Annotated in this window: 54 protein-coding genes and 2 pseudogenes (1 of these 56 running past the window's edge); 40 read left to right on the top strand and 16 right to left on the bottom strand. The window is 39.2% G+C overall.

What is annotated here, in order from left to right; all coding sequences use genetic code 11:
* Positions 1-65, top strand: partial view of a Crp/Fnr family transcriptional regulator gene (locus K322_RS0115970; protein WP_035332276.1) — the end only. The gene continues 613 nt to the left of window position 1, outside the view; only the last 65 of its 678 coding nucleotides appear in the window; its start codon lies beyond the left edge, outside the window; its stop codon occupies positions 63-65.
* Between the two features lie 3 nt (positions 66-68).
* Here the strand turns inward: K322_RS0115970 and K322_RS0115965 are convergent, their stop codons facing one another.
* On the bottom strand, positions 69-440 hold the full coding sequence (locus tag K322_RS0115965; protein WP_026627771.1) for a hypothetical protein: 372 nt from the start codon (positions 438-440) through the stop codon (positions 69-71).
* A 367-nt stretch (positions 441-807) separates the two neighbouring features.
* On the opposite strand from K322_RS0115965, the gene K322_RS0115960 reads away from it, so the two are divergent.
* A complete protein-coding gene (locus K322_RS0115960; RefSeq protein WP_026627770.1) occupies positions 808-1,530 on the top strand; it encodes a hypothetical protein in 723 nt (240 codons plus the stop codon).
* A gap of 96 nt (positions 1,531-1,626) precedes the next feature.
* Here K322_RS0115960 and K322_RS19800 read toward each other — a convergent pair whose 3' ends face one another.
* Entirely contained in the window at positions 1,627-2,547 is a 921-nt protein-coding gene (locus K322_RS19800) for a hypothetical protein (RefSeq protein ID WP_185095092.1), read from the bottom strand.
* A gap of 433 nt (positions 2,548-2,980) precedes the next feature.
* Between K322_RS19800 and K322_RS0115950 the strand changes: the two genes are divergently transcribed.
* Both K322_RS0115950 and K322_RS19795 read left to right on the top strand, forming a co-directional pair.
* The gene (locus tag K322_RS0115950) at positions 2,981-3,265 is read left to right on the top strand and encodes a hypothetical protein (RefSeq protein WP_026627769.1); all 285 of its coding nucleotides are present in this window, start codon (positions 2,981-2,983) and stop codon (positions 3,263-3,265) included.
* Positions 3,266-3,392: 127 nt separating this feature from the next.
* A complete protein-coding gene (locus K322_RS19795) occupies positions 3,393-3,638 on the top strand; it encodes a hypothetical protein (protein ID WP_035332275.1) in 246 nt (81 codons plus the stop codon).
* 247 nt (positions 3,639-3,885) lie between these two features.
* Here the strand turns inward: K322_RS19795 and K322_RS20475 are convergent, their stop codons facing one another.
* Positions 3,886-4,344, bottom strand: coding sequence for a lysozyme inhibitor LprI family protein (locus K322_RS20475; protein WP_026627768.1), 459 nt, complete (start codon positions 4,342-4,344; stop codon positions 3,886-3,888).
* A gap of 225 nt (positions 4,345-4,569) precedes the next feature.
* On the opposite strand from K322_RS20475, the gene K322_RS0115935 reads away from it, so the two are divergent.
* Positions 4,570-5,565 carry a tetratricopeptide repeat protein gene (locus tag K322_RS0115935; protein WP_026627767.1) on the top strand — a complete coding sequence of 332 codons (996 nt, stop codon included), beginning with the start codon at positions 4,570-4,572 and terminating at the stop codon, positions 5,563-5,565.
* Between the two features lie 216 nt (positions 5,566-5,781).
* On the opposite strand, the gene K322_RS19785 is transcribed toward K322_RS0115935, so the two are convergent.
* Positions 5,782-6,396: a hypothetical protein gene (locus K322_RS19785; protein ID WP_051290864.1), complete on the bottom strand. Its 615-nt coding sequence runs from the start codon at positions 6,394-6,396 to the stop codon at positions 5,782-5,784.
* 458 nt (positions 6,397-6,854) lie between these two features.
* Here K322_RS19785 and K322_RS0115920 point away from each other — a divergent pair, with 458 nt between their 5' ends.
* From K322_RS0115920 to K322_RS0115905, 4 genes are all read left to right on the top strand, one after another.
* The gene (locus K322_RS0115920) at positions 6,855-7,250 is read left to right on the top strand and encodes a BlaI/MecI/CopY family transcriptional regulator (protein WP_026627766.1); all 396 of its coding nucleotides are present in this window, start codon (positions 6,855-6,857) and stop codon (positions 7,248-7,250) included.
* 3 nt (positions 7,251-7,253) lie between these two features.
* Positions 7,254-8,507 (top strand): M56 family metallopeptidase, encoded by a 1,254-nt coding sequence (locus K322_RS0115915; RefSeq protein ID WP_026627765.1) that lies wholly within the window; start codon positions 7,254-7,256, stop codon positions 8,505-8,507.
* 87 nt (positions 8,508-8,594) lie between these two features.
* Positions 8,595-9,098 carry a terminase small subunit gene (locus K322_RS0115910; RefSeq protein ID WP_026627764.1) on the top strand — a complete coding sequence of 168 codons (504 nt, stop codon included), beginning with the start codon at positions 8,595-8,597 and terminating at the stop codon, positions 9,096-9,098.
* 197 nt (positions 9,099-9,295) lie between these two features.
* Entirely contained in the window at positions 9,296-11,677 is a 2,382-nt protein-coding gene (locus K322_RS0115905; RefSeq protein ID WP_026627763.1) for a TonB-dependent receptor, read from the top strand.
* 85 nt (positions 11,678-11,762) lie between these two features.
* On the opposite strand, the gene K322_RS0115900 is transcribed toward K322_RS0115905, so the two are convergent.
* The gene (locus tag K322_RS0115900) at positions 11,763-12,299 is read right to left on the bottom strand and encodes a hypothetical protein (protein ID WP_134436446.1); all 537 of its coding nucleotides are present in this window, start codon (positions 12,297-12,299) and stop codon (positions 11,763-11,765) included.
* 393 nt (positions 12,300-12,692) lie between these two features.
* On the opposite strand from K322_RS0115900, the gene K322_RS0115895 reads away from it, so the two are divergent.
* The 3 genes from K322_RS0115895 (at position 12,693) to K322_RS0115880 (ending at position 17,363) form a co-directional block, all read left to right on the top strand.
* A complete protein-coding gene (locus K322_RS0115895; protein ID WP_169714151.1) occupies positions 12,693-15,638 on the top strand; it encodes a tetratricopeptide repeat protein in 2,946 nt (981 codons plus the stop codon).
* 230 nt (positions 15,639-15,868) lie between these two features.
* Positions 15,869-16,813 carry a DUF5106 domain-containing protein gene (locus tag K322_RS0115885; RefSeq protein WP_026627760.1) on the top strand — a complete coding sequence of 315 codons (945 nt, stop codon included), beginning with the start codon at positions 15,869-15,871 and terminating at the stop codon, positions 16,811-16,813.
* A 19-nt stretch (positions 16,814-16,832) separates the two neighbouring features.
* Positions 16,833-17,363 carry a C40 family peptidase gene (locus tag K322_RS0115880; protein WP_035332272.1) on the top strand — a complete coding sequence of 177 codons (531 nt, stop codon included), beginning with the start codon at positions 16,833-16,835 and terminating at the stop codon, positions 17,361-17,363.
* Positions 17,364-17,366: 3 nt separating this feature from the next.
* Here the strand turns inward: K322_RS0115880 and K322_RS0115875 are convergent, their stop codons facing one another.
* The 3 genes from K322_RS0115875 to K322_RS0115865 form a co-directional block, all read right to left on the bottom strand.
* Positions 17,367-18,092 (bottom strand): MBL fold metallo-hydrolase, encoded by a 726-nt coding sequence (locus K322_RS0115875; protein ID WP_026627758.1) that lies wholly within the window; start codon positions 18,090-18,092, stop codon positions 17,367-17,369.
* 21 nt (positions 18,093-18,113) lie between these two features.
* A complete protein-coding gene (locus K322_RS0115870) occupies positions 18,114-18,911 on the bottom strand; it encodes a cysteine hydrolase family protein (RefSeq protein WP_035332270.1) in 798 nt (265 codons plus the stop codon).
* A gap of 665 nt (positions 18,912-19,576) precedes the next feature.
* Positions 19,577-20,353 (bottom strand): XRE family transcriptional regulator, encoded by a 777-nt coding sequence (locus K322_RS0115865; RefSeq protein WP_026627756.1) that lies wholly within the window; start codon positions 20,351-20,353, stop codon positions 19,577-19,579.
* A 226-nt stretch (positions 20,354-20,579) separates the two neighbouring features.
* Between K322_RS0115865 and K322_RS20910 the strand changes: the two genes are divergently transcribed.
* The 5 genes from K322_RS20910 (at position 20,580) to K322_RS0115840 (ending at position 22,980) form a co-directional block, all read left to right on the top strand.
* The gene (locus K322_RS20910) at positions 20,580-20,738 is read left to right on the top strand and encodes a hypothetical protein (RefSeq protein WP_157279491.1); all 159 of its coding nucleotides are present in this window, start codon (positions 20,580-20,582) and stop codon (positions 20,736-20,738) included.
* A gap of 68 nt (positions 20,739-20,806) precedes the next feature.
* A complete protein-coding gene (locus K322_RS0115855; RefSeq protein ID WP_026627755.1) occupies positions 20,807-21,046 on the top strand; it encodes a hypothetical protein in 240 nt (79 codons plus the stop codon).
* Between the two features lie 50 nt (positions 21,047-21,096).
* Complete coding sequence (locus tag K322_RS0115850) at positions 21,097-21,795, top strand: hypothetical protein (RefSeq protein WP_026627754.1); 699 nt, start codon at positions 21,097-21,099, stop codon at positions 21,793-21,795.
* Entirely contained in the window at positions 21,779-22,312 is a 534-nt protein-coding gene (locus K322_RS0115845; protein WP_169714150.1) for a DUF6633 family protein, read from the top strand. Before K322_RS0115850 ends, K322_RS0115845 begins: the two co-directional genes overlap by 17 nt.
* A 44-nt stretch (positions 22,313-22,356) precedes the next feature.
* Entirely contained in the window at positions 22,357-22,980 is a 624-nt protein-coding gene (locus tag K322_RS0115840; protein WP_026627752.1) for a sigma-70 RNA polymerase sigma factor region 4 domain-containing protein, read from the top strand.
* 105 nt (positions 22,981-23,085) lie between these two features.
* Here the strand turns inward: K322_RS0115840 and K322_RS0115835 are convergent, their stop codons facing one another.
* Complete coding sequence (locus tag K322_RS0115835; RefSeq protein WP_026627751.1) at positions 23,086-23,463, bottom strand: VOC family protein; 378 nt, start codon at positions 23,461-23,463, stop codon at positions 23,086-23,088.
* A 702-nt stretch (positions 23,464-24,165) separates the two neighbouring features.
* Here K322_RS0115835 and K322_RS20470 point away from each other — a divergent pair.
* The 3 genes from K322_RS20470 to K322_RS20460 all read left to right on the top strand — a co-directional run bounded on the left by K322_RS20470 (position 24,166) and on the right by K322_RS20460 (position 26,710).
* The gene (locus K322_RS20470; RefSeq protein ID WP_026627750.1) at positions 24,166-24,981 is read left to right on the top strand and encodes a hypothetical protein; all 816 of its coding nucleotides are present in this window, start codon (positions 24,166-24,168) and stop codon (positions 24,979-24,981) included.
* A gap of 118 nt (positions 24,982-25,099) precedes the next feature.
* Complete coding sequence (locus tag K322_RS20465) at positions 25,100-25,900, top strand: hypothetical protein (RefSeq protein WP_026627749.1); 801 nt, start codon at positions 25,100-25,102, stop codon at positions 25,898-25,900.
* Positions 25,901-25,912: 12 nt separating this feature from the next.
* Positions 25,913-26,710, top strand: a complete 798-nt coding sequence (locus tag K322_RS20460; RefSeq protein WP_051290862.1) for a hypothetical protein — start codon at positions 25,913-25,915, stop codon at positions 26,708-26,710.
* 136 nt (positions 26,711-26,846) lie between these two features.
* On the opposite strand, the gene K322_RS0115815 is transcribed toward K322_RS20460, so the two are convergent.
* Complete coding sequence (locus tag K322_RS0115815; RefSeq protein WP_026627747.1) at positions 26,847-28,502, bottom strand: AMP-binding protein; 1,656 nt, start codon at positions 28,500-28,502, stop codon at positions 26,847-26,849.
* 897 nt (positions 28,503-29,399) lie between these two features.
* Here K322_RS0115815 and K322_RS20455 point away from each other — a divergent pair.
* The 9 genes from K322_RS20455 (at position 29,400) to K322_RS0115770 (ending at position 38,962) form a co-directional block, all read left to right on the top strand.
* The gene (locus tag K322_RS20455; protein ID WP_026627746.1) at positions 29,400-30,152 is read left to right on the top strand and encodes a hypothetical protein; all 753 of its coding nucleotides are present in this window, start codon (positions 29,400-29,402) and stop codon (positions 30,150-30,152) included.
* A 4-nt stretch (positions 30,153-30,156) separates the two neighbouring features.
* Entirely contained in the window at positions 30,157-30,927 is a 771-nt protein-coding gene (locus tag K322_RS20450) for a hypothetical protein (protein WP_026627745.1), read from the top strand.
* A 5-nt stretch (positions 30,928-30,932) separates the two neighbouring features.
* Positions 30,933-31,643 (top strand): hypothetical protein, encoded by a 711-nt coding sequence (locus K322_RS0115800; RefSeq protein ID WP_026627744.1) that lies wholly within the window; start codon positions 30,933-30,935, stop codon positions 31,641-31,643.
* A 769-nt stretch (positions 31,644-32,412) separates the two neighbouring features.
* Positions 32,413-32,994 (top strand): hypothetical protein, encoded by a 582-nt coding sequence (locus K322_RS0115795; RefSeq protein ID WP_026627743.1) that lies wholly within the window; start codon positions 32,413-32,415, stop codon positions 32,992-32,994.
* Between the two features lie 13 nt (positions 32,995-33,007).
* Complete coding sequence (locus tag K322_RS0115790) at positions 33,008-34,510, top strand: hypothetical protein (RefSeq protein ID WP_026627742.1); 1,503 nt, start codon at positions 33,008-33,010, stop codon at positions 34,508-34,510.
* Between the two features lies 1 nt (position 34,511).
* Positions 34,512-35,090 (top strand): hypothetical protein, encoded by a 579-nt coding sequence (locus tag K322_RS0115785; RefSeq protein ID WP_026627741.1) that lies wholly within the window; start codon positions 34,512-34,514, stop codon positions 35,088-35,090.
* A 153-nt stretch (positions 35,091-35,243) separates the two neighbouring features.
* Positions 35,244-36,095, top strand: a complete 852-nt coding sequence (locus tag K322_RS0115780) for a mechanosensitive ion channel family protein (protein ID WP_026627740.1) — start codon at positions 35,244-35,246, stop codon at positions 36,093-36,095.
* Positions 36,096-36,473: 378 nt separating this feature from the next.
* Positions 36,474-37,142, top strand: coding sequence for a hypothetical protein (locus K322_RS0115775; RefSeq protein ID WP_026627739.1), 669 nt, complete (start codon positions 36,474-36,476; stop codon positions 37,140-37,142).
* Between the two features lie 26 nt (positions 37,143-37,168).
* The gene (locus K322_RS0115770; protein WP_157279485.1) at positions 37,169-38,962 is read left to right on the top strand and encodes a hypothetical protein; all 1,794 of its coding nucleotides are present in this window, start codon (positions 37,169-37,171) and stop codon (positions 38,960-38,962) included.
* A gap of 144 nt (positions 38,963-39,106) precedes the next feature.
* Here the strand turns inward: K322_RS0115770 and K322_RS0115765 are convergent, their stop codons facing one another.
* Positions 39,107-39,472, bottom strand: a complete 366-nt coding sequence (locus K322_RS0115765; RefSeq protein WP_026627737.1) for a hypothetical protein — start codon at positions 39,470-39,472, stop codon at positions 39,107-39,109.
* Between the two features lie 314 nt (positions 39,473-39,786).
* The gene (locus K322_RS0115760) at positions 39,787-40,044 is read right to left on the bottom strand and encodes a hypothetical protein (RefSeq protein WP_026627736.1); all 258 of its coding nucleotides are present in this window, start codon (positions 40,042-40,044) and stop codon (positions 39,787-39,789) included.
* A 507-nt stretch (positions 40,045-40,551) separates the two neighbouring features.
* Here K322_RS0115760 and K322_RS0115755 point away from each other — a divergent pair.
* The 7 genes and pseudogenes from K322_RS0115755 to ccsA all read left to right on the top strand — a co-directional run bounded on the left by K322_RS0115755 (position 40,552) and on the right by ccsA (position 48,131).
* The gene (locus K322_RS0115755; RefSeq protein ID WP_026627735.1) at positions 40,552-41,496 is read left to right on the top strand and encodes a diacylglycerol/lipid kinase family protein; all 945 of its coding nucleotides are present in this window, start codon (positions 40,552-40,554) and stop codon (positions 41,494-41,496) included.
* A gap of 160 nt (positions 41,497-41,656) precedes the next feature.
* A complete protein-coding gene (locus tag K322_RS19755; protein WP_051290861.1) occupies positions 41,657-42,913 on the top strand; it encodes a VWA domain-containing protein in 1,257 nt (418 codons plus the stop codon).
* A 249-nt stretch (positions 42,914-43,162) separates the two neighbouring features.
* Positions 43,163-43,642 carry a hypothetical protein gene (locus K322_RS0115745; RefSeq protein ID WP_026627734.1) on the top strand — a complete coding sequence of 160 codons (480 nt, stop codon included), beginning with the start codon at positions 43,163-43,165 and terminating at the stop codon, positions 43,640-43,642.
* A gap of 258 nt (positions 43,643-43,900) precedes the next feature.
* Positions 43,901-44,482, top strand: a complete 582-nt coding sequence (nrfH, locus tag K322_RS0115740; protein WP_026627733.1) for a cytochrome c nitrite reductase small subunit — start codon at positions 43,901-43,903, stop codon at positions 44,480-44,482.
* Between the two features lie 19 nt (positions 44,483-44,501).
* Positions 44,502-46,010, top strand: a pseudogene (nrfA, locus tag K322_RS19750) (ammonia-forming cytochrome c nitrite reductase).
* Between the two features lie 79 nt (positions 46,011-46,089).
* Positions 46,090-47,349 (top strand): cytochrome c biogenesis protein ResB, encoded by a 1,260-nt coding sequence (locus K322_RS0115730; RefSeq protein ID WP_260204013.1) that lies wholly within the window; start codon positions 46,090-46,092, stop codon positions 47,347-47,349.
* Positions 47,346-48,131, top strand: coding sequence for a cytochrome c biogenesis protein CcsA (gene ccsA / locus K322_RS0115725; RefSeq protein WP_026627731.1), 786 nt, complete (start codon positions 47,346-47,348; stop codon positions 48,129-48,131). Before K322_RS0115730 ends, ccsA begins: the two co-directional genes overlap by 4 nt.
* 96 nt (positions 48,132-48,227) lie before the next feature.
* Here ccsA and K322_RS0115720 read toward each other — a convergent pair whose 3' ends face one another.
* Positions 48,228-48,857, bottom strand: coding sequence for a methyltransferase domain-containing protein (locus K322_RS0115720; protein WP_035332264.1), 630 nt, complete (start codon positions 48,855-48,857; stop codon positions 48,228-48,230).
* Positions 48,858-49,222: 365 nt separating this feature from the next.
* Positions 49,223-50,554 carry a PhoH family protein gene (locus K322_RS0115715; protein WP_026627729.1) on the bottom strand — a complete coding sequence of 444 codons (1,332 nt, stop codon included), beginning with the start codon at positions 50,552-50,554 and terminating at the stop codon, positions 49,223-49,225.
* A 655-nt stretch (positions 50,555-51,209) separates the two neighbouring features.
* On the opposite strand from K322_RS0115715, the gene K322_RS0115710 reads away from it, so the two are divergent.
* The gene (locus K322_RS0115710) at positions 51,210-51,767 is read left to right on the top strand and encodes an AraC family transcriptional regulator (RefSeq protein WP_026627728.1); all 558 of its coding nucleotides are present in this window, start codon (positions 51,210-51,212) and stop codon (positions 51,765-51,767) included.
* Between the two features lie 51 nt (positions 51,768-51,818).
* Here K322_RS0115710 and K322_RS0115705 read toward each other — a convergent pair whose 3' ends face one another.
* Both K322_RS0115705 and K322_RS0115700 read right to left on the bottom strand, forming a co-directional pair.
* Positions 51,819-52,304 carry a hypothetical protein gene (locus tag K322_RS0115705; protein ID WP_026627727.1) on the bottom strand — a complete coding sequence of 162 codons (486 nt, stop codon included), beginning with the start codon at positions 52,302-52,304 and terminating at the stop codon, positions 51,819-51,821.
* A gap of 392 nt (positions 52,305-52,696) precedes the next feature.
* Entirely contained in the window at positions 52,697-53,449 is a 753-nt protein-coding gene (locus K322_RS0115700; protein WP_026627726.1) for an NUDIX hydrolase, read from the bottom strand.
* Positions 53,450-53,892: 443 nt separating this feature from the next.
* Between K322_RS0115700 and K322_RS0115695 the strand changes: the two genes are divergently transcribed.
* The 3 genes and pseudogenes from K322_RS0115695 to K322_RS19745 all read left to right on the top strand — a co-directional run.
* Positions 53,893-56,121: a heavy metal translocating P-type ATPase gene (locus tag K322_RS0115695; RefSeq protein ID WP_026627725.1), complete on the top strand. Its 2,229-nt coding sequence runs from the start codon at positions 53,893-53,895 to the stop codon at positions 56,119-56,121.
* A gap of 44 nt (positions 56,122-56,165) precedes the next feature.
* Positions 56,166-56,378: a heavy-metal-associated domain-containing protein gene (locus tag K322_RS0115690; protein ID WP_026627724.1), complete on the top strand. Its 213-nt coding sequence runs from the start codon at positions 56,166-56,168 to the stop codon at positions 56,376-56,378.
* 427 nt (positions 56,379-56,805) lie between these two features.
* Positions 56,806-57,671, top strand: a pseudogene (locus tag K322_RS19745) (hypothetical protein); the annotation flags it as partial.

Here is a 57,671-nt window from a genome sequence, read left to right as displayed (position 1 = left end):
AAATTAACCGCAAACACATCACTATCTTACAGCGAAACAAGCTGGTGCAGATGATTACTTTCTGACGCCTATTCAGCATCTATAAATCTTGCCCGTATATATTTGGTTGTCTGGTCGCCTTTGCTATTGGTGATCCAAAGTGTATCTGCCTCTAATTTATAAGTTTGAGTATAACTCGATAAGAAGATATGTTGGTCATCGAGATAGTAGCGGCTTTTATTCAATTCGTTCTGAGCTTTACCTTCTGCATATGTAAAGTATGAGTAATAATCGTCGGTAAATACTCTGGCTATAACCATACTGTCGGTATTTTCGAAATAACTTATCCATGTGCCGGCCACAATATTTTCTCTCCGAGTATCTTCGTGATCATTGGTGTTTCCACACGCCCCTAAAAGAAAGGCTATCAATAAGAATATGTATAATCGAATGCTTTGCATATATCGGAGTTTCTAGTAGCAGTAAGTATTTAATGTTGTATTTTAGAGTAATAACTGTCTATTGCTGTTATCCTTGAATGGATAGTAAATAGGTATAAAACCTTACTTCTTTATCTAAAACGTGAAAATACACTTTTTAGTCTGCAATTTGTCTTAATTCAGAAACTAAAAAAGAACGTTTTTTCAACTGCTGATTCGTATAAATAAGGTTTTTAAAAGTGATAATCTGCTGTACTAGCAAAGTTAATAAATAGGTCTGAGACCTAAATCAAAAGATAAATACCGGATCAGGATAAAAATATCATCTTCCCGAAATTTTATCTATACCATATAAAATAAGTATTAAATCAATAATCAATTATTATTTATGGTAACATTAGCTTTTGATGAACAGCACATTTCGGTTCCGCAATCTTGGGGAGATATCAAACTGAGAGATTATGAAAAATGGTTCTCAGCCGAACCTTGTAACCGCATTGAGCAAGTGCAGCTTGTGGCTGATATCTGCGGAGTAGATTCCGAAATATTGTTAGATAATCCGACACATTTTTTCGATACAGTGTATGATATTGTCCGTTTTGTATTTGACAATTACGAGTGTCTACCGTCACATACTCTGGAATGCGATGGGCAGATTTATGTTATTTCGGGAACGGAAGATCTTACTCTCGCCGAATGGGTGGATATCGAAAATGTATTTGATTCGGATTCTCCATCACGCTTGTCCGATGTGTTATCTATTCTGTGCCGCCCATTGGGAGAGGTTTATGACACAAAGGTCTGCGATACCCGAAAAGAGATATTCAAAAATCTGACAATGGATAAAGCTATGCCTTTGCTTGCTTTTTTTTTGCAGAAAAGAAAGCAATTTCAGACCGTTTCGAACCTTTATTCAGAGGTCGGTCTACAGCAAAGCCGATGCCTCCGTCTTATACGGGATTTTGCCGGAAATGGGGATGGTACAAAGTTATTGCCGATCTGGCAGAGGATAAAATACTACTTTTTGATGAGATTCTTAAAAAAACAGTTGTCGAGATTTTCGGATTTCTTCTCTACAGGCTCGACAAAGTTCAGGCAGAAGACGAGTTAAGAAAAACAAACAATTATTGACTGTAAAGAAAATAGCCGTTCTGATAATTCAGAACGGCTATTTTCGTATATTGAAGTCTATGAAAGACAAGAGGATTTATCGGTTCGAACGTCTGCTTCCCGATTGATCCGAAGAATTTCTGCTCGAAGATGTAGTCTTAGAATCGGATGAGCTGCGGCTCGATGATCTGCTGCTATTATCACTCGATGTATTGGTGGTAGTAGTTGTTGTCCTATTCGTTGTTGAATTCTGATTTCCGTATCTGCCCCCCGATGTACGTCCGCTTGTTGCATTATCTTTATTGTTATTGGGCTTGCTGGTGCTATTATTAGTAGCAGGCCTGCTGTTGCTGTTTTGGTTAGAAGATGGTCTTCCGTTGCTATTGTCTCTGTCTTTTGAGGTATCGGTCGATGCATCTGACGACTTATCCCTTGTCGAATTCTGATTTCCGTACCTGCCGCCTGATGTCCGTCCGTTAGTTGTATTATCCTTATCATTGTTTGGTCTGGTACTAGGCCTGTTATTGTTGCCGGGTCTGCCGTTATTGTCGTTATCGGGGCGACTCGGACGGCTGGGTCTGCTAGGTTCACTCGGTCTGCTGGGTTCAGTAGGTCTGGTTGGTCTACTTGGCCGGCTGGGTCTCGAGGGTCTGCTTGGACGTGATGGTCGATCGTGTCCCGGTGCAACAATGATAGGGCGTCCTGCCGGAGGTAATATCATAGGCGGAGAGGGTGCGATATAAGGGCGGTCATCATACAGATATTCGTATCCGGTAAGATAATTATCCCAGAATTCGACAGCATATACCTCATCATAATTGTTACGATAAGCAAGTACTTCCTGTATTCCGTTTTGTGTATAATTGACTGTCAGTACATCTATCGGACGTCCGAGGTAATATTCTACTTCCATTTTGTTCATGCCCGATCTGAGCTGCGACATACTATCTACAGATGAGTATGTGCCACAAGATGTTAGCAGTGCTATTATGGCGATTATTAATAATAACTTTTTCATATGTGTTATGTTTTAGTGCATTGTTAAATTTATACTTAATTAGAACATGAAAGCATATAAAAGGTTTAATCGGCATTCAATTAAGTAACAGCAAGTATTAATGATATACTTCTAGTTTATAACAGACTTTGGCTGTTTTACTTACCAAAGTAATAAATAGGTCTGAGACCTTTGCCGTCAGTTTATGCTTCTTTAGGTGTTTAAGTTATCAATATGAATAAAATGTTAAATAGTCGTATTTTGGTAAGTATTTGATATTGTTTTATTTAAATACATTTGATGTGTGTCTCTGTAACTTCTTTTCTGACAATTTGTATCAATAAACAGGTCTGAGAGCTTAATTGACTGTAAATATAACGTATTTAAGCCGTAATAAGCAATAGATAAGTAGGGTATTGCTCATACTTTTTTATCTATACAATAAAATCGACTTATGGAATATTCATTATTTTATGTCTTATGTATTAATGTAATCGGAATCTTTTTTGGATGGCTATTTACCGAAAACAGCCGTTGGGCTTTGACCCGCATTTGGTCGGGGTTCGGGCGTAAGCCATTCAATTGTCGTCCGTGTCTTACATTTCATCTTCTTTGGATAATGTATATGGTAGTTGCTTTTATGCTGAAATCCTTGCAATTCGGATTGATGGGATTGATTCTTTCTTTTGTAGTCTTTCTGGGATTGTATTTTGAAGGAAAATCAAAAATAGAAGATTGAAACCTCACACCTTTTATTATCAGTAAGAGAATGAAAATATTAATGATGTATTTTCAAGTTATAACAAACTCAGACTATTACACTTGCTAAAGCGATAAATAGGTCTGAAACCTTAAAATTATAAAAAATGGAATTAAAAGAAAAAGTAAAAACATTAATTGCCGATGTCGATAAAACCCATCGGTATAGTATGAGCCGTATTTATGGTTTATATAATGAGGTATTCGATAAATCGGAAGCTCCTCAATCGTGTGCAAGCTGTCTGATTCGTAAAGTGAAAAGTTTGCGTGTATGGCTCGATGAGCAGAGGGCAGAAACTGTTCAGCCTGTTAGTGAAAAGAAAAGAAGATCGAAAAAAGCAGTTACTAAGTAACAGCAAGTATTTAATGATGTGTTTCTCTTAGCTGTAATAGACTGTTGCTGTTATGCTTACATAGTAAATAAAAAGGTCTGAGACCTTGATGTTTTTCGCGAATCCGAAAACGAGCAGATAGGCTGTTCCCTTATAAAAAATGGGGCAGCCTTTTTTATTTAATGATATATAATATGATAGAAAACAAGTTGGTGTGTATTTATAGCCTTATCTACTCGTTCACTCAAAAATGAAAAGATCTGAGACCTTATTCAACAATACTGAATGTGAGGTAGTGATAAATATCAATCAGGCGGTCTTTGGTCAGGTCAGCGGCAGCACTTGCAGCCACAGGTCCCCACATGGTACCTCCGCCTGTGTAGCCTTCGGCAGATATGGTACGGATAAGAGTTTTTTCGCTGTCTCTGAATTTTATCCAGTTGCGTTGAGCTTCGATCAATGAGTTGCGGTCTTCTTCTTTTAGCTTGTTTAAAAGCATCTGATAGTATTTGTTGAGTAGTTTGTCGTATCCTTGTTCGAGAGAACTTACCGCTTTTAACATTCCCGCAGTAGAATAATCTTTATCCAGCATATTTGCAACCTGCTGTTCTATCATCATTGTATCCTGACGGAATTCGATACTAACAGGATCTTGTAATTCAATATCCTGAGCCTGCACGAGGCACGAAAAACAACCAAAGATCAGAAGAAAAATAATTTTTTGCATATTCGGCTACATTGAGTAAATGTTGATGAAAGGATTTAATGAAGTATTTTTAAGTTATAACAAGCTAATATTATTATGCCTGTCAAAGTTATAAATAGGTCTGTGACCTTAAAGTATTGTCAAAGATAGATAAATTATCAACTGTTTTACTTATTTTTGTTTTGATATAGTGTTTATGCTTGTTAAACATGGATAATGAGCAACTAGTATTTTAGAGAATAAGATATGAATAGCAATAATAAAGAGGGATTGGGCAAATTTTTTTCATTTTTTTCAAAGAAAACAGATGATACAATTCCTGCTGAGCAGCCCGTTGAGAGAAAAAGTTCGGTATATGATATGCGTGTACAAGAGGCTATGTGGATGCCTACTGCCGAAGAGCAGCAGGATGCCTTGCGGGTATTGGCGGATGAGTTTTTCGCAGCAGAGCCGCACGAAGCGGATATCCCAGCCGAAGATGCGCTGAAGTTTTATAAGAACGGTGGTTTTGTTTTAGGTATTCTCGGTCAGTATGATAAAGCTATAGCTTACTATGACTGTGCAGTAGCTGCCAATGCAGATGATTCCTATTCATACTTCGGACGTGGTAATGTTTGGAGAGATAACGGTGAATATCAGAAAGCCATAATGGATTATAAACGGGCTATTGCCATAGAACCCGAAAATGCCGATTTCTTTTGTCAGATGGGCGCCGCTTATCTGCAAATGGGTATTTATAACGAGGCGATAGATTGTTACAGTAAAGCGATAGATATAAATCCGTATAGTTCTGTAAATCTAGCGGGACGAGCATTGGCTTATCTTCAGACCAATAAATGGGATGAGGCTCTGGCGGACTATGATGCGGCTATTGATCTCGAACCATTTGACTCGGAATTGTTTTACGGGCGTGCTACGATCTATATTTACCGGAAGGAGTTTGATAAAGCACTCGAAGATTGCGAAGAAGCTTTGGAGATAAACCCCGAAGAAGCACGTTATCATTTTCTGAAGGGGAATGCTTTGTTTGAGATGAAGCATACCGATAAGGCAATAGATGCTTACTCAACAGCTATTGATAATCAGCCCGAATCACCACTTTATTATTATGGCAGAGGGCAGGCTTACCTGGCTAATGGTGAAGAAGAAAAAGCTCTTGCTGATCTTGAGAAAAGCAAGGTATTGGATGATACCAACACAATACTGATACAGGAGCAGATGGATCGGACTAAGATAAATTGAAATTTTTCATCTTTTATATAAAAAAACGAAAGCACCTTGAATCACTTCAAAGTGCTTTCGTCATAAATTGCATCACAAACTTTATTCACTAATCACTAAAACCTAACATCGGATGCAATCTTTACTATAAGAATTAATCTTTGCCGGCTTTGGCATACATAACGACCAAAGCGAGCGTGCTATTATGAAAACTTCTTGATTATCACGTACAAAACCTCACTGTATGTCTTTGTCCGTCCGATTGGGGCGTTGATGCCTTTTACCGGGTTTGTCTTTTCCTGCGAAATGTTTTCTGTTGTCCTTCATCATTTGTTGCTGTTCGGGAGTCAGAATTGAACTGATTTCATCTCTTTTCGCCTTATTGAGATCTTTTTGTTTATCCCGGTATTCTTTATTTATCGCTTGAATTTTAGTTTTTTGATCTTCTGTCAGGTTGAGTTTTGCCATCGGTGAACGATCTTTGAATTCCATCCTTTTACGGTTGAATTTCCGATCATTGCGCTGAGGTGCTTTCTCTTTCATTTCCTTCCACTTGGTTTGTTGTTCGGGAGTCAGCACAGCCTGAAAAGCTTCTTGCCTTGATTGTCTCAACTCTTTTCTTTGACGGGCTTTATCCTCACGGTTAAGAGTCGTATCATTGCGTAACGCTTCGGCTTTGGCCCTGAATTCTTTATTGAGAGTTTGTACTTTACTTTGTTGCTCGCTCGAAAGATTTAATTCTTTCATCGGCATACGTCCAAATTTAGAATCGATATTTCCTTTTCGGGGCATTGCATATGTCCCTAACGACATAGTTGCAAAGAGTGTCAATGCTATAAATATTTTTTTCATAATGCCATTTATGTTTTAGAGGTTGCCCCCTGTTTATATATCATTTTTAATTTTTATATCACTTATAAGTTTTACAAATGTTTTGACTGCAAAGCCTGCCTGAGGTTTAATTTGTTTGCACTCTTTAATATTCAGCATAAAGGATAAATGTTGTCTCCATTCGTTTGCTGTAAAAGGATATGTACCCTTTTATTTTTTTTTCAATCCTAAATTTTTTAACAAAAAAGGGCTAGGTATTTTAGTTGTGTCAAATAAAAAATGGATTTACGTCTAAAAAAATAGACGAAATGTTTTGTTGTCTAAAAAAATAGACATATGTTTGCATTGTAATAAATAACAGAAAGTATTTAATACCGCATTTTAAAGCTGTAACCAGCAATCGCTATTATACTTGGATGGGTAATAAATAGGTCTGAGATCTTAATATGAAAATCAAAAAACTAAAAATATAACCGACTATGCAGTTGACCAAAGCCGAAGAACAGATAATGCAGATATTATGGACGCTCGAAAAAGCAACCGTACAAGATATACTGAAAGAGTTTGATGACGAAAACAGACCTGCCCGGACTACGGTAGCTACTGTGCTCAATATATTGGAGTCGAAAGATTTTGCCGAACACGAAACTCAAGGGCGTATCAATATTTATTCACCGAGGGTAACAAAGGAAGAATACTCGAAGGGTCAGTTGTTCGGATTTATAAAAAATTACTTCGACGGTTCGTTTTCGGCATTGGCATCATTCTTCGCAAAAGAAACCAACCTGACTATCGAAGATATGGATAAGCTACTGGAAGAAACCCGCAAGGAATTGCAGGACGAAGACGAACAGTTACACTCTAAAAAGAATTAAACTATGAAAGAATTTCTGCAATATATTTTATACTCAGGTATATGTCTGGGAATTTTCTGGATAGTTTACCGCTTTTTGCTGAATGGCACTACGTTCTTTTTGTTCAACAGAGTATTTCTGTTCGTGGGGCTTGTACTTTCGTTTATACTCCCCTCGTTTGTATTTACTTACGATGTGATGATTCCTACGGCGATGGTCATATCTACTGTTCCGCAGGACGCTGTTCCGCAGGAGAGTACATTCGCTTTCGATGGGTGGGTTGTTGCCGCCTGTGTTTATCTGTCGGGAATAGTATTACTTGTATTTCGTAATCTGAGATCATACATCCGTATGTACAGGCTGGTTAAAAATGGAAATTTGTCTATGTACGGAGGTTATAAGGTCATCCTCAACAGTTCGGTAGATTCGCCCTTTACATTATTCGGGCACATCTTTTTGAATGCCGATCAATTGTCGGAAGTAGAAAGAGAATTGATATTAAAACATGAGATTGTCCACATCGACCAAAAACACTGGCTTGATCTTATTTGCAGCGAATGCGCATTGACGCTGCAATGGTTCAACCCCTTTGTGTGGCTGTATGTGTCTTCTATAAAAGAAAATCACGAATTTCAGGCTGATAATGCTGTTCTTGCTGCGGGAGTATCTCCTGCCAGATACAGGGCGGTATTGGTCAATCAGAGATTCAAGGGCCCGGTGTTTTCTTTTGCCAATTCATTTAGCTTATTAAACAAATCAAATCGATTAAAAATGATTAAGAAAGAAAAAAGTAAATCATGGAAAAGAGCAGCGGTTTTGGCTGTACTACCTTTATTAGGCGTATTTTTCTGGGCTTCGGCAAAACCCCGCTATGTATTTAACGAAACCTATAGTAATGGGGCTGCCGTGAATGATACGACAGGTCAGAAAAAGATAAATATAAAGATTATCGGAGCCAAAGGTAGTAATAGTGTCACGGTACACAACTTATCAGGGAATACTTTTTCTCCGTTAGATCTTCGCTTGTCAACTAATGCTGATTCAGAACAAGCTGATTCTGTAAAGACAAATGTATATGTGTTTGGGGCTAAATCAGATCAGAAAGAGAAACCTCTTGTGTTTGTTGATGGAAAAGAAATAGATATGGAAAAGATGAATGATATAGATCCCAATGATATTGAGAGAATAGACGTGCTGAAAGACAAATCGGCTACAGAAAAATACGGCGAAAAAGGCAAAAACGGGGTAATATTGATAACTATAAAGAAAAAAGAATAAATTCCTTTACTTTAACTCAATTTTTTTAAGACAGGATTGTGCGGGGAGCATAGTCCTGTTTTTTTATCTATACAGAAAAAACACATTATGGCTATATCTAAAGAAAAAGAATTGTGGAAAGTCCAGAGTAAATACGACAAAGATGGATTGTTTAATTCATCGGACATGCTGCTCAATGCTGCACGCGAATATTTCGAGTGGAGTGACATGCATCCATTGTTTAGACCTGAAGCCGTGAAATCGGGAGCAGAATGCGGGCGTATAATAGATATTCCGCTCAGAAGACCTTATACATTGAACGGGTTTTGTGAATACATCGGATGTAGTGTCCCCTACTTCGATCGCAAAAAAACAGGAGCTTCCACTGACGTAAGGGAGGCTATGGCTCGTATCGAAAATACAATACGGACTTATTTATTCGAAGGGGCGGCAACTGGCATTCTCAATTCGTCCATCGTGTCGAAATGGATAGGGGATAACGTCAGTGAAGATGCAGACGAAAGCAGCGACAATCGTTCGGTTTGGCATATAGAAGTACTCAACGAGGAGGCCAAACAGGAAATATTAAAACTTAGAGAGAATCCTGCGTAATAATTGCCAGATAAACAGCTAAGGCTTACACCCGAACTCCGGCTGTAAGCCTTTTTTGTGATATTTGCAATAACTTTCGTTACCTAATAGTAGGTATTATACTATGTATATATAATAAGTAATAGTGATTGCAGATGGATTAGGGTAAGTATAAATTTGTATTATTTTTTTTAATATTAAAAGTTACATAATAACAAATGAAAAATTTTCGATTTTTTCTTATCCTGATTAGCTTGATAACCTGTACTTCTGCATATTCGCAAAATACAGGTTCTTTTGTGTCAGGAACAGTCGTAACCCCCGATAAAGAGCCATTGGAGAATGTCTCTGTTGCGATTGAAGGCACATCAAATGGAGCCCTTACAGACAAGGATGGCAAGTTCCGTTTTAGTGCTCCGGTAGGAGAGCATACTTTGGTTGTATCATCGATAGAGCATAAACCATATAAGAAGGTTGTTACATTGAAACGAGGAGAAAACAGTTTCAACGTAACTCTTAGTACAAGTGACAATGAGTTGAGAGAAGTAGTAGTTCTGAATAGTGCTGCTAAATTTTCGAATAAAGAATCGGAATATATTGCACGTTTGCCTATTAAATTCATCGAAAATCCTCAAGTATATTCTGTTATAGGTAAAGACCTTATTAAAGAACAGGTAATTGTGAATTTTGATGATGCTCTGAAAAATTCTCCAGGATTGGATAAACTTTGGTCTTCAACAGGGCGTGGCGGTGACGGAGCTGCATACTTTTCTCTTCGTGGATTTGCTACTCAACCCAACATGGTAAATGGTTTGGGTGGGCAAACAAACGGAGGGCTCGATCCTGCCAACATCGAGCGTATAGAAATCCTTAAAGGGCCTTCCGGAACACTATTTGGAAGCAGCCTCGTTTCTTTTGGGGGATTGATTAATGTTGTTACCAAGAAGCCTTACGAACGTTTTGGCGGTGAGTTTTCATATACAGTAGGTAGTTACGGATTGAATCGTATTTCGGCTGATGTAAATACTCCGCTGGATAAAGATCACAAAATATTATTGAGAACGAATGCTGCTTATCAGTACGAAAACAGTTTTCAGGATGCAGGATTCAAAAAAACGTTTTTCGTTGCTCCTTCATTGACATATATAGTAAATGACAAACTATCATTTAACTTCAATACAGAGTTTTATACATCAGACGGAACTAATCCTTTGATGGTATTCCTCAACAGATCAAGAGAACTGGAGGCGCGTACTCCGAAGGAATTGGGAATGGATTACAAACGCTCATTCACCACTAATGATATAACTGTACAGACACCGACAGTTAAACTGTACGGAACAATGGATTATAAAATATCAGACCAGTGGACTTCGCAGACTGCCGTATCTTATAGTAACCGCAAGTCAGATGGATTATATTCATATGTAATGTTCCAAACCGAAGTAAAAGATGATACATTGAACCGTTGGGTTGGAGACCAAAATGCAACAACCACAACTTATGATATTCAGCAAAATTTTATTGGCGATTTTAAAATCGGTAATCTTCGCAACCGTTTGGTCGCAGGTATCGATTATTTCACCAGTAAACAAAACAGTAGCAGTACATACATCCTGTTCGATCGTTTGAGCAGCACAGGTGCCGATCCTAATTATCTGAACCTGTCCGAAGCGGCAGTTAAAGCAAAATTATCAGGTTCTGCTCAATCTACATCTATAACTAATGCAGGTGTGTATAGTGCCTATGTTTCGGATGTACTGAATGTTACAGACCGTTTGTTGGTAATGGCAAGTCTTCGTCTCGACTATTTCGACAATAAAGGTTCTCTCAATGTAAAAACCAATGCTACTTCAGGCAAATACAATCAAACGGCTTTATCTCCTAAATTTGGTGCTGTATATCAGATTCTTCCTGATAAATTATCAGTATTCGCCAACTATATGAATGGATTTAAAAATGTAGGGTCATCTACACAACCAGATGGTTCGGTACGCACCTTTAAACCTCAACAAGCCAATCAGATGGAAGGAGGGTTGAAGGCAACTCTTTTTGATGGAAAATTGGTCGGTAGTATCAGTTATTACGACATATACGTAACTAAAGTGACACGTCCTGATCCTGAGCAAGTAGGATATACCATTCAGGATGGAGATATGTATAGTAGAGGTGTTGAATTGGATATTACAGCTAATCCTTTGCCCGGACTTACTATCATCGCAGGATATAGTCACAACGACAGTAAAAATGAAAAGACAACTACCTCTGAAATAGGACGTCGTCCTGTGGGGGCAGGGCCTGCTGATCTTGTAAACGGTTGGGTGAGCTATACAATACAAACAGGAGCAGTCAGAGGTCTAGGTTTTGGTTTTGGTGGAAATTATGCCGGCGAAAATGCGATAACCAACTCTGCTGCTACCGGCAAGTTTATAATACCGTCATACACCATACTCAATGCTACAGCATTTTACAATACCGGAGCATTCCGTTTTGCATTGAAGGTAGATAACATTGCCAATAAAGAGTACTGGAAAGGATGGAGTACAGTAGAGCCTCAGAAGCTGAGACAAGTAATCGGTAATATTACTTTCAATTTCTAAGACAACCTTTTATGGTTATATAAATAAAACAGCCGGTTTCGATAAATTTCGAAACCGGCTGTTCTTTGTTTAGTGCGTTCTTTTCTTATTTGAAAGAACCGAACATCGAAGCGATAATAGCATCAAATGTTTTCTTTTCTTCTTTTGTGTATGTCAGTTTGGCTGTCACAAGCGAATTGTTTTTCATCAAAGTCTTCTGATAAAATATCTTGTCACCCTCGACACCTGCTACCACATAATTTGTAGGATTTAAAGATCGTTGTACTACCTGACGATTTTTACCATCGGCTGCATCCTGATCGTATGCCTCATTGAAAGACACTTCTTTACCCGATTTCTTATCTATACGTTTATCTGCGAAAATACGTAGACGGGCAGAACCTTCTGTCGGAGCGAAGATCTGTTCTTCACCATTTTCACTGCCTTCCTGCAAAGCCAGTAAATCTTTCGGATAAGTGATTGTATATCCGAGTGTCTCGTTACGGTAACTACCTGCGGCAACCTTCAGGCTGTCGGCAGTAGTGTCTGTATCAATAGGTGCAGTCGTTTCTTTTTTTTGTCCACCGCAACTGGCGAGCAAAGCTACAACTGTAAGCATCAGCGCACATCGTAAAATTTTCATAACTGTTAGATTTATAAAATGTAAAAAATATTGTCTAAAACCTCACAAGGGTGCTGTAATGCGTTAAACGCTCTAGACCCTTAGAAGCAAAAATAAGCCATAATAGCATATAAACCGCTTTTTTAAGACTAAAAAACTATAATTGTTAAATTTTTTCTTATTTTTGTCATCGTTAGTGGGGATAAGACGGTAAATGCTCGGCATTTTATAAAAACAACACATAAAGAAATCAGGGATAGTACGAATTATCAAGCCATGTTTTTTTCTGTACAGCTTAATTTGCAAAAATTTCCTCTTGTTATACCCGTAATGTAATTGTGCATTTATGTATTATAATAAATAGGTCTTCGACCTTAAATGAATCAATATAAACATATTACAAAAAGCTATATCATGGCTAGCGAAAATTCAAGTAAAAAAGCACGTTTTATCAATTTCGGTTGGTTTTCCTGCATTCTTATTGTTCTTACAATAGTTACAGGAGGTATAAGTTATCTCAATACCAAACGATTGGTAGAAAGAGCCGAAGTCAATAACAAAGAAACCCGCGAACTGCTTGGCATACTCCAGGAAAGCAATCTCTCGCAGTATATTGTGGCTACCGATCAGATGGGACGCCAATATATAGACAGTATCAATAATGAAAAGACCCGAAAAGCTCAACGGGCCGAGGATATCATTATAAATCAGGCTACTGCAAAGTTGACCGAATACACCGATAATCTGGTGAAGACGGCAGACAATACCATCAATCTGCTGTTTGTTTGGGCGGCTATACTTGTGCTGATGACGATTATCTTTTTGTTTCTGGTATTTATCGAACTCAAAGACCGCATGAAGTCGGTCGAGGATACACTCTATCAGATTGCTATAAAGAATGACGAAATAGATGTCGCTAAAAAACAGATAGATACGCATAAGCAGGAGATAGATGCCCGAAAGAATGAGATAGATGCCAAGACAGAAGAAATAGACAATAAACGCCAGGAAATTGAGGATGCTCTTGATAAAGTGGAGACAACTCTTTCGAAAGTGGAAAAGATAGGAGAGAATATAAAGGAAGATGCACGTACATCAACCTATAATTTCGATATACAAAATGCACTGAATAAACCTGATAGTACCTCTAAGATATCGGCACTCGAAGAGCAGGTGTCTAAAATAGAGCAGGATAATGTGATTGAAAAAGAAACGAAAAGCACATTACTCTATCAGGCGTATTTCTATCTGGCTCAGGCGTATCACAACGGTGAAGATAAAACCAAAGCTATAGATATGTATACTAAACTGGTAAATATCAATCCCAATCAGCCGCAGGTTTATAACAACAGAGGAGGGGTATATATCAGTCTGCAAAAATATGATAAGGCAATAGAAGACTATGATAAAGCCATCATACTGAATCCCGAATATGCCGAAGCATATTACAACAGAGGTACCGCATATAGTAATAAAGGGATGAATGACAATGCTATAGATAATTATTCTCAAGCGATCAGGATAAATCCCGCCTATGCCGAAGCATACTTTAATAGAGGAATAGCCTATAATGAAAAAGGAGATTATGATAAGGCAATAGAGAACTATAATGCTGCTGTTGAATACAATCTCAGCGATGCCCTTACTTACTACAGCCGAGGTACAGCTTACAGCAATATGGGATTAACGGCTAAAGCGATAGACGACTACACCAAAGCAATAGAAATAGATCCGGAATATACGTATGCCTATTATAACAGAGCCAATGCCTATTTTCACACAGGGGCTAATGATAGGGCTCTGGCTGACTATGATGCTGTGCTGAAAATGAATCCCTATGATGCCAAAACATATTTCAACAGGGGACTTATATACAGCGGAAAGGGTATGCACAAGGAAGCAATCGAAAACTATGATGCTACCTTGCGTATCAAGCCGAATAATATCAAAGCGTATCTCGGTCGCGGATTGGCATATATGGCTATTAATGATCTCAAAAAAGCAATAGAAGATTTTGATACTACACTGCGTTTCAATCCCAATGACCTCGAAGCCCATTACAATAGAGGAGTAGCATATGCACATATCGGAGAGACCGAGAAAGCGATATCCGATTTTAATGCCACGCTGATTATTGATCCCGACCATTCACAGGCGATACTACAGCGAGGAATGGTCTATTTCAATCTGAAGGAGTACGACAGAGCTTTGGATAACTTCAATACCGTACTGCGTCTCGATCCTGATAATTCGCAAGTGTACAGTTTCAGAGGGTCCATCCTGCTGCAACGGGGCGAGGCTGAAAAAGCGTTGTCTGATTTCAATCATAGTATAAGTCTCGATCCGTATAATGCCTCAATATATATAGAAAGAGGTAATGCTTACCTCTCTCTCGATAAGCCTGAGGATGCCGTATCTGACTACAATAAGGCTAATGAACTGGAAGCCGACAGCGTGCCTGTGTATAATCTGGCATCGGTGTATTTCAATATCGGAGAATATGATACTGCGATAGATTACCTGAATACGGTGATAGCGTCAGAGCCTGATAATAACGGAGCATACACCTTGAGAGGTATATCGCTGTACATGCTCGACAAATACGAAGATGCAATAGCCGACTTTACCAAAGTGGTGGACGCTGATGCTGCCAATGACGATGTATTCCGTTATAGGGCAGATGCTTTCTTTAGAACGGGCAGGTATGAAAGTGCGCTTGCCGATTATGATAATCTGAAAGGAAAAGTCGATTTCGATACTAATACTATATTGAATATAGCAACTGCCAACTTTGAATTGGATAATTACGAAGAAGCTATAGCTAATTTTGAGAGCATATCTCAGTATCTGTCAAACAATGCTCAGGCTTATCTGAAGTATGGACAGGCATATGCATCAATCAAAAAATATGAAGATGCTATAATTCAATTCGATAAATCTATACAGGTGGATAATCGGAGCGGAGAGGTTTTTCTGCACAGAGGAAATACCAAAACCAATCTGCACGAATTCGAAGCGGCGATTAAAGATTATACCGAAGCCGTAAATCTGAACCCTATGCTAGCCGAGGCTTATTTCAACAGAGGTAATATCTTCTATAATCATAATAAGCATACTGTGGCAATAGAAGACTATAACAAGGCGATAGAGATAAATCCGAATTATACGAAAGCCTATTTTAATAGAGGACTTTCGAATAAAATAACAGAGCAATATCAGAATGGCATTAACGATTTTATTAAAGTAATGTCGCTCGAACCGAATAACGAACGGTTGATCGAAAAGGCACAGAAACAACTCGATATCATTTCGAAGTTGATGAAAGTGAATAATGATCAGAACGATAATCTGGAAGAGTAAAAGAATGTGCCTTTATAAATAAACCTTTGTTGATGCGGAATTATTCATGACGAATAATTCCGCATCACTCTTTTATCCGGTTCTGCATATTGTCGGGTTTAAACAGATTAAACAAAAAATGCTTACTTTTGGAAAAGTAAGGTCTCAGACCTACTTGTTTATCCGTAAACGAGGTTGCAGGCAGTTTGGTAAACGAATTGATATACATTTACTTATTATCAGCATAAGATATGAATAAAATAAAAATATATTTCTCAGCACTATGTTTTGCCGTTTCGGTGTATGGTATTGATGCTCAAGTGCAGATAAAACTGCCGTACCCTAAATTCGAAGTGTTGTCTGCTCCGTCAGATCTAACCGATGAGGTTGATCGTAATGTATGGACGGTGACTCATTACTGGGACAAATTTAACTTTGCCAATGCCGAGAATACTAAAAACCCGGAGTTAGCGATTCCTGTTATTTCCAATTATATAGGTTTGCTCGATAAAGTGCCGGCAGATATTGCACAATCATGTATAACCGATTTGTTGAAAAAATCGAAGGCAAATGATGAGGTGTATAAATATATTGCCAATACATTGAGTGATCTGCTAGGGAATACCGTATCACCGTACCGTAACGACGAATACCTGATTATAGTACTTGAGGATCTGCTTTCGTCGGATGATCTTTCTGACGAAGACAGCAGCCGTTATGTCATGAACTTATCTATGGCGAAAAAGAACAGAGTAGGGACTATTGCTGCTGATATAGTATACGTGAATACAGAAAATCGTACTGATTCGTTGTATAATATACAAGCGGATTTTACACTGCTGATGTTTTACAGTCCCGGCTGTCATGCGTGTGAAGCTGCCGAAAAACAGATCCGGAATTCGGAGGTGATAGGTAACTGGCTCGAGTCGGGTGATCTCAAACTTTTAGCTTTTGCTCCGGAAGCTCCGGTTGACGAGTGGAAAGCATCTCAGGATAAACTGCCATCCGAATGGATCAATGGCTATGATCCTGCAAAGAAAGTTTGGTTTGAGAGGATATATGACATACAGGGATTTCCAACGATTTATCTGCTGGATAAAGATAAGCGGGTGATTCTGAAAGACAGTAATATCAGCACCGTCGAGAATTACTTGATGGAGCAGGCGATGTCTTTACCTCCGCTTACGGATTACTAGTTACTAAGATTCATATCCTATGATTGTATATACAAAATATCAGAATTTACGATTTTTCCTTCTTCCGGTTTTAGTGCTGCTGCTCGCTTCGTGCGGGAGTAATAAAGTGCTGTATAACCCCGAAGAAGTAGCCGGATTATCGCGAAAACTGAACGTACCGATCAGAAACGACGACATGAATATGCCCTTATATGTCGAGGTTTCTTATTGGATGGGTGTGCCTTACCGATATGGAGGCAATACAAAATCGGGAACGGATTGTTCGGGGTTTGTCGGAGAAGTTTTTCGCAAAGTTTACGGGCGGCAACTAGATCGCTCATCCGACGGACAGGCTAAGAATAATGTACACAAAGTAGGTAAACACAAACTGAAAACAGGAGATCTGGTGTTCTTCCGTACCGCCGCAAAATCGAAAAAGATCGATCATGTGGGTATTTTTCTCAAGGACGGACTGTTTATCCATGCTTCTACATCCAAAGGTGTTATTGTGAGTTCTCTGGATGAAGATTATTATAAGCGGACATGGCAAAAAGGAGGACGTGTAAAATAGGTTTTATACTTCGCCTTTATACATTTCGCCTCTGCGCTGAGGAATAAAAGCACTGGTTCCGTATTTTTTTGCGATATCTTCTATCTGAGCGGCTTTTTCGTAAGCCGTGTCGAAATGCATGGGGGCAATGAGGGCGGTTTCTATCTTCGATAAAAATTGTTCTGCTCCTTTCATGTAGTCTTTGCCGAGTCTCGGATCTACCGGAAACATTGCCAGTCCGACCGCTGGAGTGGTGGCTGCTACATGATTTAATTCGCGTTCGTAAAACGCTTCTGCCTCTTTTATTTCATCTTCGGTAGACTCTTCGTTCCAATGCCAGTTGTTGAGATCGCCGGCATGGAAAAGCACATTGTCTCCCCGTGTTATCTTGAAAGATACACCCAAATCGGTCGATCCGTAAGCGTTGATAGTCAGTAGTTCATCTTTGTACTCTCCGTCTTTGGCTATGAAAGTAATATCCTCCGAAGGCTGTTTGATCACCGACCTGATGTCTTCGGAAAAGATATAGCGAATATCGCTCCGCAACTCCTTCCAAGTAAGTATTTCGGGGTTGAAGTGGTCGTGATGTCCGTGAGTCGATAACACGTACAGGGGATATGGACGGTGGAGGATACGGTCGTGTATAACTCCCTGATGATCATTGATGGAATCTTTATAATAATCGATGATAATCGTAAAATTGGCTGCTTCGATAGTATAGCAGCTATGATAGATATAGGTAAGTCTCATAACGCAAAAAAGTTACAGATATTACAATTCGTTTTTCTTGAACTCAACTGAAGTCATAAATCGTACACCCAGATTCTGCGCTTCGTCGTATAATGCCTTTGCCCTGTGGTTATTGGGGTCGATCCACGACATGCAGTCGGTGAGGACAATTATACGGTCGATCATTTCGGGGCGTGCCACGATCATGTCGTACAGCGAATTGACAACACAAAAGTCGGCAGCTTCGCCCATCACCAGTATCCTTTCGTAAGAGTTCAGTATATCTAACAACTGAGTGTTTAACTTTGTTTCCGGTGCATCGGGCATTTCCACCGCAGCTTTGAATATGCTGTAATGTTCGGTTGCCTGATGGTTCCCCTTGAAAAAGAGTTCGTACTGTCTGTTATATAATACCGACCAGGCGTGGAGTGCTTTATAAAATGATTCGTTGAGAGCCCATCCCCAACTGCCTTGTACGCAGTGTATAGGCCAGATGGTGCATGATTGTCCTGTAGCTTCCAGATCTTTAAGGTAATCCAATGCCAGCGGTTGGTTGAATTGAGGGTACCATTTACCTTTTTCCACTGATTCGGCTGTTATGGTTGTAAATTCTGCCGGGGGATAACCTTCTTTGTCTTTCCAGTAAATCTGGCTGGCGATGTGTATAGGCTGGTGAGAGTCCATACTGAGAGCAATATGATCGATATAGCGGCCGCATTCTTCAATAAATGCATATGTTCTCCATATATCATTTTCTGATCCCGGAACATATAGTTTACCATTAGGTCGTGTAAAATCGTTCTGAATATCGATTCCCAGTGCTGCCGTGCTTTTTCTCATTATTGTATAATTAGTTCGAATGAAGTACTTATATTTTATGATATAAATATCAATTCCTGTTAGCTAGTGCGGTGTTTTATCTCTTGTCAAAATTAGTGCTTTCTATTTTAATAACAGATAAAAATAGAAAATGTTTTATTTTGAATGTTGTTGTCTGTTTATCTTAACATTGCTGTTGAGATGGCTTGTTTCTTAGGGGTTACAGACCATTTATAAATGGCTTTATTCCTTTTTTTTGCTTCTCCTCTGAAATCATAAGATAATCATGATATTATTATAGGAGGATTAGTCGTTCATCGTTTTTTTTTGAATTTTTCATTAAAATAAATTAACTATTGAGTGTTTCTTGCCATTTAAATATCTTTAAAAGATTAGTCGTTCATTGTGTAAAAATAACATATTGTTTCTAATATTCTATCTTTGCACTCGGTTTTATAGGTCGGTATTGTTTAAATGTGGTGATAAACAGATGTCTATGATTTATAGATGAAATTTATATAATAGGGTTGTTGTTTGTTTGAAATCTTTTGTTGTTTTGATTTCATCCGATAATTGAATTAAAAATCCTTATCAGAAGGCACCTGCTCGTGTGAGTAGGTGTCTTTGTTTTATTGATGGGGTGATAAGATGGTTAAAAATTGATGGTAGCTGTATGGAAATTCAGATCAGAACTGATTCGATTGCCGTGCTACGATGTTGCACAACTGGCGGACATAATTCAGGCTGATGCTGAAATCGGCATATTCGGGCGAAGGGTTGAGCGAATGGCAGGTTATTTCGCATCGGTCTAAATCCTGTTCTACTATTTGTTTGCAGACGATAGTTGTGTCGAGAGTGATTATCCAGAAAGGGTATTCGTCGTTGTGAAGCTTGTTGCGCCAATATTCGGGCGAAAGTTCACGGGCTAGTACAATGTCTTTGTCGCTGAGGCTTCGTTTTGATCCGTCGTCCATGCTGTCGCCTTTTATTTCGAAAGCAAAGTAACGTCCCAATCCGATCTTATCGACAATAAATTCGACTTCTTCCATATTTTGAGCGAATTCGGCGTCACGGCATTCGTCTATGTATTTAGCGTATGCCTTTACCGGTATCATTGGTACACGCATGCGGAAACGTCCGTTGGGTAGTTCGAAATATTTTACACCCGAATTATTCACGAAATACGGTTCCTGATCTTCTGTAGACGAGGGATTCTTGAATTTGGTTCTTTCAGATTCGTTGCTGCGGTAAATGCTGCCGTTGCCTGTAAGAAGCCAGTCGGGGTTTATGTTCGGTTCGGCGGTCATTATTCGGTCGATAAGCCCGAATTTAGGCTCTGTTGTGCCTTTAATACAATCATTAAGAGTAGTTTGTGCTATTCCTGCAAATTCGGCATAAGCTCTTACAGACTTGCCGCTTTGATCTACTATTTGCTTAATACGGTTATTTATAGACTCTTTCATGACCTGTTATTTAGATATATTTCTAAATATTCGATTTGCCGAATATTTGATATGTTTCTATTTGTTTATGTTCGATTTTTCGAATATATTTGTATTATAAAAATGAACATAATATTGCAAATATAGGGAAATAAATTGAAAAACAAGCCGTAAAGATAAAAAAATCGGCAAATCGAATACCCTGGTGTGATTTTATTGAACGAAAAACCGAATAAATATATATTATATGACTACAGAAGAAATACTTTGGAATGCAGCTTTCGAAAGAGACGAAACTATGTTTGATGATTCTTATAACTATGCTGAAGAGCGAGCCATAGAACGTTATCATGAAGATAAAGAACTGTTTGAACGGTATGCCGAATATTTTAGGCAGGCAGGTTAAGGCAGGCTCTCCATTCTGACACACAAAACAAACGAAACTATTTATTTTCACACAAAACAAAACGAATCATGAAAACAAAACGAGACTACACAACTTTTGACCAACAGCGAGAAATCCGCAAAGCCTGTAAATTATTAGTCAGGATCAATAAGTGCCGACGCCCTTTGCGGTCGATCCGTATTGATAAAAATACTATTGTACAAGTGAGAGCCGATCATCCCGATGCCGGTCTGATTATCGACCGCCTGAAGAATAAAAAACATACTATGGATCTTATCGAGCAAATAGAATACGGGCAATATGCCTAAGGAGTAAAATACAGTAATTGAATATTTTTTTTGACTTATTAAGATAGGGGATGACTTATATAGAACTGATAAATGATTTTTGGCAGAAAGACATTGAGTATGCTTTTTCCGATAAGGAGATCGCTCTCTACTTTTATCTTTTGAAAACCTGCAACTCGATTGGTTGGAAAAATCCGTTTGGACTATCTAACTCCATAACAGCTGTAAAATTCAATTGGGGGAAGCAAGCTTTCGATACAGCAAAACTTAATCTTCAAAAGGCTGGCCTGATAGATTTTAAGGGCTCGCACGGAAGAGGGAAAGTATATCAGTACGAAATAAAAGGTATTCAGACAGACCAGTTTTCCCCTACCTTTTCCCAACCCTTTTCTACTACCTTTTCTGACCAAAAAGCAGAAACATCATTAGATATAGACAAGATTAGAAATAATAACTATAACGAACGGCACGTCGTTTTTGTCATTCCATCGGTTACCGAGATTGAAGAGTATTGTTTGGCTAGGGTAAACGGTATCAATGCAGCTCAGTTTTTCGATTATTATCAATCGAAGGGGTGGTGCGTAGGCAAAGGCAGGATGAAGGATTGGCGCGCAGCCATTAGGACGTGGGAAAGAAACGTAAAAAAGAACACAGATTATGGACAAAAAATCACTAAAGATAATCACCGAATTAATGACTCGGCCCGACGAAAAGCCGAAATTGTCGAACGGGCTGTCCGTGCAGCTGCAGAATGTGATATCAGAGGTTAGACAGAGGTACGGAACGGCTGCCGACTTTTTGGTAACATTCAATAAAGACCGTCAGAAACAGGCTGCTGCATATCCTGCAAGGGCTTTCATGGGAGCTGCTCCTTCGTTGGCTGTAATGAGATCGGTATATAACAGTGAGGTTGTTACCACATGGATTATGGCTCAGCTCGATGATATCAATGATTTTGCAGGAACTGCCGTGAAGATGTCTCTCGACCAGATGGAGCAGGTTGCAGGTATTATCGAAGTGGAGTATTATTACTTCAAAGTTACCGAGTTATTGTTGTTTTTTCATCGTCTGAAAACGGGGCGTTACGGATATTTTTACGGCGCTGTAGATCCTCTTAAAATAACGGCTTCGCTCAAAAGTTTTGCCGAAGACCGGGGGCGTGAGATAAAGATGTACGAGCAACAGGCCAAAAGGAACGAAGCAGATCTTCAACAGGAAGAGTGGGCTCGCACAGCCGTAACCCGTGCCGAATATGAGCGCCTCAAAGCAGAGCGTAATGCAGCGTAATGGTCAGAATTTTTTAATTTATCTATAACAAAACACAAACGATTATGAAATTAGGAAACAGCGGATCGGGAAATAAAGGTAAAAAATATATAAAAATAAAAGAGGGAACGGAAGTTTCTCCTGAAAATGAAGCTAAGGCTCAGCGTTTTGCCCTGTGGTTTGGTGATTGGTATGAACGCTTGAAGACAGAATTGATGAATAAGTCTACTTATGACGAAGATGTATTGAATGATACCTTTATGCGGATGTATGATAAGATCCGTTTTGGCGGGTTGGATATTGCCGATTATAAGGCTTACTTTCATCGGGCTTTTTTCACCAACTTTATGCAGCAGGTATTTGCCGAACAGCAAATTCGGACAACTCCGCTGGGGCTGGAAGACCGGATGGATAACACGGGGGCGGAAGAAGAGCTGATCGAATATAAATTGTCGCTCGAATACGATATATTCGATTATGTGTATCGTAAGTATCCTGTGCAGCAATTCGAATTATTTAAAATGTACATTCGACTTAAGCCTGCTATAAATTATGTACAGCTGTCGCAGATCACCAAAATATCGGTCACATCCATCTCCGAAATTATTTCGAAGATCAGAAGGGATGTTCAGCATCATGACGGATTTCGTTGCCGTCGCCGTCAGACTTTGAGGTGTTGCGAGTGGTAGGGGTGAGGCTAATAAATAAATGACTTATAGCGCTGTTAAAATCGAAAACCACGACAGGAAACTTCGGTCGTGGTTTTTGATCTAATATTTCATTGGAAAATCTCCTTACTTCGCAGGCAGTACCTCTATCCAATAATCGTCGGGGTCGTTGATAAAGTATAATCCCATCGAATGATTTTCGAAACATACACAATTCATCTCTTTATGATATTTGCGTATTTCGTCATAGTCGCCTGCTACACGAAAGCAGAGGTGGCTTTCGTTTTCGCCCAGTTCGTAAGCTTCGGTGTGGTCACGGAGCCATGTCAGTTCAAGCAGGAACGGGCTTACTCCGTCCGATAAGTACACAAGAATGAATGATCCGTCTGCTGCTGCTTTGCGGCGAGCTTCTTTCAAGCCCAAAGCTTTATCGTAAAATTCGATACTGCGCTCGAGGTTGGTTACATTTATATTAAAATGGTCGAATTTTGCTTTTATTTCCATAATTCAATATTTACTGTTACTTATTTATAGACAAGCCTAAGAGCTTTATTTGCAAAAATAGCAGTTTATCTTTTAATATGTGTACCGGAAATAAACATTTCCTCATTTCTAATATTGTTTGTTAAATAAAAAACAATCCTTATATTTGCCCTCACAACAACTCTTTAATGTACAGTTGATGACTAATAATTTCACATATAGAAACAACGAAACTTGTCTGAATTTTAACAGTTTGGATTTGGTTGTGTCGTGTGAAATATTAGAGAGAGAGAGAGAGAGAGAGAGAGAGAGAGAGAGACGCATCTAGCGTAATAATCAAACAAAAATTTCTATTGTGTCAAAATGACGGAGTGTTTTTTTATGCTTCGTGCTTTGTCGTATATCTGCCTTATGGTCTGATTATGAACCTCTTGATGAGGGTTTTCGGGGTTTTCATAACTTGTCATTACTTCAAAATATATACCAACTTACTAATAAATCGGCAGGACGAACTGTGCACAGCAGTTTTATTGTTGTTTTGTTGTCGTTCTGAATCTGCTCTAAGCATATACTTGTCCGACAGTCGGTTTTATCATGCAGTAGGGTGCAGCGAATGCACTTTACTGCTTTTGTGTATTATCACTAATTATCTAAGAACAAACATAATAAATGGGTCTGCAACCCTAAACAACAACCGGGTCTCTGACCCTCAAATGAACAACGATGAAAAAGAAAATTTTACTGTTGATGGGGATATTCTCTATCGGCATTCTCCTCCATGCTCAGGTAGGGATAAATACCCAAAATCCGCAGGGGGTATTTCATATCGATCCTTATGCAAATACTAGCGGGGCAACAGGTACAGCGGACGATATAATAGTGGCTGCTGATGGTAAAACGGGCATCGGAACCATTGCTCCGCGTACTTTATTGGATATACAAACAGGAGGTACTGCTTCGTCTCCTGTATCGGGTTTCAGATTGGAAGATGGAAATCAGGGGGATGGTAATATCCTGATAGCTACCGATAATATAGGCACAGCCACATGGAAGAATATGGTTCCGGTAGTGTCTGCCCAGATTAAGATAGTTTCTCCTCCTTTCTTAAATATAGGGTTTAATGATACGAAATATTATGCAGCTCCGTCATATATCGATTTACCTACGGGTAGATGGGCTATGAACGTGGTTTCTTTAATTTCGGGAAGCGGGGGAACCAATACACCTGTATGGATATCGTCTACTCTAGCCGATGCTGCTACCGTCGTAAATACGGGAGGTACGCTTGCTGCTATACAGACACCCGATATAGAAGGGTTGGGATTAGTCTCGGGGATGTGCTGGGCGCATTTCTACAATGTTACGATAGGTTCTTTTATTGTAAATAACCAAAGTAATGCAACGAAAAGATATTATTATGTAGCCGGAGGTACCAGTTCTTTTGGTGTTACCATCCCGGCAGGGTATTTTAATAATGTTGGAGGACCTTGGGGTGAGATTAATATAATCGCTTATCGTATACCATCAGATGAATTATAAGGGCTCAGACCTTTTTGTTACTTTGGATAAGTGTAACAACCAAAGACTGTTATAGACTAAAAGTATATCATTAAATACTTTCTGTTACTTAATATAAATAAGAGAAAACGCATAACATATGAAATATATATTACTGTATAGTCTGCTGAGTGTTTTAGGACTTTGCATGACACAAGCTCAGGTTGGTGTTAATACCTTAAATCCGCAAGGAGTATTGCATATCGAGGCCGGAGCTGTGGGGGATACTTCCGACGATGTGATCATCGATAATGCCGGACGAGTAGGTATAGGCACAGGTACACCTCAAATGAAGTTGCATATAAAATCGAAGACCGTTACCCGTGCGATTGGTATTAAAGACGGAGCTGAAGGAAATTATAAAATGCTGGTTTCGGACAGTAACGGAGTAGGTACTTGGGGCTTTTTGGGTTTACCTGTCGTTAAAGGTGTTTTGAGTGCGTCAGGTAAGAATTATTATGTAAAAGATCTGGGAATGCCTGCCGGCACAACTAACGAAATGCTGATACCTCATCATCCTTTGGATGCTACCATTACTTTGCCTCCGGGACGCTGGTGTGTGTATCTTAATCTGTTAATCGGGGCAAGTGGAGGATTATCGACCGAAGATTATTCTGTTAATACCTGGATGAGGTTGAGTTACTCCGATTCTTACGGGGGACCTGCATCTCCTGATATAGTTGGTGCTCCATGGAGTTCAGGAACGGTATATGCTAAAGGTTGGGGAGTTATGCAAGGTTTTGTTGTGATAAGAAATGCAGGATCGGCGTCGAAGGTGTACCATCTGGGTATTGTATATGCAAATGCCGGACGTCTTTCGAATGGAGTACTGCTCAGCTCAATAGCTACATCTACAAAAGGAGAGAATGGAATTATCGCAGTGAAAATCGGAGAAAATTAATAACAATAGAAAATGAGAAAATATATTATAAGTTTCACAATATTCTTTAACTTGATATGCTGTACAGATGCCTTTTCACAGATTGGCATCATGACCGATAATCCGGCAAGCAATGTATTGGTGCACGTGGATGCTGCCTCTAATAATTCGGGTGGCGGAGCAAATATAAATCGAGATGATGTGGTTGTTAGTAAAGACGGCAAGGTCGGAATTGGCACAATTACCCCTCAGACCAAGTTGCATATAGTTACCGGCGGTACATCGGCAACACCTAATCCTCAATTACGGATCGAAGACGGAAATGCTGCCGTAAATAAAGTGCTGATGTCTGATGCCAACGGTTTGGGACAATGGAACGATTATATTCCGGGGTACAAGAATGGAACTTTAGGTTCCGGTATTTCTTTTGCTGCATTGGGGAATAGCAATAATTGGTTTAAAACCAATATGAGTGTTTCGGTTGATCCCGGGCAGTGGTTGGTCTTTTTTTCGGTAAGTATGGTTACAAATCAGGTTACAGTTTCGGATGTCAATTATAGGATATGGATACAGGTTACACTTGGTGATGATAGTGCAATAGCAACACTCGATGCTATTTCGAGCAATAGGTTTTCGAATACCGGATTTATAAATAAGCGAGCGATGGTGAATGGTTGGGTAGCAGTTAATAATACTACTACTGCCGCTAAGAGGTATGTGGTATATGTAGGTGCTGTACAGAATGCTCAAATATCGGGACTTCAGATACAGTCGGTAGCTGAAAAAAACGATGGGTATTCAAATATCTATGCCTATCGTATAAAAATGTAGAATTTACAGAGATACAAAACTGAAGCAGCAGCCATTCTGAAAATAAGGAATAGCTGCTGTTTCTATTTTTTAGTTCCTTTGTTCTACAGGATTGCAAATCCCGAGTGACGGCACATTGATAAAAAGGTCTGAGACCTTATTTATACAAAAAACGTTTGATACTGCGTTTCGGTGTTTTTTCGAATTCCTCGTCACGAACTGTAAAATCGGTAATCTGACAATATTTGGGCAGACGCTTGTTTACTTCGTCTATTTCGAGCTTGAGAGTATCTTCGACCGAAAGGTTATTCGGATGAAGTTTAATGACTTCCTGATCAGGATAAATCAGTGCGTGTATCTTTCCGTTACGCTCTACAATGAGTGATTCTGCAATGAAATGCACATTGTTAAGAAGCTGCTCGATCTCTTCCGGATAAATATTTTGTCCCGAAGGTCCCAGTATCATTGTTTTGCTGCGTCCTTTTATGTAGATATAGCCTTCTTTGTCTTGAGTCACAAGGTCTCCTGTACGCAACCATCCATCGGGCGAAAGTACCGCTGAGGTAGCTTCTTCGTTTTTATAATAGCCGAGCATCGTGTTTGCACCCTTCACTATCAGTTCGCCTACCGTATTTTCGGGATCCGCAGAGTCTACCTTTACTTCCATGCGGTCGACAGGTTTTCCGCACGAAGCGGCACGGTATGTTTCCCAATAGTCGTATGCGATAAGCGGACCGCATTCGGTCATTCCATATCCTACGGTATATGGGAATTTAATCAGTTTCAGAAAATTACCCACTTCTGGATCGAGGGCAGCCCCTCCGATTACAACTTCTACAACTTTTCCTCCGAATACATTAATTAATTTCTCACGGATTTTAGCGTATATTTTGTCTTTTACGAATGGTATTTTCAGCAGTGTTTTAGTCGGCTGCTTCTGTAACTCGGGCATAACTTTCGCAGTGATAATCTTCTCTATAATCAGCGGAACAGCTATAATGAGTGTTGGCTGCACTTTGGCAAAAGCATTCATGATGATGTGTGGCGAAGGCAGGCGGGTAAGGAAGTGCACGTGGCATCCTTTGGCTACCGAAAGCAGTATCTCGAAAGCCAATCCGTACATATGCGCCATCGGCAGCATGGATACAAGTCCGTCTCCGGGGCTGACAAATTCGATGGCTTCTTTGGCAAACAGCGTGTTAGACCATAAACTGCGATAAGGAATCATCACCCCTTTGGGCTTACTGGTTGTACCTGATGTATAGTTAATGAGTGCAACTTCTTCCGGATCTTCGACGTGGAATTTGAGGTCGTCGATTGTAAAGTTCGGGTATTTCTCGGCAAAGATAACATCAATGTCATTGGTTACCTGATTTAGTTTTTCGGTTCGAGACCTTAATATGCTGTAATCATCTATGGTGATGATAGTTTCTACTTTCGGAATTTTAATCGGATCTACTTTTTCCCAGACATGTTCTGCCACAAAGAATACTTTGGCATCGCAATGATTAACGATATTCTGAACGCTGTCTCCATCGAAGTCGTGCAGAATGGTAGTGACAACAGCTCCGTACGACATAGCGGCAAAAAACGTAACTGCCCAGTTGGTGCAATTGCGTCCGCAGAGAGCAACCTTATCTCCTTTTTCGAGATGGAGAGTGTCGAATATAATGTGTAGTTTGGCTATTCTGACTGCAAAATCCTTAAACAGCAAGGCATTGCCGTCATAGTCGCTGAATACGGGTTTGTCCCAGTTAGTGCGGATTCCGTCTTCGATCAGCTTTAAAAATCTTTTCGTATTGTCGTTTTCCATGTGGCTAAATATATTTCGTAACAGACATTATTTTCATACTTTCTTTTGATATCATAACAAGTATAACGGGCGAATAGTTTGTCGGTATATATATTAAGGACTCAGCCCTTGATTATACATTATATCTACAGGAAAGCAGTACCCGAAAACAATCACCTATACAAATATAAATACAAATCTCCATTTTGCAAACTGCTCTTTGCAAAATGGAGATTTGGAGCTCGGTTTTGTCAATTTCAAAACTATTACTATATTTGCCACGCAACAACTCTTTAACATATAGTTAATGGACAAAAATTTCACACATATAGATACTGAAATAAATCTGAATTTTAACAATTTGGATTTGGCTGTGTCGTGTGAAATATTAGAGAGAGAGAGAGAGAGAGAGAGAGAGAGAGAGAGAGAGAGAGAGAGAGAGAGACGCACCTGGCGTAACTAATCATTTTTTTAACAAAACAAAATTTCTATTGTGTCAAAATGACGGAGTAGTTTTTCTTGTGTCTATACCTCAATTAATATATATCAATTTTCTTATTGAAATCCGGTGCGGCAAACTGTTTACCAAGGCGGTTTTGTTGTTGTTTATTTGTTGTCGTTCTGAACTTGCTTTGAAATTATATCAGTACACCAACCGGATTTATGGTGCAGTAAAGTGCTGTGATTGCACTTTACTGCTTTTTTCAGTTGACGTTCATCAGTTATCAGTTATCAATAATTATTTAAACATAAAAGATCGTAGGCGTATATTGCATATGTCTGATGGTTATGATTACAAGGTGTTTATAGACAGGGATATGCGATACACTTCTACAACATGTACAACAAGCGGGTCTGTGACCCCAATTACTCGAAATATAAACAACAAATGGGTCTGCGACCCTCAAATTAACAACAATGAAAAAGAAATTTTTATTACTGATGGGGATATTCTCCTTCGGTATCCTCCTCCATGCGCAGGTAGGGATAAATACAAAAAGTCCGCAGGGGGTACTTCACATTGATGGTAAAGGAGACACCTCCGGTTCATCTAATATTTCGGACGATATACTTGTAAATTCTACCGGCAACATGGGACTCGGAACACTCACCCCTACAGCCAAGATAGATGCAGTAGGCAGTTCTACTCTTGCTCCCCTTCGGATCACAGACGGCAGGCAGGCGACAAATTATATTTTAGTATCAGACGATTTGGGTAATGCTTCCTGGATGGAAAAACCTGATCCGGGAGGGGTTATATATAGTATCACCGGATCTACCATTACTTACACACTGGGCACTTATGCGCTTGTCAAGGCAATGCCGGTAACGGTAACAGGTAATTACCTGTTATCAATCCGCTGGTGGGGCTATGCTACAGCTGTAAGCGCAAATAATTATGTATGCGGTGTATTTTATGCGACTACATCAGCCACTACAAGCAATAGCTGGACGGCGGATCAGGCAAATCTCAAAGATCAGGTCGAATATTGTGCCAATACTGTGGCTGGTGCTTATACTTGCTTCAGTACGACTTTATTTGCTAAAGCAACCAAAGGTCAGTATCTGAAACTTTATATCAGGGTATCGTCCGGTGGAAGCTGGGTAATAGGCGGAGTGAGTACTGGTCAGAAATTATGGAATCCAAGTATTGTCGTATTTAGAGTATAACACAATGAAAAAATATATTGCATATCTTACAACACTGGTATATATAATCAGTACGGGAAATTCACTGGCTCAAATAGGTATTAATACCGATTCGCCCCAGCAGATATTTCACATAGATGCTCAAAAAAATACATCGGGAACATCTAATGTCGAAGATGATATAGTTGTCAGCCAAGCTGGGAATATGGGATTAGGAACTGTTTCGCCTACAGCCAAACTTCACATCGAAACATCTACCGAAACAGCCATGCGCTTAAAAGACGGTACGGAAGGTGCAAAGAAAATGCTCTACAGTAAGGATGCCAATGGAAATCTTTCGTGGACAAATCAGCCTGCTTCATCAGCCACGATTTATAATTTAAATACAGGCCGAAGAAATCTTCCTAATGCTACCCGAAGTCTGCTGCTATCGGTTCCGATCACGGAAACTGGTAATTACCTTATGTTTATCCGCTGGTGGGGAACGGCAACCACCACATATTCAAGAGATAAAAATATCAGTGCGTATATTTATCTGACACGTGCAACCACTACAGCTGTGTCAGACTATGGAACCGAACTGGACGGAGTTGAGCACTACGTCAGTTATCCGGCAGCAGACAACTATTTTAGTTTTACAACCAGCTTGTTTGGTTATGCAACAGCAGGCGGATATCTCAAACTATACATAAGTCCATCTACACCGGCATCTACCGCAGGAACTTTCAATTGGGTAATCGGAGCAGTGAATAATTCAACAGTTCTGAATCCAAGTATTATTGTATTTAAGATTTAAGAAAGATGAGAAAATATTATATACTATCGGCTCTTATTATGAGCACAATTTTGTCTGTTTCTGCGCAGGTCGGCATCAATATTCAATCGCCTGTCGGGGTATTTCATATCAACCCTAAAGCGGATACATCTACAGCAGACGATGTGATTGTGACCGAGGCTGGAAATATGGGATTAGGAACAACCTCGCCTCAGGCAAAATTGCACATCAATGCATCGACCTCCGAAACCGCCCTGCGTATAGTTGACGGGTCTCAAAAATCAGATCGTGTATTGGTTTCGGCTGATGCGACCGGAGGTGTAACATGGGGAGCCATAAAAGGGAGTGGGGGAGAAACATTTGTGTCGTCTACCGCTCAATCTTTTGTTGCCGGAACAGGCGCAAAACTATATCTTTCGGGAACCAATACAAAGTACATTGTAACGGGCGAAGGTCCCTATCTTGTGTATTTTCGGTGGTGGGGACGAGCCAGCGTAGCAACAGGGGGCAGAACGAGCACATATGTGAGGTTGATGAAGAACGGTGTATATGTCGATACTGTAGAATATTATATTGCAACAGCAGCTAATACTCCTTTTGCCCTTACCGTGGCATTAGTGGCTGACTGTTCTTATGGAGATTATCTGGAGGTCTTTCTGTCTCCCGGAAGCGGAACATGGACTTCTGCTATAAGTCCTGTATATACAAGAACATCGGTTACTTTTTTCCTGATGTAGAACAACACTCGGATATTTAATTTCTTAAGAGCGGGGCTAATATGTATTAGTTCCGCTCTTTTTTGCCAATTCCAAAACAATGACTATATTTGCCATCACAACAACTCTTTAACGTACAGTTGATGATTAATAATTTCACACATAAAAAATACGAAACTTGTCTGAATTTTAACAATTTGGATTTGGTTGTGTCGTGTGAAATATTAGAGAGAGAGAGAGAGAGAGAGAGAGAGAGAGAGAGACGCACCTGGCGTAACTAATCATTTTTTTAACAAAACAAAATTTCTATTGTGTCAAAATGACGGAGTAGTTTTTCTTGTGTCTATACTTCAGCTAATATATACTAATTTATTATCAAACCGACTTTACAGCTTATGCAAGGCAGCCTTGTTGTTGTTTTGTTGTCGTTCTGAATATGTTTCTTGCATTAGATTGTCCTACAGTCGGTTGTTTTATACAGTAAAGTGCAGAGAGTGCACTTTACTGTTTCTTTTAGTGCGTATAATTGCTCCAAATATAAACAATAAAGGGTTTGTGACCCGGACATTCAAACAAACATGTACCAATTTACTATCAAACCGACTTTACAGCTTATGCAAGGCAGCCTTATTGTTTTGTTGTCGTTCTGAATCTGATTCTTGCATTAGCTTGTATGACAGTTGGTTGTCTTATACAGTAAAGTGCAGGGAGTGCATTTTACTGTTTTTTTTGAATATAATTACTCGAAATATAAACAACAAACGGGTCTCTGACCCTCAAATGAACAACAATGAAAAAGATGATTCTTGTGATGCTCTGCTCTGTTGGTATGGCATCGCTTCATGCCCAGGTAGGCATTAATACCAGTACTCCGAATGCTTCGGCAGCACTGGATATTGAAAGTACCAGCAAAGGTATACTGATACCGCGTATGACAAGTGCCCAGCGATTAGCGATAAGCAGTCCGGCTCCGGGCTTGATGGTATATGATACTCAGCTGAAATGTATTTCGCAGAATGCAGGCACGTCTGCTGCTCCGGCATGGCTATGCCTGTCTCAAAAGGATGCGCAGTCATCGTCATTTTATATGCCTTCCATCGCAATTGATGCCTCGGCTGTAGTTGCAGGAAAGACTCTTGATTTATACGCCGAATACAAAAAACAATTTAATACCCCGACAAAAGTAAGTACCGGAGCACCTGCCGGTATCCCTTATTTCAGTTCGGCTTCGGATCTGTATTACTATGTGACTTTTTATGATAATACAGTGCTGAAAATAAATAGTTTGGATGCGTCGGGTGTGCTTAATTATGATATTCTCAAGGAAGCCGATTATGCAACATTTATGACAGTTGTCTTTGTCGTTAAATAAATAGGGAGGAAATATGAAAAAAGTAATATTGGCTCTTGTCATATCTGTGGTTGTTTGCATGCAAATCCAAGCTCAGAAGGAGGCAAATAACTGGGCTTTCGGGCAAAATGTAGGTTTGACATGGAATACTACACAAAGTTTAACGGCAACAGGTTTGGCCGGAACTGCAAATGCTGTTCTGGACGGATTACCTACTTTTACCAGAACGTCTATTGTTACTCAGGAGGGCTGTTTCAGTCTTTCGGACAGCGATGGTAACCTTCTCTTTTATTCGGATGGTATGACTATCTGGGACAAAAATAATGCGGTAATGACAAATGGTACAGGATTAACCGGGCATAATTCTTCGGCTCAATCGGGTATTATCTTGCCATATCCGAATAGTCCGAATAAATACATGGCTGTATCGATCGGTATAAACTGGACAAACATGTTGTCATATACGGCTATAGATATGAGTCAGGCGGGTGGTTTAGGAGCTGTTATAGCCAGCGAAAAAAACATATTGCTATCAGGAGGGATGGGAGGAATCGGAGAAAGTGTTACATCCATCAGGCATGCTAATGGTACAGATTATTGGATTGTTGCTCCCGGACGTGGGGCGACATCCTATTTTAATGCTTGGTTAGCAACCTCTACGGGAGTTATCGCTACTCCGATTGTGACAACTTCTCCGGCATCTATAAATCACTCTTCGGCTTGTGGATATATCAAGTTTACTGCAGATGGAAAACATTTTGCTTGGGGGGGAAATAATGCGGAGTTTATATATGGAGATTTTGACAACAGTACAGGCGTTTTTTCGAATATCAAAAAAGTGTCGGGCTTGAAAAATACATATGGACTTGAGTTTTCTCCATCTATGAAATATCTTTATATAGGAGGTACTGCAGTATTATACGTTTTCGACTTTGAAGCTTTGTTAGCAGCAAGCAATCCGTCAACAGTAACCTATAAAACGTATAATTTGGGTATTGACCGCAATACACCCCAATTAGCACCCGACGGGCGTATTTATTTTTGTGCATATCAGAAAAGTTATCTTTATGTAATTGATAATCCGGATGAATATAATAACTTAAAAATATACCAGCTTCCGAATAGTTTCTTAGGTACGGGATTGTGCCGCATTGGACTTCCTTCTTTTGCCGCTTCTTGGTTTTCAGCCAAGGCAACCGAAAAGTCATTTGTTTGTACCGGTAATGATTTTAGATACACTGTGGAGATAAATATGGTAGGTCCTTCTGCCGATCTTCCAACAAGGCTCGAATGGGATTTCGGAGACGGATCGGCAAAGGTTAACCAAAGCATAGTATCCGGAAATACAATTTATAAACAGACTCACAATTATACGTCTACCGGTAAATATTCAATAAGTATAACTCCTTACAGAGCTGATGGCGTTGCTCTTTCCAAAACTACTATACCTGCCAATGTTATTGATTGTGTATTTAAAACAAACAGGATGATACGGATTGATTTACAAAATACAGCCACAAAAGAAGCCAACAGATAATATGAAAAAGCTAATATATATATTCGCACTGCTCTTTAGCCTGCAACTATCTGCTCAGATAGGTATCAATACCGATACACCACAGTCTAGTTCTGTAGTTGATATCAATAGTCCGTCCAATGCCGATAAAGGGTTGCTTATTCCGAGAATGACCACCGTCCAAAAGATTGCTATACTAAATCCGGCTCATAGTCTTTTGGTTTATGATACAGATAAAAAGTGTATTTCTCAGAACTTAGGAACTGAGGCTGTACCTCAATGGACTTGTTTGGCATTGTTTAATCGTAAGTTTTTTTATATGCCGTCTATTAATATCGAGACTGCGACTTTAGGCTCAGGAAGCAAAAATTTGTATGCTCAATATAAAGAGGAATATGGTACACCCAAGTATAAAAGTACGGGAGCTCCTGCTGCATTACCGTATTTTCCTGTTGCTACAGATTTGTATTATTACGTAACTTATCATAACCCATCACGTATAACTATCAATAGTATCGATGGGAATGGCATAATGAGTTATGTCACTACAACCAAAGCAAACTACGATGATTATATCAATATTGTATTTGTAGTAAAGTAAGTGAGCAAAAGAAAATTAATAAATCAATAAAAAAAACGGGCAGTTATAGTATGACTGTCCGTTTACTTTATATGGATATTTTACCGATTCTGTTTTTATAGTATATTTGTAACCGGAAAACTATTAACCCAATGGTATAAATATCTGAACTTTATGTTAAACTTTATATTACTGCAATCTGCCGATAATTTAGATATTTCGGCATTAGATACCTTTCTGCATTCTGCTTTTACAAAAGCTGTCGATCTGGGCGAACGTATTGTACTGGCGGTAGTTATATTTTTTATAGGACGCTGGGTTATCAAATGGATTGAGAAATTGGTAGCTCGTATCATGCAGCGCAAACATGTCGAAGGGGCTGTTGTTTCCTTTACAAACAATATGGTAGATGCTCTGCTCAAAATTGTGCTGGGGCTTATCATTATCAGTGTTTTGGGGATAGAAACCACATCGTTTGCCGCTATCTTGGCCGCCGCAGGTTTGGCTGTGGGTATGGCTATGAAAGATAATTTATCTAACTTTGCCGGCGGAGTAATGATTTTGCTCAATAAGCCATTCAAAATGGGAGATAATATCAGTGCTCAGGGAATGGATGGTATAGTAAGAGAGATAGGGATATTATATACAGTATTACTTACCGGCGACAATCGTACTATATATTTGCCCAATGGCCCATTATCTACCGGAACGATAATCAATGTAACGGCTCAGCCTCGCAGGCGGCTTGATATTACATTGAATATTAATTATGGAAATAGTGCCGAAGAACTGAAATCAATTCTGACAGAAGTGATAAGCCGTAATGATAAAGTGATGGAAACACCAACTCCATTTGTGGGTGTGACTGCTATCAATAACGGAAATTTTGATATTGTACTGAGAGTTTGGGTACTGACCGGAGATTATGGAACGGTTTCGGTGGATCTGAACGAAGCGATATATAAGATTTTTTCGGAAAAAGGTGTTTATACGTCTTCGACTCTTGCAGTCAAGATGGTTGAATAATTTTTTTCTTATTCTGACGTTTCATAAGTAGCCGATTTTATCTATAAAGAGAAAAGGGGACTTTGGGATCAGTCAGCAGTTATCAGTTAATATTGCCGAAATCATATTGATAGATAAAAAAGGTGTCGTCCGAGAAAGTGCAATTTTAGAGTAACTTTTGTAACCTTTTAGGGAATAGCGATGTTGGAATAAACGGGCAAAGCAGAGACTTGCCCCCACGGGCAGCACTAGTTTCGAGGGCAAAAGTGCCATCGGAAAAGCGAACACAAAGGCTGTTACTTTTGTTACCTTTTGGTTCGTTTGTATCACAAGACGGATCAGATGATTAGGGATATAGGGATTCATTAAAAAAACAACAATATAGTATATTATTTGAGCATGAGAAAGAATGTAATCTTTACTATTGTCTTTGCTGCGGTTATAGCCGGTTTGGTACAACTGCACAGTTACAGTCAGAAAGAAATGGCGAATGCCGTGTCAGAATTAACAATTACAAGTATTGACGGGATTGCCGATATAAGTTATCCGTCGGCAGTAGAAGAGCGCAACGATATTCCGTTTGTAAAACTGATCGATCCAGAAGTTCGTAAAAGTATTCCCGATTCGGTGGATGTCGAAATTTACCGTCCCGGCAAAATATTTCTGGCAAAAGGATTTAATGCAGATGATCCGGCACAGCTTAAAAATTTCTCTAATATAGTGATTAGCGGAAATGTAATAGATGGTTTCAATTCGGATAATCTGACCGATGAGGCTGTTACGCAGATTTCGACCAGCGTAAAAGCATCCGTAGAACAGAATGCTGCACAGTCATCATTTCTTATTTCGGATTGGACGGATAAGCCTGCTGAGGAAATTAACGGGGCTAAAGTTCTCAGGTACGAATATAAACAAATTAATAGTGCAGACAGAATTACATGTATGGCTTTGACCTATCTTTTTAAAGGCAATAAGCAAGTAGAAGTATTGATGTCGGCTCAGGAAAAGGAATATGCAGAATGGGCGGCTATCAACGATAAGATCGTTTCTGGAATAGTGATCAAATGATTTTACTAACAAAGTCAATAAAAGGTATGAGACCTGAAAATTACTCACGTATAATGAATAAAATAAAACAAGTTCTCCTTTTCTCCCTTTTGGCATTTCCTTTGGTTTATGTATCGGCGCAGAAAGATAAAAAAACGGAGATGCAGAATATTGATGTCCTTAATATCGGATCGTTGGCTTATCCCTCGGCTATCGAAGAACGAAGTGACATCCCTTTCAGATTATTGGTTGATGAACAATACCGTAAATTATTGGGAGATACCATAGATTATGAAAAATTTCGTCCTGCACTGATCTTTTTCGAAAAAGGATTTAAAGCACCGGCTGAGGGACAAAAGAAAATGACATTCGGATATATAACTGTAACCGTTATGACCGGACAATACCGTTTTCCGAAAGTATTGAGTGATGTGCAGAAAAAGAAACTGGAACAGAGTATCCGTCATGATGTGGATACAAATCTGGTTGGAACGGATTTTAAAGTAACCAAATGGAATTATTTTGATTTCGTCCGGATAAATGGCCTCTTTGCAATGCAGTATTCTTATCAACAGGAACTTAAGAAGAAAGATCCAATCGTAACGGCAGTCACCACCATGTATGATTCGGATGTTCAGTTGCAAATAACGTTGTCGGCTCCAAAGAAGGAGTATAACAAATGGCTGCTTTATTATAACACAATGGTACAATCGTTTGTCCGTTCGGTCAACATTGCCGATATCGCTACACTGCGCTATCCAACAACTATAGCCGAGCGTAAGGATATTCCTTTCAAATATTTGGTAGACAAAGAGTTTAAACGGATTTTGGGCGATTCGGCGGATTATGAGAAATTTCGTCCCGGATTGTTATTTCTCGATCGTGATTTTGAAATCGGAGATAGCACAGATGTTGCTCCTTTCGGAAGTTTATCGTTGAATGTAATTCCTGAATTTAATAAGAGAGTATTAAATAAAGACTCTTTAAATCTTCGTATTCTAGAGCAGAATATTAAAGCTGGTGTACAGGTGAATATAGATTCTACGGCTTATAAAATTAGTAGCTGGGGAGATTTTTATCTTACTGAAACTAAAGGGTTACCCACATTAATATATTCCTATACCCAGCGAAAAGCCGAGGGTGAACCTTCGGATATTTACTCGGCCTGTATTTTTGATAAAACATTGCAGATACAACTGACTGCTTCGGCTCCCGAAAGTCAATCAGCAGAATGGAAATCACATTTCGAAGACATATTGTCGTCATATCATCGTTTACAACCAGTTGCCGGACGTGGTACCGTTATATATCCTTTGGAATTGGAGGAGCGGAGCGATATTCCGTTTGTTAAATTAGTCGATGCCGAATCGAAGAAGAAATTGGGTGATTCGATAAATTACGAGCAATTCCGTCCGGCATGCCTGTTCCTGAAAAAAGATTTTAATGAAAACGATTCGTTACAGCTTGCTGATTTTGGAAGTATTACGATATCGGATCGTACCGGAGACTTTGCACGTCTTAGCCATCCCGATTCTATCAGTACCGATTCGATAGAATTGAATATGAGGGCATCGGTTGAGCGAAATCTTAGCAATACCCGCTACAATCTGGTTAGCTGGGATTCGTTTGACGCAAAGTCTAAAAATGGCTGTCGGTATATTACTTATTCGTATACACAGCAGATAGAAGGCAGTGAGCCTAAGCGGATTGTGTGTACTAATATTTATACAAATACCTCACAGACTCAGGTGATACTGACTGCATCTGATAGTGAATTTCTGTTTTGGAAGCCTCAATATGATATTCTGACTGATTCGTTTAGACTGCAAGGCTGGCGGTAAAATGAAGTGAAAATAATGAACGAAGTAAAGTTTCAATACAACATAAAGGTCTGAATCCTTAAAAATAAGGCCGGCTCGAAAGTCGGCCTTATTATTCTATTGCATTATTATAGCTGACATAGTATTAGAGGTCTATATAACAAATCATATTCTTTCGGTTCTGAAATTCTGAAGTAAAAGATAATCACCTATTGCTTCTTTTAGAGATGAAGATAAGGGTGTATCTATTGCTTTAACTTCGAGAATACTCGTTTTTTCTTTTTCTTTGAATACTGCCGATTTGGAATCAAATTCGAGCGTCGCTGATTCGAATATCCGGTATTCTTTTCCGGCATCGTTGCTCATTGAGCTGAATTCCAGTTTTGAGAGCATATCGTTTACTTTGTCGTATACCAGCCATTTATATAGTTGAGCCGGATCTTGTTCTGTAATACCGTTACGCTTGATTTCCACAATCGCCGTTTTATCGTTTTCAAAGTGAAAAAGCAACTTGTAATTAGGCCTTAACATAAAAAATAAGTAAAATATTTTTAGGTCTTTGGTTGATTGATTGTATATAACGGTTGATTGTTATATCTGATAGTCAATTTCTGACCTTAGTTGATCTGACATTAGTAACAGAAATTATCTAACAACGCATTCCGAAGAATAACCGACTGATTCTGTTATTTTGGGATGGTCAGTAAATACCTACTGAGACCTTTTATTATACAAAGGTATACTAAAAAATGTATATAATGATCTTTTTTCAAAATAAAAAACAGAACAAGTATTTCATTCTAGTGAAGTGTGATATTTGTCCTGCTCTAATCTTTTTTCTTGACTTATCCCTTGCGTCGCAGCAGTGCCATTACCCATACAATAACAATGGATAGGAGTGCCGAGGCGATCAGCGAAGATATAAATTTGTCTTCTTCGAATGAGTAGTGTATCTGTCCGATAGCCCATACTCCTACGATAGAACCCAAAATACCCGCACAGATGTTTATAAGTATTCCGTAGCTTCTGCTTCGTGTAATTAAGGCTGCAATTATTCCGGTTGCAATACCTATTCCTATAGAAATATAGAGTAGTGAATTCATGTGATGAAATAATAAAATAATCCGAATATCAATAAAAGTGTTTATTTTCCTGCCTTATTCAAAAGTACACTTGGCTTTTTAAGTGATGCTTTAACGTTTAAGGACTGTTTGTTGCTCTGATAAGTTAACTCGTCAATACTGATATAGTCTGTAAATAGTATCTATGCAGCGGATATCTCCTTTTAATTAGGCTGTTAACTTGTGTTCAAAGATAGTACATCTTCACAGGACTTCAAGCATCTCTTGTTCTGTTTTTTTATTGTTTAACAAAATTTGCCCTTGATTTTCTGTCATTTTAATGTTAATTGATTAAGTTTACGTTCTGATTAATGATCTTTAAGTGTAAATATTTTATTGTAATTGCTAATTCGCTAACTATAAGAGTTTAAATATTGAAATAGATTGCTATATCAATGCCTTTTTTTAGTTTTGTGCTGGTGACGTAACGAATCCATTGGAGGATTAATGTACTGCTAAATTAGAAATTTGGTTTGTCAATGATTATATATGAGTCGGACGAAAAAGAAAATTTATACAATAATTAATCCTGTATCCGGAACCAGATCTAAAAAGGATATTCCGGAAATGACAGCTGCTATCGATCCGAGGGAATATGAGGTACATATCCTGATGACCGGCTACGAAGGGCATGCCACTCAGATAGCTAAAGATGCTGTACGTGATGGTGTTGACTGCGTGATAGCTGTCGGTGGAGACGGTACAATCAATGAAGTAGCCAAAGCATTGGTAAATACCGATGTTGTGTTGGGGATTATTCCCAGCGGATCGGGTAATGGTCTTGCCCGGGATCTGAACATTCCCCTTAATTATACTAAAGCCTTGGAAATAATCAAGCAGGGAAATGTAGCTCGAATCGATTATGGTGTAGCTAACGGTCATATTTTTTTCTGTACATGTGGAGTCGGGTTCGACGCTCTGGTCAGCGAAAAAGTATTGAATCAGTCGGCACGGGGTAAATTAATGTATGTGAAAAGCATGCTCGATGTATATGTCAATTTTAAGCCCGAATATTATAAAGTAACCACTCCCGACGGAAATTTCAGCGACACATCGTTTCTGATTACTTGTGCCAATGCCTCCCAATATGGTAATAATGGTTTTATTGCACCCGAAGCCGATATGCAGGATGGTAAGATGAATATTGCTATTCTGAGGTCGTTACCTCCAATGAATATTGCACAGACAGCCATTCAGCTGGTATCTAAAAATATAAGCAATAACTCCAATTTGCTGGAGATAGTTACTTCGGAAGCCCTTATTGAAAGGGAATCGGAAGGTGTGATGCACCTCGACGGTAATGCTATACATACCGATAAGGATATTTGTGTGAAAATTATCAGACAGGGCTTAAAAATATTGATTCCCGAAGAAGTTGAAAAACCTAAATTTGACCCTCAATCATTTCTGACTAATATTACACGTTGGATATAATTCGTGTATCCTCTTTATGGAATTCTCTCCTTATTTACCTCTATTTATATAAAGGACGTTTCAGGCAGTTCGATTATTCATACTTTAGTACGATAGCGGGTTGCCATTGTAATGTTTAGTTAGTAATAAGCAGGTCTGTGACCTAAAAAAGGGTAATAGGATGAAAATACAACACTTATTTTGTGCAACTATCGGCATTGTCTCGATGTTTGCATGTTCTACACAATCTAAGCACCGAGAGGTTTCAACGACCGATAATGTGTCTGTTTCCGAAATCATGTACTCCTCTGATTATGCGGAAGAATCAGCTATTGAAATAAGTTCCAGAGCGGATATCCGACCGGGATTGAAAAGACAGGTTGCGGCCAATCTGCTGACAGCAACAGAGATCAACGATTTTAAGAAGTGGGACGAATGGGAAGAGCTTTTACTTAAAGATTTTTCTTCGTACAAAAATGGATGGCGGATAATGCCCGAAAATCGTTTTGTGGCGAGTGTGGCTGATTATAATCAACGTCCGGTTCCCGATGTTGAGACTAAATTGTATGACTCGAAAGGAAAACTTATCTGGAGTACCCGTACCGATAATACAGGTGTAGCCCAATTGTGGATGGGGATGTATAAAAACGTGAATAATCAGTCGGGGCGTATTTATCCACCTTACAGGATAGAGTTTACTTATGGAAATGAAAAAAAGGTGATCGAAAATGCTCAGCCGTATCCCCAGATGACTAATGTTGTGAAGATGTCGGTGAAGAGCCGTCCTTCCTCCAATGTAGACCTGTTTTTTATAATAGATGCCACAGGATCGATGAGTGATGAACTGAGGTATCTTCAGTCCGAACTGTACGATATAATCAAGCAGGTCAGAGTAAAGCAGTCTAATCTCGATATTCGTGTCGGAAGCCTTGTGTACCGTGATCATGGAGATGATTACCTGACCCGGAAATCGTCTTTGGATCCGGATATAAATAAGACACTGGATTTTTTGAAAAAGCAGGCTGCCGATGGAGGAGGGGATACTCCCGAAGCTGTTGACGAGGCTCTTTATCAGGCTATTCAGTGCGAGAATTGGAGTAAAGAAGCATTGAGCCGCTTAGCTTTTCTTGTACTTGATGCTCCTCCTCATGATGATGATAAAAGCATCAGGCGTGTACATGAGCAGGTTACACTTGCTGCTATAAAAGGTATACGACTGATTCCGTTGGTAGCCAGTGGTATGGATCAGAATGGCGAATACCTTATGCGTGCGATAGCTCTGGCGACAAATGGTACATACGTCGCTCTTACTGATGACAGCGGGATAGGTAACAGTCATGAAGTTCCTACAACTAATTACTACAAAGTAGAGAAACTCAACGATTTGCTTATACGTCTTATTGATGATTATACTCGTATACCGCAGACAATCGGATAAAGACTTGGTTTATTTAATTGTATTGTGGGGTAGGGCTTTGCTTTACCCCTTTGTTTTTATTATATGTGAGCTATTTTAGTCTTTTGTTTTGTCGTTAGCAGAAGTATCTGACTTGGGGACGATTTGCTTTATCTGAAAAATAAATTATCTTTAAACGTCGTATTTTGAAGAGTCAGAACTTGTGATCAGTGTAGATATATCAAAATAACGGCATATAACAAACTATAATCAAAGCATCTGTAACCGGATATGATGAAACAACACCTGCTGAAAAGTATTCTGTCTGCATTTTTTGTGTTTATGGTATTGTCCGTCAGTGGGCAGCAAGTTGAAAGGTATAATATGTTGATTGACTTTAACCGTCAATTCAATTTTTATTATTTCGAACAGCTGAGAGCGTATATAATCAATAATGGAGATCGTAAGACGTATTGTCCCAGTTATAAAGATAATCCTCACCTGAGAATAGGCTCTTTATTGGTCGATGTTTACTTAAATCCTACGAATAATGATGGTTCCGAGCCGTCCGAGAATGACTATAATGTGATGTATCTGTTGGAAGAGCAAGGTTCTAAATCTGTACATTATTACTTATACCTGAATCCCCGACGTGATGTTTTCCTTTATGATTTTGATAAACAATTTCAGAATACAGCAAAAAGAGAGGATGCTGTGGTTCATCTGGAGAAAATTATCGAAAAAATTCTTATCCGTTATGGTATAATTTGAAATGCTTGTTTTTGGTTTGTTGACATATCAAAACGATCTTAAGATTGGCATTTATAAAAAGAATCCGCCTCCGTTTATTCTATTTTAACAGTGTATTAAGGTTTGTTTTGTGTAATATGTTGTTTTATAACATGAAATAAATTTTGTTTATAAGTATATAGACAGACATTTTTTTTCTATATTTGTTTCAGCGATAGTCAGGTATTTGTCAGTGATACCTCACTGTCAGAGCCAAATAGGGATGATCAACTTTAAGATATGAGAAAAATCTTGCAGATATTACCGGTGCAGTTTATACTACCCTTGTTTATCATTGGGGGGATAATAGCAGGCTTGGGCGCATATACTTTTTATATGTCGAGGGCTTACTCGTATCTGTCCGATAGTCCGGAGGCTTGTATCAACTGTCATATTATGACACCGTATTATGCGACTTGGGAGCATGGCTCGCACGCCAAGTGGACTAATTGCAACGACTGTCATGTTCCACATGATAATGTTATAGAAAAATATGCTTTCAAAGCGAAAGACGGATTATACCATGCTGCCGTTTTTACGATGAGAGGAGAACCTATGGGAATAAGAGCCAAAGAAGCCAGTTTAGGTGTGATTATGGACAACTGCATCAGATGCCACACCGAACTGAACACACAATTAGCAAAACCCGGAGCAAAATGCTATGCGGATGTGAAGGCGGGAAATGCCCAGGCATGTTGGGATTGCCATCGTGACGTCGCTCACGGAACGCAAAGTAATATCGCTGCAACACCCAATGCGTTGGCTCCGCTGCCAAAATCGCCGGTGCCGGATTGGCTGAAAAAACAAATGTCAAAAGAATAACTAAAAAACAATATCAGCTATGCTTACTAAACTATCAGAAGCTATAAGAAAGAAACCGATTATCGGCTGGGGATTATTCCTTGCAGTGATGGTGCTGGTGTTTCTGCTCGGTCTGTTTGCTGCATCTGTTACCGAACGGCGTGCAGAGATTGCCTCGATATTCAATAATAAGAAAGTCGAGATAAGCAGTGATACGATTGAAGCCCGAAATGAAATATGGGGGCTGAATTATCCTCGTGAGTATGAGACTTGGAAACATACCGCCGACATGGATTTCCGAAGCAAGCATCAGGGCAATATGGAAGACGATGTACTCGAAGATCGTCCCGATATGGTTGTTCTGTGGGCGGGATACGCATTTTCGAAAGACTATAAAGCTCCTCGCGGACACATGCACGCTTTGGAAGATTCGAGAAATACATTGCGTACGGGATGCCCTGTAAACGAAGGTGATGGTCCGCAGCCTGCAACCTGCTGGACTTGTAAAAGTCCCGATGTACCCCGTATGATGAATGAAATGGGTATCGAGAATTTTTATAAAGCAAAATGGGGTGACTTAGGAGCAGAGATAGTTAATCCGATTGGTTGTGCCGATTGTCATGATCCCAAAACAATGAATCTTACTATTACACGTCCTGCTCTGATCGAAGCATTCCAACGTCAGGGGAGGGATATAACTCAGGCAACTACTCAGGAGATGCGCTCGCTGGTGTGCGCTTAATGTCACGTCGAATACTATTTCAAGGGAGACGGCAAATACCTCACTTTCCCTTGGGACAAAGGTTTCAAGATGGAAGATATGGAGGCGTATTACGATAGTGTGCAATTCTCGGACTGGACTCATGCGCTGAGTAAGACACCTATGATAAAGGCTCAGCACCCCGATTATGAATTGTTTATGGCAGGACCTCATGCCCAGAGAGGGCTGTCGTGTGCCGATTGTCATATGCCTTACAAAGCCGAGGGGGGAATCAAATATTCGGATCATCAGATTATGAGCCCTCTGAAAAATATGTCTGGAACATGTCAGACATGCCATCGCGAAAGTGAAGAAAAACTGCGTAACTATGTTTATGAATATCAAGATAAAGCATTCGAGATTAGAGATCGTGTCGAAAACGAATTGGTAAGAGCTCATGTTATGGCAAAAGCTGCATGGGATAATGGTGCTACTGATGCCGAAATGAAAGCTGCCCTCGAAGATATACGCCACTCTCAATGGCGTTGGGATTTTGCTGCTGCTTCTCATGGAGGTTCTTTCCATGCTCCGGTCGAAACTCAACGGATTCTTACACATAGTCTCGATAAAGCATTACAGGCTCAGTTGAAGATTCAGAAAGTTTTATTCGCTCATGGAGTGACAAACGATATAGCGATGCCCGATATTGCGACAAAAGCAAAAGCTCAGGCGTATATCGGTCTGGATATGAAAAAAGAAAACGAAAATAAAGCCAAATGGATACAGACTGTTGTGCCCAAATGGCTTGAAAAAGCAAAAGCCAATAAGCGTTTAATCGCTGAAAGCTAATTGAAGGAGAACCACTCAAATGAACCTGATTCTGTCGGTGATGACAAATCAGGTTTTTTTTCAGTAAGTAAACAATAGTATGAATAATAAAACGAAAAGAACAATTTGGCAATTTCCGTGGCGTTATACTGAAAGTATAATGATGGTTATCGGACTTATTGTGGTTGGTTTTGCTTTACAACTCTTTGTTGGGAAGGTCGATTTTTTTCAGTTGGCTTATCCGGTCAACCTCATAATAGGGGGTAGTATTATTTTGTTTCTGCTGCTGTTTTCTTTTGCCCGTAATTCGCAATTTTATCAATGGTTTTCGGGCGTTCCTTTCTCTGTGTCTCTTATTGGAGGATTACTGATTCTAGGGATAGCGATGGGTTTGATTCCGCAGATGCAGAAGTTAGATCCGCATGCTCACGATATGTGGACACTGTTGGGTCTGAGGCAGGTTACTTCGTGCTGGCCTTTTGTGCTGGTGTATTTTGTGACTTTACTTTCATTAGGGTCGCTTATTATTCGTCGGCTGATACGATTCGATTGGAGAGATTACGCATTTTATTTCAATCATATTGGTTTGTGGATATTATTATTTGCTTCGGGTTTGGGAGCCGCCGATCTCCGCCGTTATGTGATGTATGTGTACGAAGGAGAAACCGAATGGCGGGTTTATAATGATAATCAGGATATACTGGAACTGCCGATAGCTATTCAGCTAAATGATTTTGTGCTGGAAGAATATCCGCCGAAACTGGCTGTTATAGATCGTGAGTCGGGAGAAGCTCAACCCGAAGGCAGTCCTGACTATTTTCAGATAGACGAACGTTTTCCCGAAGGTCGTTTAGGAAAGTGGGATCTGAAAGTCGAAAAATATATTCACCAGGCAGTTCGTAACAGCGACAGTACTTATACTGAAGTGCCGATGCCGGGTGCAACACCCGCAGCTCTGGTGAGGATAACGGATATTGAATCCGGCAAGAGTTTTTCGCATTGGGTCTGTGGCGGAAGTATAGCTCAATTGTATATGATGGCTCCACTGGATGAAACGTATGGATTGGTAATGACCCAGACCGAACCCAAGCGATTTATGTCGGATATCGTGGTCTATACAGAGGATCAGCGAGTAGATAGCACTCAGCTTGAAGTAAATAAACCCTTGAGAGTCGGCAACTGGATGATATATCAGTATGGATACGATAATGTGGCCGGAAAAGCCTCTACATACAGCAGTTTCGAATTAGTATATGATCCTTGGCTGCCTGCGGTATATGCCGGTATTGTTTTATTTGCATTAGGTTCTATTTGTCTGATGTGGTCGGGTAACAAGAAAAAGAAAGGAGGGACGAAATGACCTGGAACGAATATCTATACTTTGCAATTCCTTCCATAATATGTTGGTTAGGTGCAGGGGTTACGGGATACTTAACCGATAAAAAATGGATATCCAATACCTTGATGATATTAGGTACAATTATTTTCGGTGCATTTATCGTCGGTTTGTGGTTCGGACAGCAACGTCCGCCTTTACGCACAATTGGCGAAACACGTTTATGGTATTCGTTTTTCCTTGCTCTTATCGGGTTTATTACTTACCGTCATTGGAAATATACATGGATGCTGGCATTCTCGGCTATTGTGGCAACAGTGTTTGCTTGTGTGAATATTTTTAAGCCCGAAATACATTCTACAAACCTGATGCCTGCTTTACAGAGTTATTGGTTTGTACCTCACGTTACGGTGTATATATTGTCGTATGCGATGTTCGGTGCATCCGTTATTGCGGCGTTTATTCAATTATCGAAGTTGGGTAAAGGGCAGGAAGATGAGCCTCTCAATCAGTTTATTGACAATATTGTGTATGTGGGATTCGGATTTCTGATACTTGGAATGTTGATGGGTGCTGTTTGGGCAAAGGATGCTTGGGGGCATTACTGGTCGTGGGATCCGAAAGAAACCTGGGCATTTATCACCGGTGCTGCTTACTTGGTATTCATCCATATGAGATTGCAGCAGTATCATAAGCGATTTGTGCTTTGGATGCTGCCTGTAGCCTTTATCCTGCTGATGATTACATGGATAGGTGTCAATTATCTGCCTGCTGCACAAGGTAGTATTCATGTATATTCGAATTAAGGTTGCAGATCTTTTCTTGATTCGGTAATATTGATCAACGAAATTATATATTAAGCAGAAAAAAGGAGGTTTTCTCACAATGAGACAGCCTCTTTTTTATTGGTTTATGATAATACTGAAATCCATCGTAAAGCCGAAAAGTTTGTTGCGGTGTATTGTGTAATCGGTGATTCCTGCATCTTTTAGCAGATTTTTTATTTGTTTGATGGATAGTAAGTGCATATAATCTCCTTTAGCCCATTTCTTTGGAGTGAATCCTATGATATAGTCAAATAGATTTTTCGGGAGCCAGTGCAGAAAAGGTATGCGAGTATGCAGCTCGATCGGGAAATATCTGTTTGGTGTAGTCAGATAGATACGTTGGCAGGTACGGCTGATTTCGAGCAGGAATAATAATTGGGAATTTTCGTTGCCTACATGTTCTATTACGGCGTTAGACCACCCTATGTCGAATCGCTTGTCCCGAAAAGGATATTGATTACCCTCGTAAATAACAGTTTTCACCATTGGATACCGTTGCTTGAAAAGGTTATCGGCATCTACTCCCAATGCTGTGATATTTTGAGGATGTGGATAGTTTCGTTCCAAAAAGTTATCCACCGGAGAATGTTCTTCGTTATTGAATCCGACATCCAGAATGGAATTTTCTGCAGTTGGTTTGAAAACTTTCAGGAATAGTTCGTATTTGCGTGTTCGGTTCTTTCTGCTGATATAGTTAGATATCATTCGTGTTGGTTGTATCGTTAATGTTGTTGCAAATATAATGTTTATGGAGAGATGAAGTGTGTTTCTCGAAATGATTTTCTTGATGTTAATAACTTGTTGAAAACGTGTTAATATTAAATCATACACTGTTAATAATCTCGGTTATTTGGTTAATTGTGTGTTCAACAAATATATAACTTAATATTTATTAGGCAAATGTAAAGGGGGGGGGTAACTGGGGGGATATAAAAAAGTAAAAGAGGTTGAGGGGATCAACCTCTTTTTGCATCTCTGGAGATACACAATTTGTTGTGTGAAGAGTATGTATTTCCTTGATGCGAGTAATTCTAATATATATATAACAATGCTATTTGTATAATGTTTATTTATAATAATACACTGGCTAATTCCGATAAACGGCTGCGTTCACCTTTCAATAGATTGACGTGTGCAAACAAGTCTTGACCCGACATTTTGTCTATCATGTAGGCCAGTCCGTTCGATTGGGTATCTAGATACGGAGAATCGATTTGCTGAAGGTCTCCCGTAAATACCATCTTCGTATTTTCGCCTGCACGAGTGATAATTGTTTTTATTTCGTGCGGAGTGAGGTTTTGCGCTTCGTCAACAATACAAAATGTTTCGGAAAGGCTTCGTCCTCTGATGTATGCCAAAGCTTCTATTTCTAGTTTTTTAGAAGTCTGTAATTCTTCGATACGTTTGACTTCTGCTCCTCCAAAATTAAGATGGCTTTTTATTACAACCAGATTATCGAATAAAGGCTGCATATACGGTGCTATCTTTTGTTTTTCATCTCCGGGGAGATATCCGAGGTCTTTGTTGCTGAGTGCAACTATCGGACGGGCAAGAAGTATTTGTCCATAATCTTCGTTCTGCTTCAAAGCGGCTGCCAGAGCCAGTAGTGTTTTCCCTGTTCCAGCCTTTCCTGTCAAAGCTATCAGTTTCACATTGGGGTCGGTGAGGACTTCAAAAGCAAAAGCTTGCTCTGCATTACGAGGCTGTATACCGAAGCAGACTTGCTTTTCGACTTTACGGATACGTCCGTTGAATGAATCATAGCGTGCAAGGGCACTCTTTTTGCCATTCTTCATTACGAAACAATCATTCGGATTTAACGGCGATTCCAGTTCAATCTCATCAAATGGTATTCCGGCCGGATCGTTATATAGGCGATCTATAACAGTAGCGTCAAATCCTGATAAGGTTTGGTGATGCTCTCCGAATAGCGATAGGTCGGTTACTTTGTCGTTGATATAGTCTTCGGCAAGTAATCCGATGGAACGGGCTTTCATTCTCAGGTTGATATCCTTCGTAATGAGGATGGTCTTTGTTTTTGGATTACGTTCTGTAATTTCGAGTGTCACAGCTAAAATCCGATGATCGGGTATCTTTTCGGGAAACACTTCCGTTATCCGATCCTGAGCTTTGATACTGGTTTCTACATACAATCGTCCCATTCCACTACCTATGGCCGCCCCTTTTGTAAAAAGATCGTCGTCGGTGATAGAATCCAATTGGCGGAGAAATTCACGCGCATTGTAATTGATTTGGTCGTTGCCTTTTTTAAACTTGTCAAGTTCTTCGAGAACCACAATCGGAATGTAGATGTCATTCTCTTCAAAATTGTCCAAGCATCTGAAATCGTGCAAAATAACATTCGTGTCTAAAACGAAATTCTTCTTTTTACTTTTCCCCATAATCAGATTCTATTTATTCATGCTGTGCATGTTTGTGATTGTCTTTGCGTAAAAGCCTTTTATGACTTTCTATAATGCTGTATAAAGATGTACTCCGACATATAATCATAGGCGGTTGATTTTTGTTAATCTTTGTCTTATAAACACTTGATAGTAGTGGTTTCGTTCACTGATAGAGCTCTTTTTTTTGATAGATTTTTCTAATAAGACATTTATCTGTTGATAACCAGATTGTTTAATTATTTATAATTATGTATGGGTACTGTTGGTTGTCTCATTTTTAGATAACAAAGCCCCCAACTTATAAAAGGTTTGGGACTTTGCGCTACGGATTATTTGCAGTGTCCGTTATTTTAGTTATTGGTTATATGATACAATCTGTACCGAGGTTAATTATTTATTGTACACAAATGTATATGTTATCTGTTTTGAATATTCCGATACATCATTATAGCAAATCAACTCTTGTTAATTCTGAGGAAAACAACAATACTATAAACATTATTTTACAATTTACTATCATAATTTCACATATAATCTGTGTACAAATAAATAAGTAAACACAGGTGAATCTATTAAAACCAACAATTAAAGTCTTATTTGTGATAAGTAGTTATATCTTTGATATGTAATTATCGAATATTCGGTTTATGTTATGAAACTTTATATCAAAAATATGGTTTGTCCGCGCTGTATAATGGCTGTGGAAAATATTCTCAACCGACAGGGTATCCAGCCTTTGGATGTCAGGTTGGGGGAAGTTATAGTGGCTAAAGATTTGGATGATGCTGATATTCAGTCTTTCAGATCGGCTTTGGAGTCGGTCGGTTTCGAATTACTCGATGACAATCAGCAACAGTTGATTGAACAAATAAAAACCACTATCATCAATCATATTCATTTTTCGGGAGAAAACGGATTTAATATATCCGAAATCCTCACCAATGATTTACATAAAGATTATTCGTTGCTAAGTAAGCTGTTTTCATCTACCGAAGGTATTACTATAGAGCATTATACTATTTTGCAAAAAATAGAAAAAGCAAAAGAATTACTGACATACAATAAGCAGACGCTTAGTGAAATAGCTTTTGCTCTTGGGTATAGCAGCGTATCTCATCTGTCATCGCAATTTAAAAAGGTTACCGGATTGACTCCGACTCAATTTAGGGCTCAGGGTGTTGATTTACGGAAAAGTCTCGATCGGTTGTGAATAGAGAAGCTGCTCGTCTAATAGAGCAGCTTCTGAAACACTTTTTGATTTTCACTTCAAGACACTAATAAAAGTATCTTTCTTTTCGGCTTTTGTTATTTGAGCTGTATCTATTTTTAGTTGTTCTGCAACATATTTTTTTACATCAGACAATCCTATTATAGCTGAGTCTTTGTAAGTAAGACTGATTCCTGTAGTATCGTTTTTTTCGAATTCTATTTTATCACCTTTAAGTGTGTATTTGGCAAGATCGAAAACTTTATCTCCATATTTTTCTTGTGCCTTACCATCTTTGAAACTGTATGTGATACCTCCTTCGGGATTCATTTTTACAATAAAGTCAGACACTTGTTTTTGAATGTCCGAATCTTTAGCTTCCACATTGGCTTCGGTCTTAGACACCTTCCATAGTGTACCATTTAATTTATCTGCATTGTTGTTTCCTCCGTTGTTGTCATCGTCATTGTCACAAGAGGTAAATGATACGCCTAGAACGGCGGAAAAGAGGAATAAGCTCAAAAAACTTTTCAGTTTCATAATTAATAAATTTAAAATTGTTAGTTATTGTTTACTACAAGACATACCTCACCCATGTCTTAACTATAGATTTTGGTTATATACCAATAAGAATAGTAAGGCTTTGATCTTGTATTGAACACAATTGTGTGAAAGAAATTGTTTAAGTGCCTTAAGGTACTATACCCGGGGTATTTCTTTGTTCTTTATATAAGAGACCCAAATAGGGTATATGTTGCAAAGTAAATGTTTAAGAAAAGTTAATAGTATTCTATATTATTCGAAAGGTGTTGATATGCTATGTTTTACAGCGTTTATTTTTTTGATAAATAAGTTGTCAAAAAGAAACCGCTTCCGTATTTTCTATAAAGTAAATTGCGGAAGCGGTTATTTATTGATTGAAAAAGGTACGATTAGTACCAGAAAATCACATCGGCTCTTCTTTCAAAATTCTTTTGATTGAAGTAGAATAAGCGGGCTTTTCCTATATCCGAATTGCCTTTCGACTTTAGTATATATCCTTTAGATAATACCTTACGTTCGAAATTTCTGGCATCCAGATCTTTCTGAAAAACCATTTCGTACAGATTTTTGAGTTCATCTATCGTGAAATAGTCCGGTAGGATATCTCTTTCGATAGGTCTGTTGTATCCGTATTTTCTGATTTCGGTAAAAGCTGCTTTCGCTATATGGCGGTCATCGCCAAAGAGTGTAGGTAGTTCTTTTAATGAAAACCAACGAGTTTCCATGTTCGGATCGGCATTTAAGACTACTTTCGACATATCCGCCAAAGCATAATATCCTAAAGTAACTAAACGTTTAGCAGACTCAATTGTTTCTACTCCATGCAAGTTGAGGATTGTGTTGATCTCACAGGATGTAAGCCTGCCGCTATCTCCGAATAAGCGGAACTGTTGCAGGTTTACACCTTGCAATCCGTTATGAACCTTTAGGACACGGTAAGCCGCGTCTTCGGGTGATTCAGTTTTCATTACTAAGCTTGTGGGGAGCATCCATTTCGCAGAGTCGCTGAATTTTGTCAACAATACTCTGGGGCTTCTTTCATGAAAGCCTGCAATTACGCATGTGACTGATAATCCTTTCTGATAGCAGTCAACATCTACCGACAAGATATTCTTATCAGTAGAAAAAGTTAAATTTTTCATTTTTTTTGTTGTCGTTTCTTAATCCGAATACATAATAACAGAATAGTATAACTGACAGGATATCAGTGTTACGTGAGAAATACGCATGGGAAATACTTCAACTCTACTGTGTATTCAAATTACTTGTTAATATATAATATACCTTACGGACTTCGAAAAACTAAAAATATATATACCAATTTATAAGTCCGCTTGTGGGTAAAGATAACAATAAATTGTGTTTTTAGCCTAAAGTAGCTTGCTAATTTCTATTCGAACAGGACTTTGTTGTGTGTAAACTTTATCCATAATTATGTAATAGCCGGAATCTTTCGGTATGTTATCTTTGTTATAGCTAAGTGACAGCAAGTATTTAATGATATATTTTTAGTTTGTAACAGACTTTTGCTATTGTTTTTGCCAAAGTAATAAATAAGTCTGATACATTATTATAGAGGGTTTTTATGGAAACGAATAAGAATATAAAGAAGACATTACCTGTACTGAATATGTATTGTGCTGCTTGTGCAAACAGTGTGCAGAAAATACTGAAAAGACAGGATGGAGTGAGCGATGCGGCAGTAAACTTCGCCACAGAAACGGCTCAGATTGAATATGATCCTAATAAAACCGATACTGCAAAGCTCAAAGAGGCGTTACAATCCGTAGGTTATGATCTGAATATCGATGAGGGGGAACATGCCCGAGAAGAAGTGGATGCAGCTCACGAAGAGCATTACAGGTCGCTGAAAATGAAGGTGATCGGATCGGTTGTGTTAGCTGTGCCATTGGTTATCTTTGCGATGACTCCTGCATTGATGCACCTTTCGTATGCCAATTATGTGATGTGGGTGCTAGCTACTCCGGTGGTATTGTATTTCGGGAAAGATTTCTTTATCAGGGCATTTAAGCAGGCTCGTCACGGAGCTTTTAATATGGATACTCTGGTATCGCTTAGTGCAGGTACGGCTTATCTGTATAGTGTGTTCAATACCTTGTACCCTCAGTTCTGGCATAGTCGGGGATTACATGCCGATGTGTATTTCGAAGCGGCAGCGGTTGTCGTAGCTTTTGTGTTATTGGGTAAATTACTCGAGGAGAGAGCTAAAGGTAATACTTCGTCAGCACTGAAAAAACTGATAGGGTTGCAGCCTAAGACCGTGACTATCATATCGGAATCGGGTGAAACCTCCGAGCTGTCTGTTTCGCAAGTGAAGGTAAGTGATATTATTTTGGTGAAGCCCGGTGAAAAGATTGCTGTTGATGGGATAGTGACCGATGGCACTTCGTTTGTAGACGAGAGTATGATTACGGGTGAGCCTTTAGCTGTAGAGAAAAAGACGGGAGATAAGGTGTTTTCAGGAACGATTAATCAACGGGGAAGTTTTAGTTTCCGTGCCGAAAAAGTAGGAAGTTCGACTCTTTTAGCTCAGATCGTTAAAATGGTACAGGATGCACAGGGAAGTAAAGCTCCCGTGCAGAAACTGGTCGATAAGATAGCCGGAATATTTGTTCCGGTAGTGATTGGCATTGCAATCCTCAGTTTTGCTGTTTGGTTGATCGTGGGAACCGATAATGCTTTTACACATGCGTTACTTGCATTTGTTACTGTATTGGTTATCGCTTGTCCCTGTGCATTGGGCCTTGCTACTCCAACCGCAATTATGGTGGGGATAGGCAAAGGAGCCGAAAATGGCATACTGATCAAAGATGCTGAAAGTCTCGAAACTATTCAGAGGGTAGATACTGTTATTCTGGATAAAACCGGAACTATAACAGAAGGTAAACCTCAGGTCGTATCTGTGAAATGGATGAACGGTGTTTCTTCTGATTTACACGATATTCTGTACACGATAGAAAAGTCGTCGGAGCATCCTTTGGCTGAGGCTATTGTGAATTATTTGAAGGGTACATCCAAAGTTCTTTCGGATATACATATCGAGAGCCTTACAGGACAGGGTATTGAGGGTACTTTTAACGGAATAAAATATCTGGTTGGTAATCAGCAGTTAATGAGGTCGAAGGGTATAGTTTGTTCCGATGATATGGAACATTGGATTTTCGAACGTCTCGAAGATGCAAATACCGTAGTATTGTTTGCTGACGAGGTATCGGTTATGGGCAGTATTGCTATTGCGGATAGTATTAAACAAAGTTCGATAGCTGCCGTAGATCAGCTTCGTGATCTGAATATCGATGTGTATATGCTTACCGGAGATAATGAGCATACAGCGAGAAGTATAGCTGCTCAGGCAAATATACAACATTACAAAGCAGGTTTACTGCCTGCCGATAAAACCGAATTTATCAAGCAGCTGCAATCTGAAGGTAAAACAGTAGCAATGGTTGGTGACGGGATCAATGATAGTGCCGCTTTGGCTCAGGCTAATGTAGGTATAGCGATGGGGCAGGGTAGCGATATTGCGATTGATACTGCAAAAATGACTATTATATCAAATGACCTGACGAAGATACCGACTGCTATAAAATTATCGAAGCAGACTAATCGAACTATCAGACAAAATTTATTTTGGGCATTTATATACAATGTGATAGCGATTCCTGTTGCTGCCGGCGTGTTGTATCCGATTGACGGTTTCTTGTTGGATCCGATGATTGCCGGTGCTGCCATGGCTCTGAGCAGTGTAAGTGTGGTAAGTAACAGTATTATTCTTAAATATAAGAAGCTGTAAAAACATAGACCTCTAATTGTTTAATTAATTAAATATATTAAAATATGAAAGAAGAATTTAAATTCAAAACGAATATGGATTGCCAGCATTGTGTGGCACGGGTGAAACCTCTTTTAGATAAAGTGGATGGTATAGACTCATGGAGCGTAGACCTTAATAATCCCGATAAAGTATTGACTGTTCAGTCATCAGGAGCAAAGGCTGATAAAGTTATTGATACAGTAGAACAAGCTGGTTTTGATATAACTCAATTGTAAATAAGGTTTCAGACCTATTTGCTTCGGCGATTGCTAATTGTTGCTTTGGTGAGAGAAACAGCGAAAGAATGAACTAAAAATATATCATTAAGTGCTTTCTTTTACCTAAATCATAAAGAAGCAGCGGTAGATATTCTCTACCGCTGCTTCTTTTATGATTTTTTTTATTCAGACTGCCTTTATATTCAGGATGTTCTGTGTTTATTAACACTTTGTAACTTGTTTTTTTGATGGATTGTTAAACCTTTCTCTTAACAAAAGGTCTTAGATAATAACAACGCATAGTAATAACCTAACAGAAATCTTTTATCTCAAGTTGTTTCCTTATAAGAACTGGTAAGTGATTATACTTGCTAAAGCAAAATAAGTCAGGGACCTTAATTTTGCAATCATCACTATTTTATTAATACTCAAAATCTTGGACGCCATGAATAAATTACCCTTTATAAGTATAATAGGCTTGCTTTTCGTATTTGGCTGTAAAGAATCTACTGCGACAACAGAAAGCCCAAAAGTAATTGAGACAGAGCTTCTTTCTTCCGAAACGCCTTCGGATGGTACATTCGTTGATACTACGCGAGTGCCGGATAGTCTATATGTAAAGCCGAATGAAAAGGTTATTACATCGAAATATACGACTAAGTCTGGTGTTATTGAGCTATTGATAATCACTTCGGAAGAAAGAGAAGAGTTCTCTAACCTGATTTCTGGTGATGATATGCCTCCTGTGTATTATAATCCGGACTTATTTTCGTCTCAAAAAAATGAGGTAAGTGATAATCGGGTTGATTATTATTTTAATAGCCCTGACTACTATGACAATTTTATTGACAGGGGATCTTATTTTTATCAGAACAATTATTATGAAGTAGATGAATATTATAATAATTATCCCATTCTGATTAATCCTCCCTTGGGTTCGTGGAGTAAGCCGAGCCCTCGACCCGAAAGACCGAACAAGCCACGTCCGGATGGAAATGCAAACAGACCGGATCTAGAGACGGAAAGGCCATCAACCAAACCTAAACCAAATCCGGAAAGACCTTCGGAAAATAATAGCCAAAGACCATCAGCCAGACCCAGACCCGAGTCAGCCGGATCATCAGAAAACAGATCAACAGCATCTGCCCGTCCTCGTCCGGAATCTGTGGCACCTTCGGGCAGAGAGGATGGAGCAATATCTGTTCGTCCGCAGCCTGAGCGTCAGGAGTCAGAGGAACATGAACGCCGCCAAGCAGAAGAACGTCGGGAACGAGAACGTCAGGAGTCACAGGAACGAGAACGCCGCCAAGC

It is taken from the genome of Indolivaga capnocytophagoides DSM 22835 (genome assembly GCF_000426485.1).
GTDB lineage: Bacteria > Bacteroidota > Bacteroidia > Bacteroidales > Dysgonomonadaceae > Dysgonomonas_A > Dysgonomonas_A capnocytophagoides.
Note: the sequence above shows the minus strand (reverse complement) of the source record. Positions and strands in the feature narration are given on the sequence as shown.

Excerpts from the sequence above, each read along its gene's own strand:
- K322_RS0115965 (WP_026627771.1), bottom strand. The coding sequence starts at position 440 with ATGCAAAGCATTCGATTATACATATTCTTATTGATAGCCTTTCTTTTA.
- K322_RS0115960 (WP_026627770.1), top strand. The coding sequence starts at position 808 with ATGGTAACATTAGCTTTTGATGAACAGCACATTTCGGTTCCGCAATCT.
- K322_RS19800 (WP_185095092.1), bottom strand. The coding sequence starts at position 2,547 with ATGAAAAAGTTATTATTAATAATCGCCATAATAGCACTGCTAACATCT.
- K322_RS0115950 (WP_026627769.1), top strand. The coding sequence starts at position 2,981 with ATGGAATATTCATTATTTTATGTCTTATGTATTAATGTAATCGGAATC.
- K322_RS19795 (WP_035332275.1), top strand. The coding sequence starts at position 3,393 with ATGGAATTAAAAGAAAAAGTAAAAACATTAATTGCCGATGTCGATAAA.
- K322_RS20475 (WP_026627768.1), bottom strand. The coding sequence starts at position 4,344 with ATGCAAAAAATTATTTTTCTTCTGATCTTTGGTTGTTTTTCGTGCCTC.
- K322_RS0115935 (WP_026627767.1), top strand. The coding sequence starts at position 4,570 with ATGAATAGCAATAATAAAGAGGGATTGGGCAAATTTTTTTCATTTTTT.
- K322_RS19785 (WP_051290864.1), bottom strand. The coding sequence starts at position 6,396 with ATGAAAAAAATATTTATAGCATTGACACTCTTTGCAACTATGTCGTTA.
- K322_RS0115920 (WP_026627766.1), top strand. The coding sequence starts at position 6,855 with ATGCAGTTGACCAAAGCCGAAGAACAGATAATGCAGATATTATGGACG.
- K322_RS0115915 (WP_026627765.1), top strand. The coding sequence starts at position 7,254 with ATGAAAGAATTTCTGCAATATATTTTATACTCAGGTATATGTCTGGGA.
- K322_RS0115910 (WP_026627764.1), top strand. The coding sequence starts at position 8,595 with ATGGCTATATCTAAAGAAAAAGAATTGTGGAAAGTCCAGAGTAAATAC.
- K322_RS0115905 (WP_026627763.1), top strand. The coding sequence starts at position 9,296 with ATGAAAAATTTTCGATTTTTTCTTATCCTGATTAGCTTGATAACCTGT.
- K322_RS0115900 (WP_134436446.1), bottom strand. The coding sequence starts at position 12,299 with ATGAAAATTTTACGATGTGCGCTGATGCTTACAGTTGTAGCTTTGCTC.
- K322_RS0115895 (WP_169714151.1), top strand. The coding sequence starts at position 12,693 with ATGGCTAGCGAAAATTCAAGTAAAAAAGCACGTTTTATCAATTTCGGT.
- K322_RS0115885 (WP_026627760.1), top strand. The coding sequence starts at position 15,869 with ATGAATAAAATAAAAATATATTTCTCAGCACTATGTTTTGCCGTTTCG.
- K322_RS0115880 (WP_035332272.1), top strand. The coding sequence starts at position 16,833 with ATGATTGTATATACAAAATATCAGAATTTACGATTTTTCCTTCTTCCG.
- K322_RS0115875 (WP_026627758.1), bottom strand. The coding sequence starts at position 18,092 with ATGAGACTTACCTATATCTATCATAGCTGCTATACTATCGAAGCAGCC.
- K322_RS0115870 (WP_035332270.1), bottom strand. The coding sequence starts at position 18,911 with ATGAGAAAAAGCACGGCAGCACTGGGAATCGATATTCAGAACGATTTT.
- K322_RS0115865 (WP_026627756.1), bottom strand. The coding sequence starts at position 20,353 with ATGAAAGAGTCTATAAATAACCGTATTAAGCAAATAGTAGATCAAAGC.
- K322_RS20910 (WP_157279491.1), top strand. The coding sequence starts at position 20,580 with ATGACTACAGAAGAAATACTTTGGAATGCAGCTTTCGAAAGAGACGAA.
- K322_RS0115855 (WP_026627755.1), top strand. The coding sequence starts at position 20,807 with ATGAAAACAAAACGAGACTACACAACTTTTGACCAACAGCGAGAAATC.
- K322_RS0115850 (WP_026627754.1), top strand. The coding sequence starts at position 21,097 with ATGACTTATATAGAACTGATAAATGATTTTTGGCAGAAAGACATTGAG.
- K322_RS0115840 (WP_026627752.1), top strand. The coding sequence starts at position 22,357 with ATGAAATTAGGAAACAGCGGATCGGGAAATAAAGGTAAAAAATATATA.
- K322_RS0115835 (WP_026627751.1), bottom strand. The coding sequence starts at position 23,463 with ATGGAAATAAAAGCAAAATTCGACCATTTTAATATAAATGTAACCAAC.
- K322_RS20470 (WP_026627750.1), top strand. The coding sequence starts at position 24,166 with ATGAAAAAGAAAATTTTACTGTTGATGGGGATATTCTCTATCGGCATT.
- K322_RS20465 (WP_026627749.1), top strand. The coding sequence starts at position 25,100 with ATGAAATATATATTACTGTATAGTCTGCTGAGTGTTTTAGGACTTTGC.
- K322_RS20460 (WP_051290862.1), top strand. The coding sequence starts at position 25,913 with ATGAGAAAATATATTATAAGTTTCACAATATTCTTTAACTTGATATGC.
- K322_RS0115815 (WP_026627747.1), bottom strand. The coding sequence starts at position 28,502 with ATGGAAAACGACAATACGAAAAGATTTTTAAAGCTGATCGAAGACGGA.
- K322_RS20455 (WP_026627746.1), top strand. The coding sequence starts at position 29,400 with ATGAAAAAGAAATTTTTATTACTGATGGGGATATTCTCCTTCGGTATC.
- K322_RS20450 (WP_026627745.1), top strand. The coding sequence starts at position 30,157 with ATGAAAAAATATATTGCATATCTTACAACACTGGTATATATAATCAGT.
- K322_RS0115800 (WP_026627744.1), top strand. The coding sequence starts at position 30,933 with ATGAGAAAATATTATATACTATCGGCTCTTATTATGAGCACAATTTTG.
- K322_RS0115795 (WP_026627743.1), top strand. The coding sequence starts at position 32,413 with ATGAAAAAGATGATTCTTGTGATGCTCTGCTCTGTTGGTATGGCATCG.
- K322_RS0115790 (WP_026627742.1), top strand. The coding sequence starts at position 33,008 with ATGAAAAAAGTAATATTGGCTCTTGTCATATCTGTGGTTGTTTGCATG.
- K322_RS0115785 (WP_026627741.1), top strand. The coding sequence starts at position 34,512 with ATGAAAAAGCTAATATATATATTCGCACTGCTCTTTAGCCTGCAACTA.
- K322_RS0115780 (WP_026627740.1), top strand. The coding sequence starts at position 35,244 with ATGTTAAACTTTATATTACTGCAATCTGCCGATAATTTAGATATTTCG.
- K322_RS0115775 (WP_026627739.1), top strand. The coding sequence starts at position 36,474 with ATGAGAAAGAATGTAATCTTTACTATTGTCTTTGCTGCGGTTATAGCC.
- K322_RS0115770 (WP_157279485.1), top strand. The coding sequence starts at position 37,169 with ATGAGACCTGAAAATTACTCACGTATAATGAATAAAATAAAACAAGTT.
- K322_RS0115765 (WP_026627737.1), bottom strand. The coding sequence starts at position 39,472 with ATGTTAAGGCCTAATTACAAGTTGCTTTTTCACTTTGAAAACGATAAA.
- K322_RS0115760 (WP_026627736.1), bottom strand. The coding sequence starts at position 40,044 with ATGAATTCACTACTCTATATTTCTATAGGAATAGGTATTGCAACCGGA.
- K322_RS0115755 (WP_026627735.1), top strand. The coding sequence starts at position 40,552 with ATGAGTCGGACGAAAAAGAAAATTTATACAATAATTAATCCTGTATCC.
- K322_RS19755 (WP_051290861.1), top strand. The coding sequence starts at position 41,657 with ATGAAAATACAACACTTATTTTGTGCAACTATCGGCATTGTCTCGATG.
- K322_RS0115745 (WP_026627734.1), top strand. The coding sequence starts at position 43,163 with ATGATGAAACAACACCTGCTGAAAAGTATTCTGTCTGCATTTTTTGTG.
- nrfH (WP_026627733.1), top strand. The coding sequence starts at position 43,901 with ATGAGAAAAATCTTGCAGATATTACCGGTGCAGTTTATACTACCCTTG.
- K322_RS0115730 (WP_260204013.1), top strand. The coding sequence starts at position 46,090 with ATGAATAATAAAACGAAAAGAACAATTTGGCAATTTCCGTGGCGTTAT.
- ccsA (WP_026627731.1), top strand. The coding sequence starts at position 47,346 with ATGACCTGGAACGAATATCTATACTTTGCAATTCCTTCCATAATATGT.
- K322_RS0115720 (WP_035332264.1), bottom strand. The coding sequence starts at position 48,857 with ATGATATCTAACTATATCAGCAGAAAGAACCGAACACGCAAATACGAA.
- K322_RS0115715 (WP_026627729.1), bottom strand. The coding sequence starts at position 50,554 with ATGGGGAAAAGTAAAAAGAAGAATTTCGTTTTAGACACGAATGTTATT.
- K322_RS0115710 (WP_026627728.1), top strand. The coding sequence starts at position 51,210 with ATGAAACTTTATATCAAAAATATGGTTTGTCCGCGCTGTATAATGGCT.
- K322_RS0115705 (WP_026627727.1), bottom strand. The coding sequence starts at position 52,304 with ATGAAACTGAAAAGTTTTTTGAGCTTATTCCTCTTTTCCGCCGTTCTA.
- K322_RS0115700 (WP_026627726.1), bottom strand. The coding sequence starts at position 53,449 with ATGAAAAATTTAACTTTTTCTACTGATAAGAATATCTTGTCGGTAGAT.
- K322_RS0115695 (WP_026627725.1), top strand. The coding sequence starts at position 53,893 with ATGGAAACGAATAAGAATATAAAGAAGACATTACCTGTACTGAATATG.
- K322_RS0115690 (WP_026627724.1), top strand. The coding sequence starts at position 56,166 with ATGAAAGAAGAATTTAAATTCAAAACGAATATGGATTGCCAGCATTGT.